This is a genomic window from Nitratireductor sp. XY-223 (assembly GCF_004959855.1).
Taxonomy (GTDB): domain Bacteria; phylum Pseudomonadota; class Alphaproteobacteria; order Rhizobiales; family Rhizobiaceae; genus Hoeflea_A.
This window is the reverse complement of record NZ_SPNT01000003.1, coordinates 56799-114148: the sequence shown is the minus strand read 5'-3', so window position 1 is coordinate 114148 and position 57350 is coordinate 56799. Positions and strand designations below refer to the sequence as shown.

The 57350-nt window shown below is 62.1% G+C and carries 52 protein-coding genes (1 of these 52 only partly in view); 20 read left to right on the top strand and 32 right to left on the bottom strand.

The features are described from left to right. On the bottom strand, positions 1-1482 hold the 5' portion of the coding sequence (locus E4M07_RS12120) for an electron transfer flavoprotein-ubiquinone oxidoreductase (RefSeq protein ID WP_136658615.1). It extends 186 nt beyond the left edge of the window; only the first 1482 of its 1668 coding nucleotides appear in the window; the start codon lies at positions 1480-1482; the stop codon falls past the left edge of the window. 239 nt (positions 1483-1721) lie between these two features. On the opposite strand from E4M07_RS12120, the gene E4M07_RS12115 reads away from it, so the two are divergent. Together E4M07_RS12115 and E4M07_RS12110 are read left to right on the top strand one after the other, a co-directional pair. After that, positions 1722-2600 (top strand): uracil-DNA glycosylase, encoded by an 879-nt coding sequence (locus E4M07_RS12115; RefSeq protein ID WP_136658614.1) that lies wholly within the window; start codon positions 1722-1724, stop codon positions 2598-2600. 241 nt (positions 2601-2841) lie between these two features. Beyond that, entirely contained in the window at positions 2842-4104 is a 1263-nt protein-coding gene (locus E4M07_RS12110; protein WP_136658613.1) for an MFS transporter, read from the top strand. A gap of 15 nt (positions 4105-4119) precedes the next feature. On the opposite strand, the gene E4M07_RS12105 is transcribed toward E4M07_RS12110, so the two are convergent. Both E4M07_RS12105 and E4M07_RS12100 read right to left on the bottom strand, forming a co-directional pair. After that, a complete protein-coding gene (locus E4M07_RS12105) occupies positions 4120-5073 on the bottom strand; it encodes a DMT family transporter (RefSeq protein WP_136658612.1) in 954 nt (317 codons plus the stop codon). Positions 5074-5102: 29 nt separating this feature from the next. Next, the gene (locus tag E4M07_RS12100; RefSeq protein WP_136658611.1) at positions 5103-7412 is read right to left on the bottom strand and encodes a xanthine dehydrogenase family protein molybdopterin-binding subunit; all 2310 of its coding nucleotides are present in this window, start codon (positions 7410-7412) and stop codon (positions 5103-5105) included. 187 nt (positions 7413-7599) lie between these two features. On the opposite strand from E4M07_RS12100, the gene pepN reads away from it, so the two are divergent. After that, positions 7600-10242: an aminopeptidase N gene (gene pepN / locus E4M07_RS12095; protein ID WP_136659181.1), complete on the top strand. Its 2643-nt coding sequence runs from the start codon at positions 7600-7602 to the stop codon at positions 10240-10242. A 214-nt stretch (positions 10243-10456) separates the two neighbouring features. Then, complete coding sequence (locus tag E4M07_RS12090) at positions 10457-12787, top strand: ATP-binding protein (protein ID WP_136658610.1); 2331 nt, start codon at positions 10457-10459, stop codon at positions 12785-12787. A gap of 1 nt (position 12788) precedes the next feature. On the opposite strand, the gene E4M07_RS12085 is transcribed toward E4M07_RS12090, so the two are convergent. From E4M07_RS12085 to E4M07_RS12020, 14 genes are all read right to left on the bottom strand, one after another. Further along, positions 12789-15695 carry a bifunctional [glutamine synthetase] adenylyltransferase/[glutamine synthetase]-adenylyl-L-tyrosine phosphorylase gene (locus E4M07_RS12085; protein ID WP_136659180.1) on the bottom strand — a complete coding sequence of 969 codons (2907 nt, stop codon included), beginning with the start codon at positions 15693-15695 and terminating at the stop codon, positions 12789-12791. Between the two features lie 57 nt (positions 15696-15752). Then, complete coding sequence (locus E4M07_RS12080) at positions 15753-17156, bottom strand: ATP-binding protein (RefSeq protein ID WP_136658609.1); 1404 nt, start codon at positions 17154-17156, stop codon at positions 15753-15755. 7 nt (positions 17157-17163) lie between these two features. Further along, a complete protein-coding gene (locus E4M07_RS12075; RefSeq protein WP_281404980.1) occupies positions 17164-17883 on the bottom strand; it encodes a response regulator transcription factor in 720 nt (239 codons plus the stop codon). A gap of 136 nt (positions 17884-18019) precedes the next feature. Further along, complete coding sequence (locus E4M07_RS12070) at positions 18020-19558, bottom strand: Do family serine endopeptidase (protein ID WP_136658607.1); 1539 nt, start codon at positions 19556-19558, stop codon at positions 18020-18022. Between the two features lie 147 nt (positions 19559-19705). Further along, a complete protein-coding gene (locus E4M07_RS12065; RefSeq protein ID WP_136658606.1) occupies positions 19706-20944 on the bottom strand; it encodes an alpha/beta fold hydrolase in 1239 nt (412 codons plus the stop codon). Positions 20945-20988: 44 nt separating this feature from the next. Then, positions 20989-21471: a cytochrome c-type biogenesis protein gene (locus tag E4M07_RS12060; protein ID WP_136658605.1), complete on the bottom strand. Its 483-nt coding sequence runs from the start codon at positions 21469-21471 to the stop codon at positions 20989-20991. Continuing rightward, the gene (locus E4M07_RS12055) at positions 21468-23450 is read right to left on the bottom strand and encodes a heme lyase CcmF/NrfE family subunit (protein WP_136658604.1); all 1983 of its coding nucleotides are present in this window, start codon (positions 23448-23450) and stop codon (positions 21468-21470) included. Before E4M07_RS12055 ends, E4M07_RS12060 begins: the two co-directional genes overlap by 4 nt. Positions 23451-23459: 9 nt before the next feature. Further along, positions 23460-23903 (bottom strand): cytochrome c maturation protein CcmE, encoded by a 444-nt coding sequence (ccmE, locus tag E4M07_RS12050; protein ID WP_136658603.1) that lies wholly within the window; start codon positions 23901-23903, stop codon positions 23460-23462. Then, positions 23900-25042: a c-type cytochrome biogenesis protein CcmI gene (gene ccmI / locus E4M07_RS12045; protein WP_136658602.1), complete on the bottom strand. Its 1143-nt coding sequence runs from the start codon at positions 25040-25042 to the stop codon at positions 23900-23902. Before ccmI ends, ccmE begins: the two co-directional genes overlap by 4 nt. Positions 25043-25136: 94 nt before the next feature. Then, positions 25137-25565: an RT0821/Lpp0805 family surface protein gene (locus E4M07_RS12040; protein WP_136658601.1), complete on the bottom strand. Its 429-nt coding sequence runs from the start codon at positions 25563-25565 to the stop codon at positions 25137-25139. Between the two features lie 89 nt (positions 25566-25654). Next, entirely contained in the window at positions 25655-27061 is a 1407-nt protein-coding gene (locus tag E4M07_RS12035; protein WP_136658600.1) for an ATP-binding protein, read from the bottom strand. Then, positions 27051-27722, bottom strand: coding sequence for a response regulator transcription factor (locus tag E4M07_RS12030; RefSeq protein WP_136658599.1), 672 nt, complete (start codon positions 27720-27722; stop codon positions 27051-27053). Before E4M07_RS12030 ends, E4M07_RS12035 begins: the two co-directional genes overlap by 11 nt. Positions 27723-27753: 31 nt before the next feature. Next, positions 27754-28008: a hypothetical protein gene (locus E4M07_RS12025; protein ID WP_136658598.1), complete on the bottom strand. Its 255-nt coding sequence runs from the start codon at positions 28006-28008 to the stop codon at positions 27754-27756. Positions 28009-28207: 199 nt separating this feature from the next. After that, positions 28208-28666 carry a YcgN family cysteine cluster protein gene (locus tag E4M07_RS12020; protein ID WP_136658597.1) on the bottom strand — a complete coding sequence of 153 codons (459 nt, stop codon included), beginning with the start codon at positions 28664-28666 and terminating at the stop codon, positions 28208-28210. A 167-nt stretch (positions 28667-28833) separates the two neighbouring features. Here E4M07_RS12020 and E4M07_RS12015 point away from each other — a divergent pair, with 167 nt between their 5' ends. The 4 genes from E4M07_RS12015 (at position 28834) to E4M07_RS12000 (ending at position 33722) form a co-directional block, all read left to right on the top strand. Then, the gene (locus E4M07_RS12015) at positions 28834-31017 is read left to right on the top strand and encodes a PBP1A family penicillin-binding protein (RefSeq protein ID WP_169054231.1); all 2184 of its coding nucleotides are present in this window, start codon (positions 28834-28836) and stop codon (positions 31015-31017) included. 81 nt (positions 31018-31098) lie between these two features. Further along, the gene (locus tag E4M07_RS12010; RefSeq protein ID WP_136658595.1) at positions 31099-31689 is read left to right on the top strand and encodes a DUF1214 domain-containing protein; all 591 of its coding nucleotides are present in this window, start codon (positions 31099-31101) and stop codon (positions 31687-31689) included. After that, positions 31682-32227 (top strand): DUF1254 domain-containing protein, encoded by a 546-nt coding sequence (locus E4M07_RS12005; RefSeq protein WP_136658594.1) that lies wholly within the window; start codon positions 31682-31684, stop codon positions 32225-32227. Before E4M07_RS12010 ends, E4M07_RS12005 begins: the two co-directional genes overlap by 8 nt. 463 nt (positions 32228-32690) lie before the next feature. Then, positions 32691-33722, top strand: coding sequence for a hypothetical protein (locus E4M07_RS12000; protein ID WP_136658593.1), 1032 nt, complete (start codon positions 32691-32693; stop codon positions 33720-33722). Here the strand turns inward: E4M07_RS12000 and E4M07_RS11995 are convergent. From E4M07_RS11995 to E4M07_RS11985, 3 genes are all read right to left on the bottom strand, one after another. After that, positions 33709-34050 carry a DUF1491 family protein gene (locus tag E4M07_RS11995; RefSeq protein WP_136658592.1) on the bottom strand — a complete coding sequence of 114 codons (342 nt, stop codon included), beginning with the start codon at positions 34048-34050 and terminating at the stop codon, positions 33709-33711. The genes E4M07_RS12000 and E4M07_RS11995 overlap by 14 nt on opposite strands. An 84-nt stretch (positions 34051-34134) precedes the next feature. Further along, a complete protein-coding gene (locus tag E4M07_RS11990) occupies positions 34135-34950 on the bottom strand; it encodes a peptidoglycan-binding protein (protein WP_136658591.1) in 816 nt (271 codons plus the stop codon). After that, positions 34928-36775, bottom strand: a complete 1848-nt coding sequence (locus tag E4M07_RS11985) for a PAS domain-containing sensor histidine kinase (RefSeq protein ID WP_136658590.1) — start codon at positions 36773-36775, stop codon at positions 34928-34930. Before E4M07_RS11985 ends, E4M07_RS11990 begins: the two co-directional genes overlap by 23 nt. Before the next feature lie 277 nt (positions 36776-37052). Here E4M07_RS11985 and E4M07_RS11980 point away from each other — a divergent pair, with 277 nt between their 5' ends. The 3 genes from E4M07_RS11980 to E4M07_RS11970 all read left to right on the top strand — a co-directional run bounded on the left by E4M07_RS11980 (position 37053) and on the right by E4M07_RS11970 (position 38416). Then, positions 37053-37319 carry a hypothetical protein gene (locus tag E4M07_RS11980; protein ID WP_136658589.1) on the top strand — a complete coding sequence of 89 codons (267 nt, stop codon included), beginning with the start codon at positions 37053-37055 and terminating at the stop codon, positions 37317-37319. 147 nt (positions 37320-37466) lie between these two features. Beyond that, positions 37467-37904: a SufE family protein gene (locus E4M07_RS11975; RefSeq protein ID WP_136658588.1), complete on the top strand. Its 438-nt coding sequence runs from the start codon at positions 37467-37469 to the stop codon at positions 37902-37904. A gap of 125 nt (positions 37905-38029) precedes the next feature. After that, positions 38030-38416 carry a DUF1761 domain-containing protein gene (locus E4M07_RS11970; RefSeq protein WP_136658587.1) on the top strand — a complete coding sequence of 129 codons (387 nt, stop codon included), beginning with the start codon at positions 38030-38032 and terminating at the stop codon, positions 38414-38416. 120 nt (positions 38417-38536) lie between these two features. Here the strand turns inward: E4M07_RS11970 and E4M07_RS11965 are convergent, their stop codons facing one another. The 8 genes from E4M07_RS11965 to E4M07_RS11930 all read right to left on the bottom strand — a co-directional run bounded on the left by E4M07_RS11965 (position 38537) and on the right by E4M07_RS11930 (position 45109). After that, positions 38537-38959, bottom strand: a complete 423-nt coding sequence (locus tag E4M07_RS11965) for a MucR family transcriptional regulator (RefSeq protein WP_136659179.1) — start codon at positions 38957-38959, stop codon at positions 38537-38539. 253 nt (positions 38960-39212) lie between these two features. After that, positions 39213-39569, bottom strand: coding sequence for a monovalent cation/H(+) antiporter subunit G (gene mnhG / locus E4M07_RS11960; protein WP_136658586.1), 357 nt, complete (start codon positions 39567-39569; stop codon positions 39213-39215). Continuing rightward, positions 39562-39900 carry a cation:proton antiporter gene (locus E4M07_RS11955; protein WP_136658585.1) on the bottom strand — a complete coding sequence of 113 codons (339 nt, stop codon included), beginning with the start codon at positions 39898-39900 and terminating at the stop codon, positions 39562-39564. Before E4M07_RS11955 ends, mnhG begins: the two co-directional genes overlap by 8 nt. After that, on the bottom strand, positions 39897-40370 hold the full coding sequence (locus E4M07_RS11950; protein ID WP_136658584.1) for a Na+/H+ antiporter subunit E: 474 nt from the start codon (positions 40368-40370) through the stop codon (positions 39897-39899). The genes E4M07_RS11955 and E4M07_RS11950 overlap by 4 nt, the downstream gene beginning before the upstream one ends. Next, positions 40367-41938 carry a Na+/H+ antiporter subunit D gene (locus E4M07_RS11945; RefSeq protein WP_136658583.1) on the bottom strand — a complete coding sequence of 524 codons (1572 nt, stop codon included), beginning with the start codon at positions 41936-41938 and terminating at the stop codon, positions 40367-40369. The genes E4M07_RS11950 and E4M07_RS11945 overlap by 4 nt, the downstream gene beginning before the upstream one ends. Positions 41939-41943: 5 nt before the next feature. Beyond that, complete coding sequence (locus tag E4M07_RS11940) at positions 41944-42321, bottom strand: Na+/H+ antiporter subunit C (protein WP_136658582.1); 378 nt, start codon at positions 42319-42321, stop codon at positions 41944-41946. Continuing rightward, positions 42321-42740: a Na+/H+ antiporter subunit B gene (locus E4M07_RS11935; RefSeq protein WP_136658581.1), complete on the bottom strand. Its 420-nt coding sequence runs from the start codon at positions 42738-42740 to the stop codon at positions 42321-42323. Before E4M07_RS11935 ends, E4M07_RS11940 begins: the two co-directional genes overlap by 1 nt. Before the next feature lie 2 nt (positions 42741-42742). Further along, the gene (locus E4M07_RS11930) at positions 42743-45109 is read right to left on the bottom strand and encodes a putative monovalent cation/H+ antiporter subunit A (RefSeq protein ID WP_136658580.1); all 2367 of its coding nucleotides are present in this window, start codon (positions 45107-45109) and stop codon (positions 42743-42745) included. A gap of 191 nt (positions 45110-45300) precedes the next feature. Between E4M07_RS11930 and msrB the strand changes: the two genes are divergently transcribed. Then, positions 45301-45720: a peptide-methionine (R)-S-oxide reductase MsrB gene (gene msrB, locus E4M07_RS11925; protein WP_136658579.1), complete on the top strand. Its 420-nt coding sequence runs from the start codon at positions 45301-45303 to the stop codon at positions 45718-45720. A 6-nt stretch (positions 45721-45726) separates the two neighbouring features. Here msrB and E4M07_RS11920 read toward each other — a convergent pair whose 3' ends face one another. Then, positions 45727-46089: an SH3 domain-containing protein gene (locus E4M07_RS11920; RefSeq protein ID WP_136658578.1), complete on the bottom strand. Its 363-nt coding sequence runs from the start codon at positions 46087-46089 to the stop codon at positions 45727-45729. A 172-nt stretch (positions 46090-46261) separates the two neighbouring features. Between E4M07_RS11920 and E4M07_RS11915 the strand changes: the two genes are divergently transcribed. The 3 genes from E4M07_RS11915 (at position 46262) to E4M07_RS11905 (ending at position 50190) form a co-directional block, all read left to right on the top strand. Continuing rightward, positions 46262-48349: a S9 family peptidase gene (locus E4M07_RS11915; protein ID WP_136658577.1), complete on the top strand. Its 2088-nt coding sequence runs from the start codon at positions 46262-46264 to the stop codon at positions 48347-48349. Positions 48350-48539: 190 nt separating this feature from the next. Then, the gene (locus tag E4M07_RS11910) at positions 48540-49277 is read left to right on the top strand and encodes a siderophore-interacting protein (protein WP_281404985.1); all 738 of its coding nucleotides are present in this window, start codon (positions 48540-48542) and stop codon (positions 49275-49277) included. Between the two features lie 406 nt (positions 49278-49683). Beyond that, entirely contained in the window at positions 49684-50190 is a 507-nt protein-coding gene (locus E4M07_RS11905) for a DUF6647 family protein (RefSeq protein ID WP_136658576.1), read from the top strand. Positions 50191-50249: 59 nt separating this feature from the next. On the opposite strand, the gene E4M07_RS29525 is transcribed toward E4M07_RS11905, so the two are convergent. Next, positions 50250-50927 (bottom strand): tetratricopeptide repeat protein, encoded by a 678-nt coding sequence (locus E4M07_RS29525; RefSeq protein WP_246660437.1) that lies wholly within the window; start codon positions 50925-50927, stop codon positions 50250-50252. Between the two features lie 39 nt (positions 50928-50966). On the opposite strand from E4M07_RS29525, the gene E4M07_RS29520 reads away from it, so the two are divergent. The 5 genes from E4M07_RS29520 (at position 50967) to E4M07_RS11880 (ending at position 55831) form a co-directional block, all read left to right on the top strand. Next, positions 50967-51413, top strand: a complete 447-nt coding sequence (locus E4M07_RS29520) for a hypothetical protein (protein ID WP_246660436.1) — start codon at positions 50967-50969, stop codon at positions 51411-51413. A 318-nt stretch (positions 51414-51731) separates the two neighbouring features. Then, positions 51732-52898, top strand: coding sequence for a dienelactone hydrolase family protein (locus E4M07_RS11895; protein WP_136658574.1), 1167 nt, complete (start codon positions 51732-51734; stop codon positions 52896-52898). A gap of 72 nt (positions 52899-52970) precedes the next feature. Continuing rightward, positions 52971-53792, top strand: coding sequence for a class I SAM-dependent methyltransferase (locus tag E4M07_RS11890; RefSeq protein ID WP_136658573.1), 822 nt, complete (start codon positions 52971-52973; stop codon positions 53790-53792). A 138-nt stretch (positions 53793-53930) separates the two neighbouring features. Next, positions 53931-54488 (top strand): VanZ family protein, encoded by a 558-nt coding sequence (locus E4M07_RS11885; protein WP_136658572.1) that lies wholly within the window; start codon positions 53931-53933, stop codon positions 54486-54488. Positions 54489-54637: 149 nt separating this feature from the next. Continuing rightward, positions 54638-55831 (top strand): D-alanyl-D-alanine carboxypeptidase, encoded by a 1194-nt coding sequence (locus E4M07_RS11880; protein ID WP_136658571.1) that lies wholly within the window; start codon positions 54638-54640, stop codon positions 55829-55831. Positions 55832-55850: 19 nt separating this feature from the next. Here E4M07_RS11880 and E4M07_RS11875 read toward each other — a convergent pair whose 3' ends face one another. Further along, entirely contained in the window at positions 55851-56777 is a 927-nt protein-coding gene (locus tag E4M07_RS11875) for a cytochrome c (RefSeq protein ID WP_136658570.1), read from the bottom strand. An 82-nt stretch (positions 56778-56859) separates the two neighbouring features. Further along, positions 56860-57300, bottom strand: coding sequence for a cytochrome c (locus tag E4M07_RS11870; protein ID WP_136658569.1), 441 nt, complete (start codon positions 57298-57300; stop codon positions 56860-56862). Between the last annotated feature and the right edge of the window lie 50 nt (positions 57301-57350).

The following is a 57350-nucleotide window of genomic DNA, read 5'->3' as shown; positions in this document are numbered from 1 at the left end:
ACCTGCATAGACATCGTATTCCGAGCTCCTCTGGAGCGGGGCGTCCTGCAGTTGAAGATGGACGGGCTCGTCTTCCTCGTGATTGGTGTTCGACAGGAAAACCGACGAGAGCCGGTCGAATGTCAGTTTGCCGTCCGGCTTTGGATAGTCGATCTTCTTGTGTTTCGATGCCGGCTCGAGCGATGCGTAGTCGGGCTTGCCATGCTTCATCGTGCCGAAGATGGAAAAGCCGAACAAAGTGTTGCACCACATGTCGAAACCACCCAGCATGACGCCGCCGGCGGTGCCAAGGCGCGACCACAGCGGCTTGACATTGCGGACCTTTTTCAGGTCCTTGCCGATTTCGCTGTTGCGCCAGCCTTCGTCATAACCGCTGAGTTCGTCGCCGGAGCGTCCCGCGGCGATGGCTGACGCTACCTGTTCCGCAGCCTGCATGCCGGACAGCATCGCATTGTGGGAGCCCTTGATACGCGGCACGTTCACAAATCCGGCCGAGCAGCCGATCAGCGCGCCGCCAGGGAAAGTCAGCTTTGGAACGGACTGGTATCCGCCCTCGGTGATTGCACGCGCACCATAGGCGATGCGCTTTCCGCCCTCGAAAGTCGGGGCGATGGCCGGGTGGGTCTTGAAGCGCTGGAATTCCTCGAAGGGAGACAGATACGGGTTCTTGTAGTTGAGGTGCAGGACGAAGCCGACAGCGACCTGGTTGTCCTCGAGATGATAGAGGAACGATCCCCCGCCGGTCTTTCCGTCGAGCGGCCAGCCGAAGGAGTGCTGCACAAGGCCCTGCTTGTGCTTCGACGGATCGACTTCCCACAGCTCCTTGATGCCGATGCCGAATTTCTGCGGCTCGCTGTCCTTGTCCAGTGCGAAATGCGCGATGAGCTGCTTGGCGAGCGATCCGCGGACACCCTCGCCGATCAGAACGTATTTGCCCATGAGCTCCATGCCCCGCGCAAAGTTAGGCCCGGGCTTGCCGTCGCGACCGACGCCCATATCGCCCGTCGCCACGCCGATCACCGCTCCGTCATCATTGTAGAGCACTTCCGTCGCCGCAAATCCCGGATAGATCTCGACCCCGAGTTCCTCCGCCTTGGCGGCCAGCCAGCGGCACACATTGCCGAGCGACACGATGTAGTTGCCGTGGTTGTTCATCAGCGGCGGCATCATGAAATTCGGCAGGGTCAGCGAGCCTGACGGACCGAGAACCAGGAAATGGTCCTGGGTGACCGGCGTCTTGAACGGATGCTCGGGATCGTCGCGCCAGTCGGGCAGCAGCTGATCGACGCCGACCGGATCGACCACCGCGCCGGACAGGATATGCGCGCCGACCTCGGCGCCTTTTTCCAGCACGACGACTGAAAGCTCCTCATTGAGCTGCTTGAGGCGGATGGCCGCCGCGAGCCCCGCCGGACCTGCTCCGACGATGACCACATCGAATTCCATGCCCTCGCGCTCAGGCAATTCGAGTTCGTCGCTCATACTTCATTTCCTCCGCAGTATCGGGTTGCCCAGAGGCCGTTCCGACACTGGCCAATAGCGTTTCGGGTACCGCAGTGCAATCATTTAGAATCATTCTGCCGGGATTTCCATGATTTACTTTGACGTAAACGTCAATAGTAATCGGTGTTGCGCGCAATTTGTCGCGGCAGACCCGGAGCCGCAGGGGATATCCACCGCCGGCGCTTCAATTCACTGTCGCGACGCCTTACAATCCGTCCATGACAGGCGGAGACGAAAAATCGGCACGGGCGCCGACGGCCGACGAACTGGCGGCCCTTTTGCATTTTTATGCCGAAGCGGGCGTTGACAGTGCGGTCGAGGAAAGCACAGTCGACCGTTTCGAGGAATCCCGTGCCCGAACTGCAGCGGCCGCCAAAAAGCCCTCCAACCAGGAAGCCCGGCGGCCGCCAGCGGCCAGTGCCACCGAGAAGCCGGTGCCGGCACAGCCCCCCTCGCCGCAACAGCCCGAGGCGACCGTTCCGGACGAAGCCGCGATCACCGATGCCCGGGAAACCGCCCGCAACGCCCAGTCGATCGACGCCCTGCGCGAGGCCCTGGCATCGTTCAACGGCTGCAATCTCAGGTTCGGCGCGCGCAGCACCGTCTTCGCCGACGGCAACCCGCAATCGGACGTCATGTTCATCGGCGAAGCACCGGGTCGCGACGAGGATCGCCAGGGCCTGCCGTTCGTCGGCAGGGCCGGCCAACTGCTGGACAAGATGCTCAAGGCAATCGAACTGGACCGGACCCGCTGCTACATCACAAACATGATCCCCTGGCGCCCACCGGGCAACCGGTCGCCGACGCCGCTTGAGATCGAACTGTGCCGCCCCTTCATCGAGCGTCACGTCGAACTGGTCGGTCCCAAGGTCGTCGTGTTCCTCGGCAATGTCTCGACCAAGGCGCTGCTCGGCACCACGCGCGGTATCCTGTCGCTGCGCGGAACCTGGTCTGAATATCATCCTAATAGCGACACGGCGATCCCGGCCCTGCCAACGCTGCATCCGGCCTATCTGTTGCGCAACCCGGCGGCGAAGAAACTGTCCTGGCAGGATTTCCTGTCCGTGCGCGATCGTTTGGACCGGTTTTCCGGCTAATCGCGTGTCTGCCCCAGCGCTTTTGCGGCAGGCGGCCTGACGGCAATCCAACATGATTTTCCGGGTGTTCGGCCTTGCCGTGCGGCCCATTGCTTTTTGAGATCCATGTCGCGAATAAGGGCGCGTTTTTCGCAACTTTCCGGCAGATTTCGAGGAATGGGTGGCGCATTTCCGACACGGACAGCCCGATCGGGCATTTGAGCGCTTCCTGACCAAGACCGCGTACGGGAAAGTTGATGTTATGACGAGCAGCATTGTTCCGATTGCAAGCCTTCTCCTGTCGGCATTCTTCATGCTGCTCGGCGTCGGGCTCTCCGGTTACCTCATACCATTGAGGGCCGTGCAGGAGGGCTGGTCGACTTTCGAAATCTCAATGATCGCAACCGGTTATGCCATCGCGTTCACGGCAGGCTGCCTGGCGGTGCCGCGCCTCGTGCTGCGTGTCGGCCATGTCCGGGTCTTTGCCGTTCTGGCAGCGCTGATGTCGATTTCGCTGCTCATGCACGCGCTCATCGTCCACCCGGCCGCCTGGATCCTCTTCCGCGGCCTGACGGGCTTTTCCATCGCCGGCGGCTACATGGTGATCGAGAGCTGGCTCAATGAACGGGTCACCAACGAGACGCGCGGCACGGTGTTTTCGGTCTACATGGTCATTGCGATGATCGCCGTAATGCTGGGACAGTTCATGGTGCCGCTGGGCAACCCGCTGACGGCGTCGCTGTTCATGGTCTGCGCCATCGTCTTCGCACTCGCACTGATGCCGACGGGGCTGTCCAACGCCCAGTCGCCGCAGCCGTTGACGCAGGTTTCCGTCAACATCTTCGCGCTCTATCGAAAATCGCCGGCGGCCGTCGTCGGCGCCGCACTGGCGGGCGTGATCACCGGCGCGTGGAACAACCTCGCTCCGGTCTTCGCGCAGCTCAACGGGCTCTCGACCGCGACCGGCGCGACAATGCTGGCGGTCGCGATGATCGGCGGCGCGCTGTTCCAGTTCCCGCTCGGCCGCATGTCGGACCGCATCGACCGGCGCTATGTGATGGCCCTGGCCGGCGTCATCGGCGTGGCGGCTTGTGTGCTCAACCTGCTGGTCGGAACGTCCAATATCTACCTGTTCCTGGTCTTCGTCCTGCTGCTGGGCGCGGTGATGTATCCGATCTATTCACTCGTCGTCGCCCACGCCAATGACTATGCGCAAGCCGACGAATTCGTCTCGACGTCAAGCGGCCTGCTGATCGTCTATGGCGGCGGCACGATGTTCGGACCGCCGATCTCGGGCCTGCTGATGGACAATTTCGGCAACCAGGCGCTGTTTACCGTGATGGGAGCATCCTTCGCGCTTTATGGCGGCTACGCCTATTTCCGCAGCTTCCGCCGCCCGCAGGCATCGGAAGAGGAGCGCGTCGAGTTCCAGGCGATCCCGCTGGACCGCGCCCAGACGCCGCAGACCTACGAGCTCGATCCGCGTGTCGAACTGGGCGATGAGACGGAAACGGCCGCCGAATAAGCATATGAAACCAGGTCAGCCCTGCGGCGTGGTGAACCGGCGCGCCGCCTTCTGTTCGACGCCCAGCCGGTGTTCGCGCACGATGATGTACAGCCCTGCCGCGATGACGATCGCAGTTCCGATGATCATCGACCATTGCGGCACGTTGCCGAACAGGAAATAGCCGGCGACGATGCCGAAAACGATGGATGTGTATTCGAACGGCGCGATGGTCGAGACGTCCGCATGGCGGTAGCTTTGCGTCAGGAAAATCTGGCCGAGGCCGCCAAGTACCCCCGCGCTTACCAGCAAGATAAGCGCCGGCGTATCCAGCGGCACCCACCCGAAGGGTATGGTCGCCAGTGAGAGCACGGTCGCCGAAAGCGAGAAATAAAGAACGATGGTGGGCGTCTTTTCGGTGGTGATCAGGCGCCGCACGAGGATCATTGCAAAAGCCACGAGGAACGCGGAGGTGAGCACGGCGACAACGCCGCGCGTCTGGCCGCTCTGCCAGAACCCGCCGTCGAAAAGCGTCAGCAACGGCCATGAGATGACGAGGACGCCGACCAGGCCGACCGCGACGGCCGACCACCGGTAGACCCGGATCGTTTCACCGAGCACCAGCGACGCCAGCACCACCATCAGCAGCGGCCGCGCATAGCCGAGCGCGATCGCATCGGGAAGCGGCAATTGCGTGAGGCCGTAAAAGCCGCAAGCCATCGCGGAGACGCCGACAAGACCGCGCCACAGATGACCCATCGGATTCCTGGTGCGGAATGCGGTGTGAAGCTGCCGGCGCCAGGCGAGATACAGGAACACCGGGATCATCGCCATCGACGAGCGGAAGAAGACAATCTGCCCGGCCGGGACACCGTCTCCGGCCGCCTTGATGCATGTCGCCATGGCAACGAAGAAAACGACCGATGTCAGCTTGAGCACGATGCCGGTCAGCGCGCTCGTCTGTCCGTCGTCCAGCGATGCTTCGCCCATGGTTCTTTCTTTGTCGGAACGCACGGCGCTCACGCGCCCTTTGCCTCCTGGATCGCCGACCAGATGCGGTGCGGGGTCGTCGGCATTTCGATGTGGCGTATGCCGTAGGCGCGGTCGAGCGCATCGATCACGGAATTAAGCACCGCCGGGCAGGCGCCGATCGTGGCGGCCTCGCCGGCACCCTTGATACCCATGGCATTGGTCGTCGACGGCACATTGCGCGTTTCGAAGCTGAAGGACGGCATGTTGTCGGCGCGCGGCATGGCATAGTCCATGAAACTCGCCGTCAGCAACTGCCCGTCGTCGCTGTATTCCGCTCCTTCGAGAAGGCACTGGCCGATGCCCTGGACGGCGCCGCCGTGGATCTGCCCCATCAGCAGGACCGGGTTCACCACCACGCCGAAATCGTCGACGATATTGTAGGCAACGATCTCCGCCTTTCCCGTATCCGGGTCGATCTCGATCTCGCAGATGTGTGTGCCGTTGGGATAGGTCGCCTCGTCCTGCTTGATGTCTGCGACCGCCTTCAACTGCTCCTTGTCTTCGGCGGCCTCGGCGAGCCCCTCGTAGCTGATCTTCTGGTCCGTCCCGACGACGCGCGCCTCTCCATTCACCAGTTCGATGTCCTCGACCGCCGCTTCAAGCTGGTCGGACGCGATCTGCCGCATCTGCCTGGCGAGCATTTCGCCCGCGCGGTCGACCGACACACCGCCGAGCGGCACCGAGCGCGAGCCGCCCGTTCCACCGCCTTTCGACAGATCGTTGGTGTCGCCCTGTCTGACGATGATCTTGTCGAAGTCGATGCCGATACGGTCGGCGATGAACTGGCTGTAGGCGGTCGCATGGCCCTGCCCGTTCGTCTGGGTGCCGATGAAAAGTGTGACCGTCCCGTCGTCGTTGAGCTGCAGATGTGCCGGCTCGGATCCGGTGAAGGCGCAGGCCTCGATATAGACGGAAAGACCCAGACCGCGGATCTTGCCGCGCTTGCGCGCCTCCTCTGCGCGTGCCTCGAAATCCGCGTACCCGGCCCGTTCAAGGGCCATGTCCAGGTGTCCCTGGTATTCGCCGACATCGTATTTGCGGCCGGAAACGGTGGTGTAAGGAAACTGCTCGGGCCGGATGAAATTGCGACGGCGCAATTCGGCCGGATCGATGCCGGTCTCGCGCGCGCAGGCATCGACGAGCCGCTCCAGCAGCAGCGCCGCTTCCGGACGGCCGGCGCCGCGATAGGCGTCCACGGGCGTCGTGTTCGTATAGACGCCCTGGATGCGCATGTGGTGCTTGCGAATATCGTAGACACCGGTGGCCATCATGGCGCCGAACAGCGGGATGCTCGGCCCGAAACCGCTGAGATAGGCGCCCATATTGGCCCTTACATCGATGCTGAGCGCCAGGAAACGGCCGTCTTCATCCAGGGCCATCTTCGCATTGACGAGATTGTCGCGCCCGTGCGCATCCGCCATGAAATGCTCGGACCGGTCGGCCAGCGTCTTGACCGGGCGGTCCAGCCGGCGCGCGGCCTCCATGACGAGCGGATATTCGCGGTAGTTGTGAACGCGCGTTCCGAAGCCGCCGCCCACATCGCCGGAAATCACCCGGATCTTCTCCTGGTCCATGTCGAAGACATGGTTTGCGAGCGTGTTGCGAATGCCGTGGACGCCTTGCGATCCCATGATCAGCTCGAAGCTTTCGTCCTGCGGGTTCCACTCGGCCAGCGCCGCGCGCGGCTCCATGAAGTTGGACACAAGCCGGTTGTTGACGAAGGAGATTTCCGTAACGTGATGGGCTTTCTCGAAAGCCGCGGCCGTTTCGCCTTCGTCGCCCTGCTCGTAGAGATAGACCCGGTTGGATCCGAGTTCCGGCCAAAGCAGCGGTGCGTCGTCGCCGAGCGCCGCCTCCATGTCAGCAACGGCTTCGACATCGTCCCATTCGATTTCGATCAGTTCGGCGGCGTCCTGCGCCTGTTTCGTGCTCTCGGCGACGACAAAGGCGACCGCGTCGCCGACATAACGGACCTGGCCGTCGCACAGGATCGGCGTCTCGCGCAGCTCGCATTTGGTTCCGTCGGGCTGCTTTACGGGCGTGAAACAGTGGATGCTGCCGAGGTGCGAGACATCCCTGGCGGTCATGACCAGGTGCACGCCCTCCGAGGCCGCGGCGTCCGCGACCGATGCGATCTTGAAATTTGCCGCCGCGTAGGGGGAACGCAGCACGTAGCCGTATAGCTGGTCCGGCCTGTTGAAATCGTCTGAAAAACGGCCCTTGCCTCGGACCAGGGCATCATCTTCTTTTCGAAGCGCGGAGGCCCCGACGCCGAATTTCGGAGTCACAATATTCATCGACAAACCTGTGCGTTGGAGAACCGGAATGGAACAGGAACCGCGTCCTGATCCCTTTATAGGGCGTGGCCGGCGCATTGTCACCACAAGCACCGATTTCAATCGTCGCTTGCCCTTCGGGATTGTGTTGACGGCACAACCCGTTGGAGACTACAGCAACGAGCACGCCCAGCGGAACGGAACAGGGATTATGACCAGAACCGGACAGGAAGTTCGTCTCGAAGACTACAAACCGACGGATTTCGAGATCGAGACCGTCGACCTGACGTTCCGGCTCGATGCGTCAAGGACGGTGGTCACCAGCCGTATCGCGCTGCGGAGGCGCTCCGGCGGCGATGCGCCGCTCGTCCTCGACGGCGACGAACTGACATTCGTGGATCTCAAGATCGACGGGCGGACCGCCGACAGCGGCAGGTTCGATGCCTCGCCATCCAGGCTCGAGATCCGGGACCTTCCGGCAACGGAGTTCTTTACGCTGGAGATCGTCACGGAGGTCGCGCCGGCGGAAAACACCAAGCTGATGGGCCTTTACCGGTCCAACGGCGTCTATTGCACCCAGTGCGAGGCTGAGGGCTTTCGCCGCATCACCTATTTCCTCGACCGGCCGGACGTGCTGGCGACCTACACGACGCGGATCGAGGCACCGAAGAAAGACGCGCCGCTGCTCCTGTCCAACGGCAACCCGAAGGAAAGCGGCGCGCTTGGCGAAGGATGGCACTATGCCGTCTGGCAGGATCCGCATCCCAAGCCGAGCTATCTTTTTGCACTGGTCGCCGGCGACCTGGCCGTGGTCCGGGACGACTTCACCACCGCGTCGGGCAAGCCGGTCAAACTGGAAATCTATGTCGAGCACGGTAAGGAAGACCGTGCAGCCTACGCAATGGACGCGCTCAAGCGCGCCATGACATGGGACGAGGAACGGTTCGGCCGGGAATACGATCTCAGTGTCTTCATGATCGTCGCCGTGTCCGACTTCAACATGGGCGCCATGGAGAACAAGGGCCTCAACATCTTCAACGATAAATACGTGCTGGCCGACGCGGACACGGCGACCGATACGGACTACGCCAATATCGAAGCGATCATCGCGCACGAGTATTTTCACAACTGGACCGGAAACCGCATCACCTGCCGCGACTGGTTCCAGCTCTGTCTCAAGGAAGGCCTGACGGTCTATCGCGACCACGAGTTCTCGGCGGACATGCGGTCTCGGCCGGTCAAACGCATCGCCGAGGTCCGCCTGCTGAAGGCACATCAGTTTCCGGAGGACAGCGGCCCCCTCGCCCACCCGGTGCGGCCGGTGCGATACAGCGAGATCAACAATTTCTATACGGCGACGGTCTATGAAAAAGGCTCCGAGGTGGTGCGCATGCTGGCCACCATCCTCGGTGCCGAAGACTTCAAACGGGGGCTTGATCTCTATTTCACCCGCCACGACGGGGATGCGGCGACGATCGAGGATTTCCTGGCCTGTTTCGAGGATGCCAACGGAACCGATCTTTCCCAGTTTTCCGTCTGGTACCACCAGGCCGGAACGCCCGTTTTATCCATTGCGTCGCGCTTCGACGCATCGGCCAAGAAGCTCACCGTCGATATCGAACAATCGGTTCCGCCGACGCCCGGTGAGGACGGGAAAAAACAAATGCATATCCCGCTGCGTTTCGGGCTTTTCGATCCGGACGGCAAGGAGATCGCGGCGCACAGCGTCGCCGGCATCGATGTCAGCGGCGATGTTATGCACGTCAGGGAACGCAGCCACTGCGTTGTCTTCGAGGATATCGGCGCGCGGCCATCGCTCTCCCTGAACCGGAGCTTCTCGGCCCCGATCAACATCCGGTACGAGCAATCGTCATCGGATCTCGCGCATCTCGCCCGGTTCGAGACCGATCCGTACTCGCGATGGCAGGCGCTCAGCGAACTGGCGATGCGGGAACTGATCGCAGCGACCGGCGCGATACGCGACGGCCAGTCCGTCGGCTGCGGCGATGCCCTGATCGACAGCCTGTTGTCCACGGCAAATGACGATGCCCTTGAGCCTGCGCTGCGCGGCCAGGCGATCAGCCTTCCGGGCGAGGCCGACATTGCCCGTGAAATCGGCACCGGAATCGATCCCGATGCGATCTTTGCGGCGCGCAAATCCGTCATCGACGGCATCGCATCGCGCGGCCGCGAGACATTCGAGGGCATCATCGAGAACATCATGCCCGGCGGCCGCTACAGCCCGGATGCGGACAACGCCGGTCGGCGTGCCCTCTATCTCGCCGGCCTCGGCTACCTGACACATGTGGCTCTGCCGCCCGACGCGCTGTTGCCGATCATCCGCTCTGCCGACAACATGACGATCATGAGCGGCGTTCTCGGCATCCTGGTTCACCGCTTCCCCGGATCGGCGGGCGCCGAGACAGCGCTGGCGGAATTCGAACTGCGCTTCCGCGACAATCCGCTCGTCATCGACAAGTGGCTGATGATCCAGGCGACGATCCCCGGCCCCGACACCCTCGAGCGCGTCATGCGGCTGATGGGCACCCGGCACTTTTCGATCGAGAACCCGAACCGAGTCCGGGCGTTGATCGGCAGTTTCGCCGCGGGCAACCCGACGGGTTTCAATCTGCCCGACGGCGCCGCATACGAGTTCCTCGCCGAACAGATCATCGATCTCGATCAGCGCAATCCACAGGTCGCGGCGCGTATCCTGACGGCCATGCGTTCCTGGAAATCGCTCGAACCGGTGCGCCAGGAAAAAGCCCGGGCTGCGCTTGCCACGATCGCGCAGCAATCGTCCCTTTCCCCCGATGTGCGGGACATCACCGACAGGACGCTCGGTCAATAAGCCGGAAAATCAATCGGGTGATTTGCTTTCCTGACGCGGTTCTTTCGCATTGCAAAACGGCGGAAGCGCCCGCAACAATCAAAATTATGCTGCGTTTTTAAAGAGTTAAAAAAGAATTAACAACAGGGCTGGACAAGGCGAATCACCTTTGATTCATTAGGGCAGGTTCGGACATGCGGCGGCCGAATCACTTAAAAATTATAAGGTGGGACACATGGCAGAAGCGCGGCGTGCGGGCGCTACTGACGGGGAGAGTCTATCCAGTCTACGGGACGGCCCGGACTGGCGTTCGGAACTGGCCGGGCATGCGAAACTGTTTGCAAAGCCGGCCTACAGCAGGCTCGTCAAGGCGGAACCGGTCCTCAAGCGCTCGATACCGGTCCTTATCGTTTTATTCCTGATCGTCATCGCCGCGGCGCGCATGACGGATCTGCTCAACGAGCGCGGCCAGCTCGAGAGCAACGCGAAGCAGGCAACCGCGCTGACGGCCCTTGCCGGTGCGGCGGCGCTCGCGGCCGAGACTGAATCCTTCAAATCCATGCACCGCTGGAACGTCGAGCTGACAATCAGCGATGCGGTGCCGGCCACGCTGATCACGGACGGCCGGTTTTTGATGATGTCGAACGCGGACGGCCGCATCTTTGCGGCGACATCCAGCGGAAACCGCTTTGTCGGACAGAGCCTGGAGCAGGTTTTACCGTCGTCATCGCCGTTGCGCCTGTTCGGCGTGCGGGCCGGCGTCCACAAGATCAGATACGGGAAACGGACCTATTACGCCGCGCAGGCAAACCTGCCGGGCGGCGTCGGCGCGGTGACCGCACTGACGCCGGCGGCGCGCATCCTGGAGCCCTGGAAACAGGAAGTCTCGCTCAACGTGACCCTGTTCGCCGCGACATCGAGCATCCTGCTCGTCATCCTCTATGCCTATTTCACCCAGGCCTCGCGCGCCCGTGATGCCGACGCGATCTATCTCGAGGCGCACCACCGGGTCGACACGGCCCTGTCGCGCGGCCGCTGCGGGCTCTGGGACTGGGACCTGGATCTGGGCCGTCTCTACTGGTCGCGCTCGATGTACGAAATCCTCGGCCGGGCGCCGCGCGACTGCGTGCTTTCCTACCGGGACGTGACGCAGTTGATGCATCCGGACGACAAGAGCCTTTACGAGGTGGCCCGGTCCATCGCGCGCGGACAGGTCACCCAGATCGACCACACGTTCCGCATGCGCCACGCGGACGGCCACTACATCCTCCTAAGAGCGCGCGGCCAGATCACACACAACGCGGACGAGCCGATGCACCTGATCGGCATCGCCATGGATGTCACGGAACAGCAGCGGCTTGCCCAGCGTTCGGTGGAAGCCGACCAGAGACTGTTCGACGCCGTGGAAAGCACGTCGGAATCCTTTGTCCTGTGGGATCGCGACGACCGTCTTGTCATGTGCAACTCGAAATACCAGCGCATCTACGGACTTCCCGACGACGCCGTGCGCCCGGGCACCGCCAAGTCCGAGGTGCTTGCGGCGACGAGACGGCCGGTCGTCAAAAAGTCCGTTGCGGCTTCCGACGGCTACAGCGACGCAAAGAGCCTGGAGGTGCAGCTTGCGGACGGGCGATGGCTGCAGATCAATGAGCGCGCCACCCGCGAGGGCGGTTCGGTTTCGGTCGGTACCGACATCACGCAGCTCAAGCGCCACCAGGACCGGCTGCGCGACTCTGAGCGAAGGCTCATGGCAAGCATCGGCGACCTGTCGGCCTCGCAGGGCCGGCTCGAGGAAAAGGCCGTCGAACTCAGCGAGCTGAATGCCAAGTTCCTGGCTGAAAAGGACCGCGCGGAGGCCGCCAACAAGGCCAAATCCGAGTTTCTGGCAAACATGTCGCATGAACTACGCACGCCGCTGAACGCCATTATCGGGTTTTCGGAAATCCTCCAGAACCGCATGTTCGGACCGCTCGGCTCGGAGAAGTACGAGGAATATGCCAACGACATCAACAACAGCGGCAAACACCTGCTCGGCCTCATCAACGACATTCTCGACATGTCCAAGATCGAAGCGGGACGGCTGCAACTGGCGTGCGAGCGGATCGACATCGCGCCGCTGATCGAAGAGACGCTGCGCCTCGTCGCGGTTCAGGCGAAAGCCAAGTCCATTTCGCTGGATTCGAAGATATCCGCCGGCCTGACGCTGCATGCGGACCGGCGGGCGATCAAGCAGGTACTCTTGAACCTTCTGTCCAATGCGACGAAATTCACCGAGGACGGCGGGCACATCTCGGTGCGCGCCCGCAAGTATTCCGACGCCGTGACACTGACCATCGAGGACACGGGGATCGGCATTCCGAAGAAATCGCTCAAGCGGATCGGCCAGCCCTTCGAACAGGTCCAGAACCAGTTCTCCAAGAGCCGCGGCGGATCCGGGCTGGGGCTGGCGATCTCCAAGGCGCTGGTCGCTCTGCACGGCGGCGCCATGAAGATCCGCTCGACGCCGGATGTCGGAACGATCGTATCCCTGCGCCTGCCGTTCAACCCGCACAGGAAGTTCCGCTAATCTAGAGCAGTTGCCTGTGGCAGATGGTCTTCTCGAAGATCGCCCGCACGTCTCCCGACGTTTCCTTCAGATGCGCCTCGAGCATGCCGATATCGGGAAAGTCGACGCCGCGCAGCATCAGTTCGCGAAAGGCAAGCGGCGCGCTCTCCGGATCGAAGCGCTCTTCGAGGCAAAGGCGAATGACCTGGGATATCTGGGTGTACAGCTTCAGCGCATCCATCAGAGTCGCCGCCGAATCCTCGCCGATCATCGACGGCGCCAGGTTTTCCAGAAGCGATTTGGTGCGCGTCCCGGGCGACGGACCGTCCCGCTCCAGACGCGCGGCATGCAGGCGCAGGAACTGGGCGATGAACTCGATATCGATCAGCCCGCCGGGAATGAGCTTCAGGTCCCAGATATTCTTGGCGGGTTTCTCGTCTTCGATGCGCTTGCGCATCTCCTCGATGTCCGCGGCGGTTTTCTCAATGTCGCGAGAGCGGGACAGGACGTCGGCGAAAACGGCCTCTGCATCGGCGGCGATATCAGGGTCGCCGGCAACGATGCGGGCGCGGGTCAGCGCCATGTGCTCCCACGTCCACGCTTCCTCGCGCTGATACTTGCGGAACGCCCTGATATGCGTTGCCACGGGCCCCTTGTTTCCGGAGGGCCGCAGCCGCAGATCCACCTCGTAAAGGACGCCTTCCGCTGTCGGTGCGGACAGCGCGGCGACGAGCCGCTGCGTGAACCGGGTGTAGTAGCGGACCGGATCGATCGGCTTCTTGCCGTCCGATTCCATGCATTCGGGATCGTGCGAATAAAGCAGGATCATGTCGATGTCGGATTCGGCCGTCATTTCCAGGCTGCCGAGCTTTCCGAGGCCGACCACGGCCAGCGTGCCGCCATCGACCCGGCCGTGGGCGGCCTCCATCTCGGTGCGGACCGCGGCAATCGCGGCCTTCAGCGTCAGATCCGCCAGGTGCGAGAACGCGCGCCCGGCGCGTTCGCCATTGATCGCGCCGGTCAGGAGCCGCACGCCGATCAGGAACTTCTGTTCGGCGGCGAAAATGCGCAGCCGGTCCAGAACCTCCTCATAGACGAAATCGCCGTCCAGGAACGCTTCAAGGCGTTCGGAAAGGACTTCCCGTGTCGGCAGTTCGGCAAGCAGTGTCGGATCCAGCATGCCGTCGAAAACATGCGGTTTGCGGCTGATCACGGAAGCGAGTTTCGGCGCGGAGCCGAGGATGCTGACGAGCAGCGACATCAACCCGGAATTGGTTCCGAGCAGCGAAAACAGCTGGATGCCGGCTGGCAGGCCGGACAGGAAGGCGTCGAATTTCAACAGGGTTTCGTCGGGGCGCCCCGTGTCGGCGAAAATCTGCAACAGTTCCGGCATCAGGTCGGTGAGGCGCTTGCGGGCGGCGGCGGTCTGGGTGGCGCGGTAGCGGCCGTAGTGCCAGGTGCGGATGACGCGGGACATGTCGGAGGGCCGCTGAAAGCCCATGCGGGAGAGCGTTTCGATGGTTCCGGGGTCATCGTCGTCACCCGTGAAGACCAGGTTGCCGTTGCCGGCCGTCAGGCCCTTTTCGTGTTCGAAGAGCCTGGCGTAGTGCTTCTCGACGAGTTTCAGGGTCGCCCGCAGCTGCGCGGCGAAGCCGTCCGTGTCGTCAAAGCCCATCATGAGCGCGATCGGCTCCAGCTCTTCATCATTGTCGGGCAGGACGTGGCTTTGCTCGTCGCGGCGCATCTGGATCCGGTGCTCGACGTCGCGCAGGAACCAGTAGGCATCCCTCAGCGACGCCTCCGTCTCGCGGTCGATCCATCCCGCTTCGGCCAGCGCCGCAAGCGTCGCCTCGGTCGGCCTGGTGCGCAGCGCCGGCATGCGCCCGCCGGCAATCAGTTGCTGGGTCTGCACGAAGAACTCGATCTCGCGGATGCCGCCACGGCCGAGTTTGACATTGTGGCCATAGACGGAGATTTCGCCGAAGCCCTTGTGGGCGTGGATCTGCCGCTTGATCGAGTGGATGTCGGCAATGGCGACGTAATCCAGGTATTTGCGAAAGATGAACGGCGTCAGGTCGCGGCAAAAGGCGCTTCCGGTCTGCAAGTCGCCGGCCGCGACGTCGGCCTTGATATAGGCCGCGCGCTCCCAGTTCTGGCCCCTGCCCTCGTAGTAATGCAGCGCCGCCTCGTAGGGCAGCGCCAGCGGGGTCGAGCCCGGATCCGGGCGCAGGCGCAGGTCGGTGCGGAAGACATAGCCGTCGCCCGTCCGCTCCTGCAATATGTGGATCAGTCGCCGCACCAGGCGCGAAAAGACATCGGTTGCCTCGTTGCGGTCATTGACGATGGCGGCCTGCGGATCGTAGATCACCACCAGGTCGATATCCGACGAGTAGTTCAGTTCGCTTGAGCCGAGTTTGCCCATGCCGATGACCGCGAGACCGGATCCGCGGCTGGGATTGTCCGCATCCTTCAGAACGAGCTTGCCGGCGTCATGCGCCGTGTGCAGCAGATGGTTGACCGTTGCGGACACGCTGGCGCGGGCAAAGGCGCTGAGCCAGGCGGTGATTGTGCGTGTTTCCAGCATGCGGCCGAGATCGTAGAGCGCCAGTGAAAAGGCCAGCCGCCGCTTCAGATCGCGCAACCGGCGCATCAGATCGGCTTCCGCCGAGTTCTCGCGCCACGCGTTCATGGCGCTTTCCACCAGTCCGTCGAGCAGGACCTCCGGCTTGGTGACGAAGGTCGGCAGGATGCATTCGGGGTGGGCCAGCGCGATATCGCGCAGATAGGGTGACAGGGCTGCCGCACCGAGGAGAAGCTCCCTCTGTGGCGACTGCGTGTCCAAAAATTCTTCTAAATCAGCCTGATCCGCCGCCAAATTGCGAAGGTCAATCAAGAATTCCTGGGAAGCTTCTGGCGATACGGCCTTTATCGGCCGGCCGTATTCGGCAACGGTCGCGGCATCCGCCGCTCCTGTGCTGATCAAATCCTAACTCCGCCTGTCAAACACCATCCGGGCGCACAATCCACATTGCTCGCTCCGATCGCAATTGACAAGCTCCAGGCGGCCGCCATGCAGCCCCATGATCGCTTCGACGAGGCTGAGGCCAAGTCCGGTGCCGGGTTTCGTGCGGCTTTCGTCGAGCCGTACAAACCGCTTCACGACGTCGTCGCGCATGTTTTCCGGTATGCCCGGCCCGTTGTCGAGCACGGAAAGGACGACGGTTTCGTCCTCGCGGCCAAGCCGCAGTTCCACCTCGGGCGGGCCCTTGCCGTCCGTGCAGTATTTGATCGCGTTGTCGATCAGGTTGGTGAGCGCCTGGCCGATCAGCTCACGGTTGCCGGTTACCTTTATGCCGTCCCCGATTTCGGTGACCAGGCGAACGCCCGCCTCCTCGGCGACCGGCTCGTAGAGTTCTTCTGCATCGTGTGCGATCTGGGTGAGATCCACCTCGCTCAGCTCGGCCACCGCGGCGCCGGCTTCCACGCGGGAGATCATGAGCAAGGCATTGAACGTGCGGATCAGCTGATCCGATTCCTCGATCATTTCCTCCATCGCCGCGCGGTATGCGTCCGCGTCCTCCTTGCCGGCCAGCGCGGCCTCGGCCCTGTTGCGGAGCCGGGTGAGCGGGGTCTTGAGGTCGTGCGCGATGTTGTCGGATACCTGGCGCAGCCCGACGTTCAGCTTGTCGATGCGGCCGAGCATGGCATTGAGCGCTTCGGACAGCCGATCGAACTCGTCATGCGATCCACTCACCGGAAGCCGCTGGCTCAGATCGCCGGCCATGATCTTCTGGCTGGCCTGGGAGACCCGGTCGATGCGCTGCAGGGCGCCGCGGCCGATAACAAACCAGATGATCAGGGCGCCGATCACCATGATGCCGAGCGCCATGGCGAGCGACCTTTGCACCATCGAGCGGAATTTCGTCGGCTCGCCCAGATCCCGGCCGACCAGCACCCGCATGCCGTTGGGCAGGAAGATCACCTCGGCCAGGGCCGCATGGCCGGGCGTGCCCTCCGGTTGGTAGAAGCGGCGGTAGGAAAACGGTCGCTCGGTCCAGCCCTCGATCTCGAGGACGCCGGTCTGCAGGCTCTCGACATTGCCGGCGAGGATCTCGCCGTTCGGCGCGGCGATGGTGTAGAGATTGGCGCCCGGCTCCCGCGAGCGCCGGTCGATATGGCCGATCAGCATGGAGACGCCGCCGCGCCTGTAGAAATTGCCGAGGACCTTCAGCTCGTCCTGAACGACCTGCTTCGTCTGGTAGGTGAGCAGGTTCGAGGTCAGGTCGGTGACATAAAAGACGAGCGCCACGGCGCAAATGGCGAAAAGGCCCAGATAGAGCGCGGACATGCGCACCGCCGTGGTTCGTAACAGGGCTCTGAAACGGCTCATGGCCGGCCTAACCGTCGGCTTTGAGGATGTAACCCGCACCCCGGACCGTTCTCAGCAACGCCTTGTCGAACCCCTTTTCGATCTTGGATCTCAGGCGGGAGATGTGAACGTCGATGACGTTGGTCTGGGGATCGAAGTGGTAATCCCAGACATTCTCGAGCAGCATGGTGCGTGTCACCACCTGCCCGGCGTGCTTCATCAGGTATTCGAGCAGCCTGAACTCGCGCGGCTGCAGGTTGATCTTCTGTCCGGCGCGGTGCACCTCGTGGGCAAGCCGGTCGAGCTCGAGATCGCCGACCCGGTAAACGGTGTCGTTGTCGCGCATGCCCTTGCGCCGTCCAAGCACTTCGACGCGCGCCAGCAGCTCCGAAAAGGAATAGGGTTTGGGCAGATAATCGTCGCCGCCGGCACGAAGGCCGGTCACCCGGTCGTCCACCTGGCCGAGCGCCGACAGGATCAGCACCGGCGTGTCGATCGATTTTTCCCGGAGCTCGCTGACGATCGACAGTCCGTCGCGCTTGGGCAGCATGCGGTCGATCACCATGACGTCGTAGTTGTTTTCCGTCGCCAGGTAATAACCGAGGTCGCCGTCGCTGGCATGATCGGTGACGATGCCGGCCTCGTTGAAAGCCTTCACCAGGTAAGCCGCGGCTTCAAGGTCATCTTCAATAACCAGAATCTTCATATCCGGTATATTAGGCGAATATTCTGGGGAAAAACAAACCATAAGACATCAGTTCTGGTTGGCTTCAGTTCTCTCAAGCATCGTCAAATAAAAGGACAGCGGGTCGATGGGAGACCCGCTGTCCACAGAATCGGGCGGTTGGCCGGGGGCGACATTAATGACCGCCCACCCGATCTGTTCAACCGACAGACACCGGCAAAGCTACAAACCGGCTGCTGTCCTGGTTGCTCAGCTGAAACAGAACCGCCTTGCGACCGGCCTCGGTGGCAGCGTCCACTGCCTTGGCCACGTCATCGGCGGACTGAACATCCGTATTGTTGACGGCGACAATGATGTCGCCCTCGCGCATTCCGCGGTCGGCGGCAGTGCTGCCCGGCTCGACCTTGGTGATCATCAGACCGTTGCCATCATCGGCCGGCTTTACGGTCAAACCGAACTCCTCAAGGGATTCACCGGTGTCGTTCTGCTGCGGGCCGGCAAGGGCCGCTGCCCTCTTGGGCTCCTTGAGGGTGCCGATCTCGACCTTCAGCGTGCGTGTGTCGCCTTCGCGCCAGACGGTGATTTCGGCATCTTCGCCGGGCGAGATACCGGCAATCTTGCGGGCAAGATCGCGCGGGCTTTCGACCAGTTCACCGTCGACCGCCGTAACCACATCACCGGATTTCAGGCCGGCTTCCAGTGCCGGCGAGTCCGGTTGCGGTTCCGTGACCAGGGCGCCCTTCGCCTCACTCAGACCGAGCGATTCGGCGATGTCGGCCGAAACCGGCTGGATCTGCACGCCAAGCCAGCCGCGCTCGACCGTGCCCTTGTCCATCAGGTCGGCAACGACCTCGCTTGCCAGCGATGCGGGGATCGCGAAAGCAATGCCGACATTGCCGCCGGAGGGCGAGAAAATGGCCGTATTGACGCCGATGACCTCGCCTTCGAGGTTGAAGGTCGGCCCACCCGAGTTGCCGCGGTTCACCGCCGCGTCGACCTGGATGAAATCATCATAGGGCCCGGCGCCGATGTCGCGGCCACGTGCCGATACGATGCCGGCCGTGACGGTGCCGCCGAGACCGAACGGGTTGCCGACGGCAACCACCCAGTCACCGATGCGCGTCTTGTCGTCATCATCGAAGCTGACATAGGTGAAGGTCTGATCGCTGTCGACCTTGAGCACAGCCAGATCGGTGCGGGCGTCCTTGCCGATCAGCTCGGCATCGAGCTCGGTGCCGTCATGCATGACGACGGCAAACTCTGACCCATTGTCGACCACGTGGGCGTTGGTGACCACGAATCCGTCGTCGGAAATGAAGAAACCGGACCCCTGCGATACCGGGCGGGCGCGCGGCATGCGCTGCTCGGGACGATCCTGGTCGCCACGCTCGCCGAAACGGTCACCGAACGGGCTGCCCTGGCCGAATTCGCGGAAGAACCGGCGCATGGGATGGTCCTCGGGCAGGTTTTCCATGCCCGGCGCGCCGAAGTTGAAGCTGTTGGATGAAACGGGTTTGATGTCGGACTTGACCCGAACGGATACGACCGCCGGGGTGACGGCCTCGACCACATCTGCGAAGCCGGGCTCATCGGGAGCCTGCACTCTTACGGCATCGGCGTATGCCGACTGAACTCTAGCCGGAATGCCGCTTGCCATCATCGCCGCGGCCAGGCCGAGAACGGCTGTTGTGGTCAGCAAACCGTGGCGGGAGGTCACGCGGTAAATTCTCTTAGACATAAAAAGGTCCTTTGACTGACGGTTCAGTCCCCTCTCTATGAAAAGAGATAGTGAGGCGTACCTTACGGTCGCCTATCCAAAATATGACAAATTTGTAATCTTCGGAATTCTCCCGCGCGAAGGGCGGATTGTATCCTGATTTGCCGCCTAAGCGTCATTCACCGAAACGCTCGTCACCACCTTTGAAGATGCCTCCAAAGTCCTGTGAACCGGGCATTTGTCGGCTATTTCCTCGATCTTCTCGCGCAGTTCGTCGGCGACGGCGCCGTCGATGGTGATCGCCCGCTCGAACCGGTCGATGCGGCCGCCCTTTTGCTGCTCTTCCGAGGTACATTCCATGCAGTCATTGGCGTGAATCTTGGCGTGCGAGACATCGACGGTGATTCGCCCGAGATCGGCCTTCTTGTGATTGGCGTACATGCGCAGCGTCATCGACGTGCATGCGCCGAGCGCGGCAGACAGGAAATCGTAGGGCGAAGGTCCCGAATCGAGCCCGCCGACGCTGACCGGCTCATCGGTAAAGAGCCGGTGCCTGCCGGCGTGAACGGTGTTCTGGAACTTCCCCTCGCCCGTCTCCGAGACACGCACCGCCTCGACCTCGGTCAGTCCCTGCGGCTCGTCTTCCTCGAGATAGCGCGAGGCCCAGGTTGCAATGATCGAGGCGGCGTAGGATGCATCCTGCGCACGGCTGACAAGATGGTCGGCATTGTCGAGCGACACGAAGCTCTTGGGGTGTTTCGCGGCTGTGAATATGGTCGCCGCGTTCTCGATCCCGACCGTCTGATCGATGGGCGAATGCAGCACCATCAGGGCCTTGCGCATGGACGCGATGCGCTCGGTCAGAACGTTCTGGCGGACATCGTCGAGGAACTGCTTCTGGATCGTGAACGGCCGGCCGGCCAGTTGCACGGTTGCCTCGCCCTGGCTTTCGATCTCCTCGATCTTGGTTCCGAAATTGTGGACGACATGGGCCACGTCGGCCGGCGCGCCGATCGTCGCCACCGCCTTGGCTTCCGGAACGTCGCCGGCCACGGCCAGCACAGCGGCGCCGCCGAGCGAGTGGCCGATCAGAATGGACGGCGCCTCGAATTTGTCGCGCATGTAATCGACCGCCGAAAGCAGGTCGGCGACATTCGACGAGAAATTCGTCGACGCGAACTCGCCTTCACTCGATCCGAGACCGGTGAAGTCGAAGCGCATAACCGCTATCCCGGCGCGCGAAAGCTCCGCGGCAATGCGCTTGGCCGCCAGAATATCCTTTGTGCAGGTAAAGCAGTGAGCGAAGAGCGCATAGGCGCGTACGTGACCCGCCGGAATGTCGATGCGCGCCGCGAGCGTCGCGCCGGAATGGCCGCTGAACTCTGATTTGATCGATGTCGCCGTCATGTCCCTGCTCCCGGTCAATGCGCTGAAATCCGGGCGCGAGACTATCAGCTATCGTGATCACGCGAACTTAAAACTTTCCGGAGATCGGCTTGTTCGGCTTCCGTCAGGGGCACGGCATCCGAGACCGGCCTGCGCCGGCGCGCGCTGACCACAAGATACAAAAGCCCGCCCAGGAGTATGACGGCCGGGGTCGCCCACAGGACGAGCGTCCGCGCCGAGAAACGGGGCTTCAGCAGAACGAACTCGCCGTAACGCGACACCACGTAGCCGACAACTTCCTGGTCGCTGTCGCCCTCCATAAGCCGCTGCCGCACCAGGACCCGGAGATCCTTGGCGAGATCCGCGTCGGAATCGTCGATCGACTGGTTCTGGCAAACAAGGCAGCGCAGACCGGCGGAGATGTCGCGGGCGCGCTGTTCCAGCACCGGGTCGTCGAGCACCTCGTCCGGCGTCACAGCGCCGGATGGCAGCACGAGGGCCGGTATCGCAAGCAGAACAGCGAGAATGAGGACGGCCGGGTGCTTCATGTCGCCTGCCCCGCGGTGGCGGCGCGCGCCTTGCTCGCCGCCGGCGCACCCACCCTGAGGCGGCGGTCAAGAAGCGACACAATCCCGCCGACGGACATGAACACGGTCCCGAACCAGATGAAAGTCACCCACGGCTTCCACCAGATCCGCACCACCGTGCCGTCCGGCGTTTCGTCGCCGAGCGCCACGTAAAGCTGGCTTGGCCCGATCGTCAGGATTCCGGCCTCCGTCGTCGGCATGCGCCGCGCCGTGTAGACGCGCTTTGCGGCGGTGATCGTTGCAAATTGCGCGCCGTCGCGGGACACGGCGAAGCGGCCCTGCAGTTCGGTGTAGTTGGGGCCGGTGTTGGGACGCAGCCCCTCGAACTCCAGCGCAAACGGCCCGCTGACCGCCTGCTCGCCCGGTTTCAAGGTCATCACCTGTTCAGTCGAGAAGGCAGTGACGGCGACGATCCCGATGACGGAAACGCCCAGTCCGAAATGGGCAAGCGCCGTGCCGAATGCCGAACGCGGCAGTCCCTTCAAACGCTGCCACATGACCGGCAGGCCGGCACGGCCGGCGCCGGCGCGGTAGGCGAGATCCGTCAGGCTGCCGCAGATGAGCCAGGCGCCGATGGCGATGCCGAGGGCCGCCATCACCGGTGCGCCGGTCGAGAAATAGACCACCGCCAGCGCCACCAGCAGCGATATGCCGGCGGCCGCATAGAGCCGCTGGCACACGGCAAGAAGGTCGCCGCGCTTCCAGGCAAGCAGCGGCCCGAAGGGAACCGCCAGCAGCAGCGGCACCATCAAAGGGCCGAAGGTCAGGTTGAAGAACGGCGGACCGACCGAGATCTTGGAGCCGGTCAGCGCTTCGAGGACGAGCGGATAGAGCGTCCCGACCAGGACCGTCAGCGTCGCCGTCGTCAGGAACAGGTTGTTGAGGACGAGCGCGCCCTCGCGCGAAACCGGAGCAAAGAGCCCTCCGTGCTTGAGCGACTGCGCGCGCAATGCAAACAGTGTGAACGCGCCGCCGATGAAAATCACCAGGATGCCGAGGATGAATACGCCGCGGGTCGGGTCGGTGGCGAAGGCGTGGACCGAGGTCAGAACGCCGGAGCGCACCAGGAACGTACCGAGCAGTGACAGCGAGAAGGTGATGATGGCGAGAAGCACAGTCCAGATTTTCAGCGCCTCGCGCTTTTCCATAACGAGCGCGGAGTGCAGCAGCGCGGTGCCGGCAAGCCAGGGCATGAATGAGGCATTCTCGACCGGGTCCCAGAACCACCAGCCGCCCCAGCCCAGCTCGTAGTAGGCCCAGTAGGAGCCCATGGCTATTCCGGCCGTCAGCGCCGTCCAAGCAGCCAGCGTCCAGGGCCGCACCCAGCGGGCCCAGGCCGCGTCGATGCGCCCGTCTATCAGCGCCGCCACCGCGAATGAGAAGCAGATGGAGAAGCCGACATAGCCGAGATAGAGCAACGGCGGATGGATGGCGAGCCCGACGTCCTGAAGGATCGGGTTAAGGTCCCGTCCCTCGATCGGCGCCGGGGTGAGACGCTGGAACGGATTCGACGTCAGAAGCACGAACAGCAGAAAGGCCGAGGTGATCCACGCCTGCACGGCCAGGGCATTGGCTTTCAGTGCGGCCGGGAGATTGCCGCCGAAAAAGGCAACGAGCGCGCTGAAGAAGACCAGGATCAGGATCCACAGCAGCATTGAGCCCTCGTGGTTCCCCCACACGCCGGAGATCTTGTAGATCATCGGCTTCAGCGAATGCGAGTTTTCCCAGACATTCTGCACCGAGAAATCGGACGTGACATAGGAAGCCGTCAGCGCGGCAAAAGCCAATAGCACCAGAAAGAAAGAGGTGACGGCGGCCGCAGGCGCCATCGCCATCAGCCCGGCATCCTGGCGGACCGAACCGATGACGGGCAGCACCGATTGCAGCAGCGCGACGGCGAGTGCCATGACAAGCGCGTAGTGGCCGAGTTCGACGATCATCGTGCGGTCCTACTCCCCATCGCCCTGCCAGACACCCTGCTCCTTCAGGCTGTCGGCGACTTCCTTCGGCATATAGGTTTCGTCGTGCTTGGCGAGGACGGTATCTGCGACGAACCGGGTATTGCCGGGCTGGAACGCACCCTCGACGACGACCCCCTGCCCCTCCCGGAAAAGGTCCGGCAGGATGCCGTTATAGGTGATATTGACAGTGTTTGCCGTGTCGGTCACGGCGAACGCAACTTCCGTTCCCTGGCCGCGCGTCACCGAGTTTTCGGCGACAAGACCGCCGAGCCGGATGCGGGTGCCGGGGCTGACCTGTTTTTCGGCGATGTCGGTCGGCGAGTGAAAATAGACGATCTGCTCCTGCAGGGCGAAAAGCACCAGCAGAACGGCGACGCCTATGACGCCGACGCCGCCGGCGATGACCGCCAGCCGTTTTTGTTTGCGAGTCATTGTTCCACCTTCTGCGGTATCAACCCGAACTGCTCGGCCGCCCTGGTAAGTGCCAGCCGGCCCGCGCTGCCGTCCTCGAAATTCTCCAGCGCCCGGCCGAGCGCATCGCCGGCCTTTTCCGGCTCTCCAAGCACCATGTAGGAGCGAACCAGCCGCAGCCATCCGTCAAGATCATCGGGATTGTCCCGCAGGCGCGCATCGAGGCCGGCGACCATGCCGCCGATCATTTCCGAGCGCTCCTCGGAGCTCATCTCCATGGCCGCCGCCACGTCCTCTTCATCCGGACCGGGAGCCGCCTCGCCCGCGACCGCCAGGTTCGCGTCGATGCCCTGCAGATGCGCCCTCACCTGCGGCATCCAGGGCGCGTCGGGCGGGGAATTGGCGGCAAGCCTTTCGAAAGCCAGCTTGGCTTCGGCAAATCTGCCTTCCTGCGCAAGACCGAGCGCCAGGAAGAATGAGGACAACGGGTTGCCGGGCTCCAGTTCCTCGGCGGCCTGGAACGCGGCCTGGGCCTCGGCCGTCACGATGCCGCCGCTCTGCGTAATCAGCGCCCGTCCCAGACCGGCCTGGCGGGGCGCGGTCGAACCAAGCAGGCGGATCGCGTTCCGGTAGGCCGTCTCGGCGTCCGCAACACGCCCGAGGTTGAGATAGATGGGGGCCAGGACGTCCCAGCCGCGGCCATCTTCCGGGTTGCTGGCGAGATGGGTTTCAGCCTGCGCCACCAGGGTGGTGATGTCGTTGCCGTCGTCGGGCTCCGCCTCGATACGCCCTGCGAGCGGCTGCGCCGGCATACCGGGCTTGCCGACGGCAAGGTAACCGACCACCGCCATCAGCGGCAGGAAGATGATCACAACGTAGCGTGCGGCCGTTGAAAGAGGCGAGCGGGCCCGCGATTGCCGTGAGTCCGTTTTGGAGGCCTTGAGCAGCCGCCGCCCGACTTCGGCGCGGGCATACTCTGCTTCCTCCTGGGCAATCAGTCCGGATTCGATATCGCGATCGATCTCGCGCAGCTGGTCGTAATAGACCTCCGCGTCATGCTCATTTGTCCCGTCCTGCCGGCTCGCGCTGCGTGCCAGCGGCACCAGCAGGCTAATGGTGGCGGCCACCGTCAGGATGGCGGCCAAGACCCAAAACATCATGATTGCTCAGGCGTCAGACCCTGTTCAAATGCCCCGAACCGGACGATTTTCCGGCTGCCGGGTGTTCAACCTTTAATTATTGTAATTATGGGCTTCAAACAAGCGGCGTCCAGTTGCCGTCCTCGGAGCGGCAGGCCGTTCCGCGCGCGGTCGTGGTCACACCGTCCTGCACCACCTTGTGCACGTATTGCCGGCAGTTCTGGGACCCCACTTCATAGGGCTGCGCGGCGAAAACCTCGCCGGAAACGCCGCTTTGCGCGCCTTGCCATGCGACGATCTGTCCGCTCGGAGCAATTTCCAGCGCACGATATTCGGCCTCGAGGGCCTTCATGCGGTCCTCCGAGCTCAGCTGTGCCGAAACGGACGGGTCAATAATGCCGCCGTTCAGCGCATCGATCACGGAAGATTTACCGGTCGATTGCGGGACGAACGAGTTGAGAAAACTCGACTGCCCGCCCGTGTTCGAGCAGCCGGCAACCGCCAGCGCCAGCACAAACGACGATATCAGGTAGCCGAATCTCATGGTCCCGCCTTTATCCGTGTACCTAGATTTGAAGTCGACATAGGGCGTCATTGTGGCAGTGTTTTGGCTGACATGATGGGACGCAAAGATTAACGAACCGCAACCGGCAAATAAACCGTCACGCTCAGGCCGCCAAGATCGCTGCGGCCGAGTTCGACCGACCCCTTGTACTCCTCCGAAATCTCCTTGATGATCGAAAGTCCCAGTCCCGTTCCGGGTTTGCTCTCATCCATCCGGCGTCCGCGTTTCATCGCCTCGGCGAGCTGGTCGTCCGGCATGCCGGGCCCGTCATCCTCGACCGTAACAGCGAGCGCCACGCGCGTTTCCGACCCCGCCGCGGCGGGCACCGGTTCTTCCGATTCGACCCGGATGCGAACGCGCCCGGTGGCCCATTTGCCGGCATTTTCAAGCATGTTTCCGAGGATCTCCTCGACGTCGTGCTGCTCCATGGCGAGATCGGGCGGATCGTCCGGCATGATCAGCTCGAATTCCATGTCCGGGTTGAGCCGCTCCATCACCCGCATCAGGCGCTGCATTGTCTTTTGCGTGTCCGTTCGCACCAGAACCGAATTCTGCTGGGCAGCGATACGCGCGCGATCGAGATAGTGCTGGACCTGGTTCTGCATCGCCGTCGCCTGCTCGTGGACGAGCCGCGCCTGATCCGGTTCCATCGCGCGGCTTTCATTGAGCAGAACGGCGATCGGGGTCTTCAGCGAGTGGGCCAGGTTGCCGACCTGCATGCGCGCCCGCTCGATGATTCGCCTGTTGTTCTCGATCAGCGCGTTGACCTCGCCTGTCAGCGGGGCGATCTCGCGCGGGAAACTGCCCTCGAGCGATTCGGTCTTGCCGGCACGGATCTCCTCGAGGGACCGGCGAATCCGGTCGAGCGGGCGCAAGCCGAACAGAATGGCAATGGCGTTCACCAACAGGCTGCCGAGGCCGAAAACGACGAGAAAGAGAATGAGCTGCCGCGAGAAGGCGGACACATCGGCGTTGAGGTCGGCCATGGCTCCGGCGACGCGAAAGCGCGCGATTTCACCGTTGTCGCCGAGGAGCACCTCGGTCTCGGCCACCAGTTCCTCCTGTCCGGTGCTGTCGAGCGCTGCATAGATGCGTTCGTAACGCTCGTTGAAGGGCGCGGATTCAGGGCTGGCGATCGCGATGGTGCGGTCACCGAGGGAGACCGAGGCAAGCTTGTCCGGGGGGTTGTCGCCGACAATATCGACGATCCAGTACCAGCCGCTGCCCGGCTGGCTGAAGCGCAGGTCGCCCAGTTGCGGCGTTCCCTCGAGCCGCCCGTTCTCGCCGAGCGAAACCGAATTGATGACATTGTAAAGCTGGGCGCGCAACAGGTCTCGGAACCCGCGTTCTGTGCCGTTGCGGTAGAGCGTCAGGATGAGGATGCCGATTACGATGAGCGCGATGACCGCCCAGCCTGTTGCGATAACAAGAACACGCGCCGCGAGCGAACGCGGCTGCCGTTTTTCAGCTGCCATCGCCTGGAGCCTGAATCCGGTATCCAAGCCCGCGCACGGTTTCGATCATATCGGTGCCAAGCTTCTTGCGCAGCCGCCCGACAAACACCTCGATCGTGTTGGAATCGCGATCGAAGTCCTGGTCGTACATGTGCTCGACGAGCTCGGTGCGCGACACCACCTTGCCCTCGTGATGCACCAGGTAGGACAGCAGGCGGAATTCGTGGGACGTCAGCTTGAGTGCCTTGCCGTCAACGGTCGCCTTGGCGCCGCGCGTGTCGAGGCGCAGCGGTCCGCAAGCGATCTCGGATGATGAATGCCCGGCGGCGCGGCGGATAAGCGCCCGCACCCGGGCGAGCACCTCTTCAACGTGGAAAGGCTTGGCGACATAATCATCGGCGCCGGCGTCTATTCCGGCCACCTTGTCGCTCCAGCGGTCGCGCGCCGTGAGGATGAGCACCGGCATGGACCGGCCGGCCGCACGCCATTCCTCGAGCACCGTTATCCCGTCCATTTCCGGAAGCCCGATATCGAGTATGACCGTATCGTAGGGCTCGGTATCGCCGAGAAAGTGGCCTTCCGAACCGTCGAAGGCCTTGTCGACCACGTATCCGGCCTCTTCCAGCGCCTCGCTGAGCTGGCGGTTGAGATCCCGGTCATCCTCGACAACAAGTATTCGCATGCTCTGCCCGCCTCCGATTCACCCTGGCCGGCTACGGCCTGGCATTGACGGTCATCTTGCGCCGTCTCTTGCCGCTCGCATCGGGGGCAAGCACGGTGATCTTGCAGACGGGCTGTCCGCCGTTCTTGGCGACCTTGACCGACAGCAACTGACCGTTGGTCTGTGCCAGCACGCGCTGGACCGCGGCCGAACAGTCGGCGCTCTGAGCGGCGGCATCGCCTGCTTCCAGCGCCGCAAACGGCAGGGCCATCAGCGTGACCAGCAGTATCTTCTTATAACCGTTCATCTTCGACCTTCAAGACGGCCGCTTGGCCGTTAACCCCTGGAATGACCGGAAAAACCCGGCACACCTTATATGCGGCCCCGCCTTTTCGTCCATGGCGCGGGCCAACTGATTAAACTTGTCGTTAATGTGTACAGGACCGTGTCTGAACTAAAAATGAACGGACGGTTCATGTTCGTTGCCGGCGCCCATGGGCGCCGTGTCAGCCGTCCACCGGCTCGAACGGCCAGTCGACGATGTGTTCCTCGAAGTCCTCCGCCTCCATGCCGGCTTCCGGGACCGTGCGCCCGCGCACCGAAACGCCGGCAATATGAACCGTTTCCGGGTCGCCAGAGACAAGCGGATGCCACCAGTAGAGATCCCTGCCCTCGGCGATCAGCTTGTAGCCGCAGGTCGGCGGCAGCCAGGTGAGCGCCCGTACCGATTTCGGCGTGAGGCTGATGCACTCGGGCACCTTGTCCTGGCGGTTCTCGTAGTCCGTGCAGCGGCACGAATCGGCGTCGAGCAGCTTGCAGGCGACATTGGTCCAGGCGATTTCGCCGGTGTCCCAGTCTTCAAGCTTGTTGAGACAACAGCGTCCACAGCCGTCGCACAGGCTTTCCCACTGCTCGTCGGACATTTCCTCGAGGCTGGTCGTTTTCCAGAAAGGATCGCGCGTCATCGGCACTCCGTTCTTTAGCGCGACGGTAACAATGTCTGTTACTTTTTGCTGCACCCCTTGCCCACATGTTCTAATATAGGCACAAGACAAGAGGGTGCGCGGCCAGTAAGGACCTTGGGCGGACCGGTGCGTTGTGAACGTCGCCGCACCGCCAGTCAACAGACGGGATAACCAAGTTGCAGGACCCTTTCAGCCAGGATCAGCGACCGAGGAAACGCCGGCATCTCTTCCTGCGGCTCGATTCATGGATCGATTCGGTGCTCTGGTCGGCCGGCTCCGGGCTCGGCGAGAAGTGGGAAGACATCAACATCTTCTTCCGCCGGTACCACGCAAAAGGCTACAAAAGGTGGTTTTTCGAGGTGCTCGGGGAGTCGATGACGCTGGGAACGGCCGGCGCCGTGCTGCTGCTGGCGCTGGCGCTGCCCGCCTTCGAGGAAACCTACGGCAACTGGCGCGAACAGGACGATTTCGCCGTCACTTTCCTCGACCGTTACGGCAACGAGATCGGCCACAGGGGCATCATCCATGAGGATTCGGTGCCGATCGACGCGCTGCCGGACCATCTGATCAAATCGGTGCTGGCGACGGAAGACCGCCGATTCTTCGAGCATTTCGGCATTGATCTCTTTGGCCTGACGCGCGCCATGACGGAAAACGTGCGGGCCAATTCGGTCGTCCAGGGCGGTTCGACCATCACCCAGCAACTGGCGAAAAACCTGTTTTTGACCAACGAGCGCACCATCGAGCGCAAGATCAAGGAGGCCTTCCTTGCCCTGTGGCTGGAGGCCAATCTGTCGAAGAACGAGATCCTGCGGCTCTACCTGGACAGGGCCTATATGGGCGGCGGCACCTTCGGCATCGCGGCCGCCGCACAGTTCTATTTCGGCAAGGAAATCACCGACGTGACGCTGGCGGAGTCGGCCATGCTGGCCGGGCTGTTCAAGGCGCCCGCCCGTTACGCGCCGCACATCAACCTGCCGGCGGCGCGCGGACGCGCCAACGAAGTGCTTACAAACCTCGTCCAGGGCGGGCTGATGACCGAGGGACAGGTCATCGGCGCGCGGCGCAAGCCGGCCGACATTGTCGACCGTGGAGACAGGGAATCGCCGGACTATTTCCTTGACTGGGCCTTCGAGGAAGTCAGGCGCATCGCAGCGCGCTATCACGATCATTCGCTGATCGTGCGCACGACCATCGACGAGAACCTGCAACGGGCGGCCGAGGAAGCGCTCGAGGCGGGGCTGCGCCAATACGGCAAGCGCTACGATGTCGACCAGGGCGCCATCATCCTGATCGAGAACGGCGGTGCCGTACGGGCCATGGTCGGCGGGCGGGACTACGGCGAAAGCCAGTTCAACCGGGCGACCAAGGCGCTGCGGCAGCCGGGGTCATCGTTCAAGGTATTCGTCTATACGACAGCCATGGAAAACGGCTTCACGCCGGAAACGACCATCCGCGACGCACCCATCACCTGGCGGGGATGGTCGCCGCGCAACTACGGCCGCGGATACAAGGGCCGGATCGACCTGACGACTGCGCTGGTCAAGTCCGTGAACACGATACCGGTCCGCCTTGCGCGCGATCATCTCGGCACCGAGAAGATCGCCGAAATGGCCAAACGGCTGGGCGTGGAAAGCAACGTCGCGCTGGACAAGACCATGCCGCTCGGAACATCCGAAGTGACGGTCCTCGATCAGGCGACGGCCTATTCGGTGTTTGCGGCGGGCGGCATGGCGCCGAACCGTCACGGCATCACGCAGATCATGAACTATTCCGGGAAGGTTCTTTTCGACCAGCGGCGCGATGTGCCGGAGCGCAAGCGGCTGCTCGATGAAGAGACGATCCGCTCGATGAACACGATTCTCACCCAGATTCCCGAGTGGGGAACGGGCCGCCGGGCCAAGCTCGAGGGAATCAAGACCGGCGGCAAGACCGGCACCACGCAGGCCTACCGCGATGGCTGGTTCGTGGGTTTCACCGGCAACTTCACCGCGGCTGTCTGGTTCGGCAAGGACAATTTTCAGCCGACGGCGCGCATGACCGGCGGGTCGCTGCCGGCCATGACCTTCAAGCAGTTCATGACATATGCCCATCAAGGCATTGAACTGAAACCGATACCCGGCATCGAGGACCCGGAGCTTGAGGAAGACGGAAGCGAGAAGCTGGCAACGCGGAGCGAGCTCACCGACGACAGCGGAGAGCCGATCATCCGGCCCCGTGTCCTGTCCAAGCAAGCCACGTCGCTGCTGCGCGAACTGGCCGAGGATTTTGCGAACGCACCGCCGGTGAACACGCAATCGCAGCGTTCCGTGGCCTTCAAACCGGACGAGCAGCCAGCCGCGGTCGAGTAGGCTTCAATTCCGGTTTGGCGAATTCCGCGGGCAACTGCTATGTCAGGGGAACCGTTCATTCGACCTTGAGGCCAAACGTCGTTGTTCCGCGTCCCCGCCACCATCGCTGCCATTTTCATCATTGCCTTCGGCGGCGCCATGATCAGCGCGGTCTACGCGCTCAAGGCGACGATCGGTTTCGGTTCGATCGCGATCGGACCGTGGACCGCCTGGCCCCTGGCGCAGACCGAGCAGGCCGATCCCTATGCCAAGGCCCACCGCGCCCGCGCCGGCCAGCTGCTCCTCGGCGATGCCGAAGGCCTGGTGTTTTTTGCCGGCAACGACAGCAGCGGCGCGCGGCTGGTCGTCGAGTGTGACTACGTGATCGCCGGCCAGACGCCGCCTGCTCGGTTCTGGACCCTCCACGCGACCGACGCCAACGATGCGCTGCTGGAGGTCGACCCCGCCTTTCCTTCGGCGTTTCACTCGCAAAATGTGGCAAAGAACCAGAACGGCGCCTTTGCCATCAATGTCAGTGGCAACCCAAAGACCGGCAACTGGATTTCCACGGGTCGCCGATACCAACCCTTCAAACTGGTTCTGACACTGTTCGATACGCCGACTGCCGGCAGTTCGCGTCTTATCGATCTGCAGATGCCCGAAATCATCCGCGGAACGTGCCGCGATGGGTAGGCTGGCTTACATATTGCTTTCCGGCATCGCCGGCGCTGCACTCCTGCACATCGTCATCATCCTGGCGATCCCCGCCTATGCGGAGCGCGACGCGTGGACGAAAATCAACGCCCTCGGCCCGACGGAATTCTTCCACATACTGCCGATCGACAAACCCGGCGGGCTGACCTCGGCGAACCCGTTCGTCCGCACCGCGGTGTGCCGTTTCGACATTACGGAAAAACCGGCACGGATCACCGCTTCGGGTTTTTCATACTACTGGTCTCTTGCCATCTTCGATCCGGGCGCAAACGAGATCTACAGCATGAACGACCGCACGGCGATGGACAAGAAACTGGACATCGCCATCGTCACGCCTCTGCAGATGATCGGCTATCGCAAGAGCCTGCCGGAGACGCTGGCGGAATCCGTGCTCATAGAGTTTCCCGGCACGACGGGCTACCTGGTGCTTCGAACCGTCACGCCCGACTCGAGCTGGGAACTGATTATCCGGGAGTTTTTGAGCAGCGCCGTGTGCCAGAGCGCCGACGCGGCCTAGGTATGTCCGAACGGGCTCGCCGGGGATTGTGCGGCCGGATCAGGCCTTTCCGCCGCGCTTGCGGTCGGCAACGATTTGTTTCCTGCCGTGTTTTTGTTCGTACCGCACGCCCGTAAACATCAGGACCGTTGCGCCCTCACGGCGGGCATTATTCGGCAATCGGCGCGGCCGTCGTGCCGTGGATCGCGAACTGAGTTGGATAATGTCAGCCATCGGTTTCACCGTTTCCCTCGACGGGAACGGTGCGTTGCGCACTTAGCCGTCCCCTCTCCTAACAATGGACACCTTGCACAACTCCATACTGATATCTGCGCATTACAAGCGCGCCGGGTATGCCGCATCTAGCGGAAGAACACCCGATTGCGAACACTTGGATTAGAAACCGCTGATAGTTAATAGTCTGCTAATTATTTGGCTTTACTTTTAGTTTATATGAAGTCTTGCGTAGCGTGGGTGGAGTATCTTGGATCGTTTTCGCGACCTGGAAAGAGCCGGCAGAGCCGGTCGTAAGGACGCAGCACTGCTTGCGGCCATTTCCGGATTCGAGGCGCTGAAACACCCGACGTCGCAGGACCTGCGGCAATTCTCCAACCTGTTTGCCGGATTGTTCGAGCTGACGCGCGAGGATACCCGCCGAACGGCCGCGGCCGCCCTGTCAAAGATCCGGCACCTGCCGCAGGACGTCGTTCTCAAGGTCGCGGACCAGCCGATCCGGATCTCGGCGCCCTTCCTGGCCATCAGTCCCTGTCTCAACGATCAGCTGCTGTTGCAGATCCTGGCCCGCAACGACATTGTCCATGCGCGCGCCATTTCACGCCGGGAGACCCTGTCGCCGCTGCTGATCTCGGCGCTGTCATCCCTCGACGATGCTGCGGTGTCACGATCGCTGCGCCTGCGGCATGCGGCCAAGGACGGCGCGGCCACCGGCCTCATGGCATCGCGGGAAGCTGCAAGGCGATACAACGAGGATGTGCTGCGCAACCGCATCAAGGACCTTGCGCTGAGGCGGATCAACACCGGGCAGCAGCATTCCGGCGCAGAAATCCAGACGGGCCGTCCGGACCTGCGCAAATTGATCCAGGCCGCCGAGGCTTGTCTGCCGGTCCGATTCTCGCAAATGCTGTCGCGCGCGCTCTGCGCACAGCCCTCGCTGGCGGAGCGGATCATGCTCGACCTGTCGGGACGGCAATTGGCGATGGCACTACGCGCGCTCAACATGGCCGATGAAGACATCAGGCGTGTGCTGGTGGCCATATTTCCGCAGCTCCGGCGCGAAGTTGACGGCACCCAGCAGGCCTCGCTTCTCGTCGAGGCGACGGACCGCAAGGACAGTATGGAGCGTGTCATGGCGTGGGTGCGCGCAAATCCTCTGGCCGCATCGGAACAGCGGGTGCACTATCAGCCCCAGACACAATCGCGCGAAGAGCGCCCGGCATCCAACGATCGCGGCGTCCCACAGCCGGCCGCCGAGACAAAGGACGTCAAGCGGGCATGACTGAAAGGTAGCGCTCGGGGTCGTCGGTTTCGATCTCCACCACCCACAGATCCGGATCGAAATTCCGTTCACGCTCCAGCACCGCGTCGACCGCGTCGCCGTCGCAGGCCGCCAGGCGTATCTCGAATGTCCGGTCCGACGGCTTTGCCGTGTCGAACAGGCTCTGGGGCGCGGGAGAGAGCAGTGACTGGTCCCCTTCCCTGCCGCGAACGCGAATGAAAATCGCGCCGGCCTCGGCCGAGCCGGTCCGTTCGACCGCGGCGAAGCCGCCGTCGCCGAAGACCCTGCGCAACAGGGCTTTTACCCACATTTCCGTCGTCAGGCGCATTTTCCGGAGCCATCCGCAGTCAATTCAAGCCGTTCCTGGGGTATTTGCGGCACCTACCACGCCCGGATCAAGACCGGACGACAATCAGAGCGCGCCGATCTCGCGCAGTTTCTGGAGCACCAGCTTGTCCGGCTGACCCGTGACGGGCAGCCTGTAGTGGCGCTGAAAATCGGCGATCGCAGTCGTCGTCTGCTTGCCGATCACGCCGTCAACCTGGACATCCGCATAGGCGATGTTGCTCAGCCCTCTCTGGATATCCCTGATGAGGTCGGCAACCTGGTCCTCCCCGGCCGCACGCGGCGCCGGTGCGGGCGCGGGCGAAGCGGCGTCTGCCGCGGGAGCCTTGCCGCCCGGTTTCGGTTGCGGCACAGCCACCGGATCCTCACCGGCCAGCCGTACATGAACAAGCAGCACGTCCGAAACCGTTCCGGTCGGCTCCAGGCCGGCGCTGATCTGGTAGGCAAGGATCGCGTCCTGCGTCTGCGGACCGTAAACGCCGTCGACCGCCCCGCCATAGAACCCGCCACGGCGCATGGCGAGCTGAAGGTCGTAGACGATGGCCTGCGGCTGCACGGTCTGCCTCGGCGGAATGCTGGCCGTGCTTTGCGGATCGCTGTGCTCGATGCGGAACGTGGTGACCCGGCTCGAAGGGACCGGCACCTTCTTCATGTCCAGCGGGTACGGTTTATGGGTGACGCCGCGCGTATCGTAGAGCGGCGCCGGATGCTTGCCGGGCTGATAGATCAGCGCATTGACGGAAACAAAGGTGAACGCGACCGCGAATACGGTAATACCGCCGGCGATCGACGGATGCCGGCCGATCAGATCGCCGAAGGATCGCACCAGGCCTGAAAGAGCCCGGAAGCGCCGTTTCGCCTCAGGCCGTTTTCGCCTGGTCATGCATAGTCTCCATTGTCTTGTTCTCACTGCCTGTCAGACGCGGCGGGAATTCAACGGCGTTGTCCTGGGTCGCGCCGTCCGGGCGCTCAGGTCCGCCAACGGGAAGCTTGACCGTCACGGTGGTGCCGGTGTCGACAACACTGTCGATCGCGAATTGTCCGCCATGCAGGGCGACAAGGCCTTTCACCAGGCTGAGGCCGAGACCCGTGCCTTCATACTGGCGGTCGTAGTGGTTCTCGACCTGAACGAACGGCGCGCCGATCCTGTGCAGGTCTTCCTGCGCGATGCCGATTCCGGTGTCGGACACCGACAATTCCACCCAGCCTTCCTTTTCGGAGGCATCAACGGTGACCACGCCCCCCTGGTCGGTGAACTTGATGGCATTGGCCATCAGGTTGATCAGGATCTGCTGCAGTGCCCGGCGGCACGCGGTGATCTTGCGGCGGCCCTTGGCGACACGCGCGTTCAGGACGACACCCTTTTCCTGCGCCTGCTGTGCAAGCATCGCCTCGCAGGTATCGACGGCCTCCTTGACGTTGAACGTCTCGAGATTCAGCTCGTACCGGCCGGCCTCGATCTTGCTCAGGTCGAGCATCGAATTGATGACGGACAGCAAATGCTTTCCGGATTCGCTGATCAGGCCGACATATTCGCGCTGTTCGTTGCTCAGGCTGTCGCCCAGATATTCACCCGAAAGAAAATCGGAAAATCCCAAGATCGCGTTGAGCGGCGTGCGAAGCTCATGACTGACTGCAGCGAGAAAACGGGTCTTTGCCTCGTTTGCCGCTTCGGCTTCCTCTGCCTTCCTGGCGTAGGCCCGCTGCAGCCTGAAATGTTCGCTGATGTCGGAAGCCTGGGCGAGAAATCCCTGGAAGCTTCCGTCCCTGTGATCCGCAACGAGCTGCATCGACAGGTGCAGGAACTGGTCCTGCTTCGAATTGTCGGCGCCCTTGCGCAGGCGAACCGTGATGGATTTCACCGCACACCCGGTGCGCAGATCATCCACCGCCTGCAGGAACCTTATGCGGTCGGAGACGTGCATATGCTCGATCAGGCCGCGGCCGATGACATCGCCGACCTGCTCCAGCATCTCAGCCGCACCGGCTCCGGCAACCGACACCACATCTCCACGTGTGTTGTGAAGTGTGACAAGACCGGGAAGCCTGCGGAGCAGGTCGTCACGGTCCTTGCCGCCCGTATCCACCGGCTTCGAGACGCCCGCCCGACGACGCCTCAACCCGTAGGCGAACAGCAGACCGTAGATGCCAAGCGCCACGACCACCGCGACCGAAGCGATATCGGCCCCGCTGTCTCGCGGCGATCCGGCAAGAGGAAGGAAGACCTGTGCTGCAGCGATGGCGACCAGCACCGCGGCACCGGCGCCAAATCCAGCCTGCAGGGAACTGCGGTCCTGCCGTATGCGGTATGCCTCGGCGGGAAAAAGCAGCACCAGCGGCAACACGGCCGAGGCGAATCCGCCAGTCGCGACGGCGACGGCCGTCAGGGCCGTCGCACCGAGCGCCAGGGTGACAATCTCGATGCCCTGCCGGCGACCGGTCTGCATAAGCATTCCGGACAATGCCAGGGAAGCCGCCGAAAGAGCCAGAACGGGCGCGGCGATCGCGCGGGCACCGAACGAGGGAATGAGCGTGAACGGGAATACGGACGCCAGGATGATGCCGGATATCAGCAGCAGGGCAATCAGCCGCGACTGGATGTGCCGCTCGCCTTCATCGACGATATCGCGGTGCACCCAATTGGCCACCCGGCGGTTGCCGGCCGTTCCGAGTCCCGATGATAAAAAATGCTTCACCCTGATGGCCACTTTTGTACTCAATACGCTTGTTGTTCTGGCAGGCTCAAAATGACAAATGCTGCTTAAGGAATGGATAAAACGGACGGGCGAACGCGCCAAAACAAAGGAATTTCCGGTCACTTGGCGTCTGGGGGACCCACCTTTGATGATTGTGGTTAACGCCCCGTAACCGGCCGCTGAAACACAATCTTCATCAATATGGGTTCAGATGTCGCAATGCGGCGGCCGGTTCGAGGATCGCGGCGGGAGGATCCGGCAGAGCGATCCGGGGTTTCGAATGCGGTTTATGGTCAAAACTCTGTTCTGGTTCGGCGTCGTGCTGCTGTTTCTGCCGGGCAACGCAAGCGACAATGCGGTTCCGGTCGGCGATCGCTCGGCGCGGTCCGCCGCCGAACTGCGCGAACTCGCGGCCAAAATCCAGCGGATATGCCAACGCGATCCCGAACTGTGCAGGGCCGGCGCGGAAGAACTGCTGGCCGCCAGGTTCGAAGACGACGAAATAGCCCAGTTGCTGCGCAGCGAAGCGGCCCTTATCGCGGCTGCGCGCGACTAGAGCAACATACTGTCGGGATCGGCCGGCAGGTTCTTTTTTCGTGCTTTGTCCCGCCAATTTGCCTATATGCGAAGTTGAATTCGCCGCGCGGCCCGAACGGCGGCGGATTCACGGTACGCGGTTTGACGAGACGGATTGAATCAGCACATGGCTTCGTTGCAGCAGATCATCGACGATTTCGAGTTCCTCGACGATTGGGAGGACCGCTATCGCTATGTGATCGAACTCGGCCGGACGCTCGAACACATGCCGGAATCGGACAAGACCGAAGCCAGCAAGGTACAGGGCTGCGTCAGCCAGGTGTGGCTGGTCTACAGGATCGACGCCTCGGATCCGCAGGATCCCGTGCTGTTCTTTATCGGTGATTCGGATGCGCATATCGTTCGCGGTCTCGTGGCGATCATGCTCGCGGCCTGCTCGGGAAAAAAGGCGTCCGAGATCATCGCATTCGACGAAGGCGCCCTGTTTTCGAAACTCGGACTCATCGAGCACCTGACGCCGCAGCGCGCAAACGGCCTGAGGTCCCTGGTCGCGCGAATCAAGAGCGAAGCCAAGGCATCGCTGGAGCGCTCCGCGGTCCCGTAACGCCGCCGTACCAGTCCAACCGACTGAAGTTTCCCCTATATCGGCGGTCACGGCCCGGATTGTACTTCAATTAACAATTGTGTTAATTGAAGGCCGTTCTAGAAACAATACGGGGAATCAATGTCATGGAAGAGATCGCAGGCAACGTAAACTGGATTGCCGTTGTCATCGGCGCGGTCGTATCGTTTCTGCTCGGCTGGCTGTGGTATTCGCCAATGCTCTTCGGACCGAAATGGGCCGAAGGCGTCGGCGTCGAAATGGGCACGGCGAGTGAAATGCCCGTCGGCGCCATGGTGAGCCAGATCGTGGGACTGCTCCTGCTGAGTTGGTTCGTCGGCGTCACCGCTGCCGCCAATGCGCTGTTCACCGTCCTTCTCGGCACCATCGCGTTCGCCGTCCTGGCCTATTCGGGCGGCATGTTCCGAAAGAACAGCGCCTATGCGCGCCTGACCGATGGCGGGTACCTGATCGGCAGCGTTATCGTGATGATCATTATCCAGGGTATTCTGTAGTCTAGAGCGAGTTGGCGCCGTTCAAGAGCGGCCCCGGAATCCAAAACGGGCACTGCACCCCAGTGCCCGTTTTTTGTTCTGCCCTACAGGTAACGCCGGGCCTCGAAACGGTCCTGTCGCCTATTCGCTGTTCTTGCGTTTCTGGCCGAGGCCCATTTCCTTCGCCAATCGGGAGCGCGCTTCGGCATAGGCCGGCGCCACCATGGGGTAATCGGCAGGCAGGCCCCATTTCTCCCGGTACTCTTCCGGCGTCAAACCGTGATAGGTCATCAGATGCCGCTTCAGCGACTTGAACTTCATCCCGTCCTCAAGGCAGATGATGTAGTCGTGCTGAACGGATTTGCGGATGGGGACAGCGGGCTTGGGTTTTTCCGCGGGAGCCGCTTCTGCGGCGGTCGTTGATCCCAGAGCGGAGTGTACATTTGCGATCAGTCCCGGAAGATCGCTGGTCTGGACCACATTGTTGCTGACATATGCTGCAACAACTTCTGCAGTCAGTTCGGCAAGCAAGTCGTCTCTGGTATTTTCGATTGCTTCACTCATTTTTCGCGCCTCAAATGATTTCAAGTTGTCATCGTACCAAAATCCCATCCTGTTTTGGTGTTGCCTGTAGGCGTCTATTCGACACTCTTTTTTTTGTCACCCGAAGCGCTGATATCATTAATCAATTACATTTTAAACTAAAAAGTTTGAGTAATTAGACCCTTTTTTCCTTTCGGTTGCTTTTTGCCTACTAAAACTCACGAAAAACAAGTCTAACCCGGCAGTTTACGCTGCCTGTTGAATTTGTGCAGTATTACCGGGACTCACTATTCGCGCCGTCTCCGGACTTCGGCATTTCGTCGACCACGGACTGGTCACTCAAAGGATAGCCGACGGCGTAGGAGGCCTTCGCGAGAAGGTGCGCGGAGATCGGCGCCGTCAGGAGGAAGAAGCAAACGCCCGCCAGCGCACGCGTCAGCGTGCCGGTGTCGCCGGCCTCGATGCCGAGGGCGATGAGGACGACGCCGGATCCAAGCGTTCCGGCTTTCGAGGCTGCGTGCATGCGCGTGTAGACATCGGGAAACCGCAGAAGTCCCAAGGCAGCCACCAGGGTGAAGCCGGATCCGATGACGATCATCAACGCAATCAGTATCGCGACAAAACTACTCATTGGCGCTGTTCCCTTCCCGGGCGGTCTCCACACCGCCGTCGTCCCCCTGCACGGGCCCGCGCGCCAGGATGAACCGCGAAAACGCGACCGTCGCCAGAAAGCCGACGAGCCCCAGGGCAATCGCGATGTCGACATAAAGCGTGTAGCCGGTCTTGATGCCGATCACGGCGATAAACCCGATGGCGGTGGCCACCAGCATATCCAGCGCCAGGATGCGATCCGGAAGGGTCGGGCCGCGGATTACGCGATAGACGGTAACCGCAAAGGAAAGACACAGCAGGGCAAGGGAAAGCTGCACGGCCCAGTCAACGAGTGTCGCTGCGTCCGTCATCGGAATGCCTCCAGGATCCTGCGCTCGAAGCCGTCCGCGATCCCCTTTCGGGTCGCGTCCGGGTCAGAGCAGTCAATCGCGTGAACGTAAAGAAACTTCTTGTCGTCGGAAACGTCCACCGAGAGCGTACCGGGCGTGAGGGTGATCATGTTCGCAAGCAGCGTGATCTCGAAATCCCGGTCGACCTTGAGCCGGTAGGCGAAGATCCCCGGCTTGATGTTCATGTTCGGGCTCAGGACGGTGATCGCCACGCGGATTGCCGACATGACGAGCTCGTAGAGGAACAGGAGAATCAGCCTGACGATGCGCCCGGCACGCGAGAAATAGCCGACGGAACCGACCTGCTCTCGGATGAGATAAAGCACGGCCGCGCCGAGCAGGAAACCGAAGGCAAGATTGAGGAAGCTGTAAAATCCGGTGACCGCCGCCCAGACCAGCGCCAGCAGCACGTTGATCAAAAACAATCTCATTGCTCGCCTCCCGACGGAAATACCGAACGGATATAGTCGATTGGATTCAGCAGTTGCTCTGTTCCGGTCTGCGACAGTTCAAGGACCTGCTGCGGGAACACGCCGAGCGCGACGACAATGGCGGTCAGCAATACGAGCGGCGCGTAGTCGATGAGCGGGTTGAGATTTTCCGCGTCCTGCTCATCCCCTGTCCCGGCCGGTGCGGGGCGCCAATAGGACAGGACCCAGACCCGTCCGACGGCAATCGTCGTCAGGAAACCGGACAGCAACACCGCCCCGGCTAGCCACCAGGCACCGACATCCAGCGACGCCTTCACCAGGATCACTTTCGGCCACAGGCCGGAAAACGGCGGAAGGCCGGAAACCGCGAAGAACAGGATCAGCGTCACGGCCGCCAGGAACGGGTGCGTCGTGTAGATGCCACCGGAGCCGGCAATTGAAAATCCGCCGCTGGCCCGGGCGGCAAGTCCCGAAGCAAGATAAAGCGCGGTCATGACGATCATCGAATGCACCGCGTAGAATATGGTTGCGGAGACGCCGTCGGGACTGGCGAGCGCGATGCCCGCGAACATGATGCCGATCCCCGAAATAACAAGATAGCCGAGAAGCCTCCTGAAATCCGTCTGTGCAAGCGCGCCCATGGCGCCAAGGATCATTGTCACGGCGGCGATCGAGGCGATGACCCAGCCGAGGATGTCCCGCTCGGCCGGAAACAGCACGAATGCAACGCGCATGAATGCATAGACACCGACCTTGGTCAGAAGGCCGGCAAACAGCGCCGATACCACGACCCGCGGCGTGTGATAGGAGGCCGGCAGCCAGAAATTGACCGGGAAGGCCGCGGCCTTCATGCCGAACGCCAGGAAGTAAAGGCTGAGCAGCGTTACCAGCGGCGCCTTCTCCTCCATGGTTTTTGCCTTGATGGCGATATCGGCCATGTTGAGGGTGCCGAATATTCCGTAGAGGTAACCGGTGGCGATCAGAAAGAAGGTGGTCGCGACCAGGTTGAGAAAGGCGTATTTGGTTGCGCCGTCGATCTGACCGCGTTCCGAACCGAGGATCAGAAGCCCGAACGAGGCAATGAGAAGCACCTCGAACCAGACGTAGAGATTGAAGATGTCGCCAGTCAGGAAGGCGCCGCTGACGCCGACCATCATCAGAAAAAGGAACGGATAAAAACCGTATCGCCGGCCGCTGTTGTTGACATCGCCGGCACCGTAAATCCCGCCGGCGAGCGCCGCAATTGCGGCTGTGAGCGTCAGCAGCGCTCCGAGGATGTCGACCGTGAACGAAATGCCGAAGGGCGGCAGCCAGCGCCCCATTGTCATGGTCACCGGCCCGCTGATGACGACATGCGCGAGCAGGGCCGCTGCGATGACCACCAGCACGACAAGCCCCGGTATCGCGATGTAGGGCTGCAGGCGCGTGTCCTTGCGCACCATCAGCAGCAGTGAGCCGACGATCATGCCGAACACCAGCGGCGCAATGACCAGCCAATCGGCCAGCGGCGCGGGATCGGTGACCATGGCCACGGACAAATCGACGGGTTCTTTGTCGGACGTTGCCATTCTTGTCAGTATCCCAGCGGCGGAAGCTTCTGCTCTTCAGGCTCGGCGAACCGCATTTCCTCGGTGTCGTCCGTATCAAGTTCCTGATAGGCGCGGTAAGCGAGCACCAGCAGAAATGCGAAAAACGAAAAGGCGATGACGATCGCCGTCAGGATCAGCGCCTGCGGCAGCGGATTGGCGGTCAGGACGCCTTCCACAGGGCCGTCGGCGGACAAAATCGGCGGGATCTCGCGGGTCAGCCGTCCCGACGTGAATATCAGCAGGTTGACGGCATTGCTCAAAATGGCGGCGCCCAGCAGAATCCGGATGATGTGCTTCGACAGAAACAGGTAGATCGACACAGCAAAAAAGATGGCCACCAGAAAGGCCATGGGAACTTCCATCAATCCCCCTCCCTTTCTTCCAGCGCAAGCGCGATGGAGGTTATGGCGCCGACCACCACAAAATAGACACCGACGTCGAAGAGCAGCACCGTCGACAGGGCCAGCTCCTCCCTGAAGATCGGCACGTAAAGCCACAGGCCGGTCATGAACGGCACGCCGGAAAAGACCGAGAGCAGGCCGGCGACGGACGCCATCAGAAGTCCGGCGCCTGAAATCCCCATCGGGTGGAAATAGAGTGCACGCCGCACCGGGGACACCCCGCAGGCAATGCCGTATATGGCAAAGGCCGAGGCGGCGATCAGCCCGCCTATGAAGCCGCCGCCGGGTTCATTGTGGCCGCGCAACAGGACAAATACCGAAAACAACACCATGAGGCTGCTCAGATAGGGTGCGACGGTCCGGAAAATCAGTGTGCGCATGACTACCGCCGCTCCTCTTCTGTCGGGTCGTTGGCTGCGATCCTTGCCGACGATCGCACGCTGATGCGGATCAGCGACAGAATTGCCAGGCCCGCAACCATGACAACGGCGATCTCGCCCCAGGTGTCCGTTCCGCGGAAATCGACAAGGATGACATTGACGATGTTCCTGCCGTGGGCGATCGACAGCGAGTACTGGGTGAAGAATTCGGGAAGCGTCAGGTCGAAGGGCAGCTGGATCACCTTGAGCAGCAGCAGCAGGAAAGCGCCTGCACCGGCTATCGAGATGGCCATGTCGCCGACAAGTTTGCCGACCGGGCGGTGGTCCGTCGGCGTCAGCCGCAGCCTGGTCATCGCCAGCGCCAGGATCACGACGGACAGCGTCTCGACCATGAACTGGGTGAACGACAGGTCCGGCGCCCCGAAGAGCATGAAGAGAAGCGCCACGGCGAAGCCCTGGATGCCCAGCGAAACGATCGCCGTCAGGCGGTCCCTGGCATAGAGGACGGCGATCAGCCCGACAGCGGCGATCGCCATGATGCTCGCCTCGTACAAGGAGATATCCTGCGGCCAGCGCGGCATGGCCGGCAGTTCGTCGAAGAGCACCATCGGCACGAGAATGGCGACGATCAGCAACAGGAACGTCACCTTCATGTAGAATTCCATGCGCCCGGTCTGGATGACCCGGGTCACGGCAAACGACAGCCGGACCGTGCCACGGATGAACTGGTCAAAGCCCCTGTCGGGACCCCACCCGATTGCGGCAAGCGCCGCCGCCATCGCGGCCCGCATGCGCTCCAGATTGCGATAGGCGACGATGCCGAAAGCGATGGTGATGCCGGACAGCAGCAGCGGCATGCCGATATGCGGAATGAGCGAGATATAGACCGAGACCGGTTCGCCCTCGACGGCCGTTGCCATCGGGATCGAGATCAGCCGGTGTGTCAGGCCGGAGAACAGCGCGGTCAACAGGCTTGCAACGGCCAGTACCGCCGGCCCGAGCCACAGCAGCACGGGCCCGTCATGCGCATCGCGGAGCCCTTGCGGCTTCTCGCCGAGGAACGGCTTCAGCGCGACGGCAAATCCGATGACGAACATCAGTCCGTTGCCGACAATGGCAACCAGGGTGAGGAACAGCGGCCACGCCCCCGGCTGCCACAGCCCGGCATAGATCTCCTCCTTGGCAAGGAACCCGAAGAACGGCGGCAGCCCGGCCATGGAAAATGCCGATGCGAAAGCGGCCGCAAAGGTGATGGGCATCGCCGACATCAGGCCGCCGAGCCTGGTGATGTCGCGCGAGCCGGCCTCGTGATCGATGCCGCCGGCGACCATGAAGAGCGCGCCCTTGAACATGGAGTGTGCCACCAGATACAGCACCGCCGCCTCGACCGCCTTTTCATTGCCGAACCCGGTCAGCATCACGAGCAGGCCGAGCGACGAAACGGTCGTATAGGCGAGCATCAGCTTCAGATCGGTCTGCCGGACCGCGAGCAGCGTTCCGACGATCAGCGTCGCACCGCCAAAGATCGGCAATACGGTCTCCCAGGCGGCGGTTCCGCCAAGCACGGGGTTAAGCCGCATCAGCAGGTAGACGCCGGCTTTGACCATGGTGGCCGAATGCAGGTACGCCGATACCGGCGTCGGCGCCTCCATGGCGTTCGGCAGCCAGAAATGCAGCGGAAACTGGGCCGATTTGGTGAACGCGCCGCCGAGGACGAGGATGAATATGGCCACGTAGAACGGGCTGTCCGCGAGGACTCCGTGCGAACGCAACAGCAGCGACATTTCGGATATGCCGGTTACGTTCCAGATCAGAAGCAGCCCCGCCAGCAGGAACAGCCCGCCGCCGCCGGTGACCACCAGGGCCTGGAGCGCAGCGCGGCGCGAGGCCTCCCGCTTGTGGTCGAAGCCGATCAGCAGGAAGGAGGTGATCGAGGTCAGTTCCCAGAACACGAAGAACATCAGGAAGCTGTCCGACATGACCAGGCCGAGCATCGAGCCCATGAACATCAGGATGAAGGAAAAGAACCGACCGAGATGTTCGTGTCCCTTCAGGTAGCCGCCGCTGTAGAGCACGATGAGGATGCCGATGCCGCTGATGAGAAGCGCGAATGTCAGTGAAAGGCCGTCGACCAGCCAGGAAAAATTGACCCGGAATGCCGGTATCCACTGATAGCCGCCGGTGACGACCTCGCCGTTCGAAACTTCCGGAAGGAAGGTGGCGAAATGCCAGAATATGACGACCGGCACGATGGCAAGCAGCCATGCCGCATTGTGCCTGAATAGCCGGGTAAGCGCGGGAGCGAATAGAGCCGCAATGAACGGTAACAGCAGGACAAACAGTGTCGTGCTGGGCATGTAGGCGTCCATTCTCTCTCCCGGATGGAGTTTCCCTGCAAGAATTTGCCCGAATTTAATGATGCACTGCATCAACGGCAAGATCACAAAGGCCGATTTCCACCCGAATCGGCCCCGCACGCGGGATTTACCGCGATTTGAACGGCCGATTGTTGCGAAGCCGGCACAGCGACACTACACAAAGGCTGAAAGGAGGTACCGACATGTCCGACACGAAAAAGAAAACGGTCGAAAAATCAGACGCGGAATGGCGGGCCCAATTGTCGCCGGAGCAGTACCATGTCACCCGCAAGGGCGGCACCGAACGCGCCTTCACCGGTCCCTACTGGGACAGCAAGGACACCGGTGTTTATCACTGTGTGTGCTGCGAGCGGCCGCTGTTTCACTCCGACACCAAGTTCGATTCCGGCACCGGTTGGCCGAGCTACCATTCGCCCGTCGACCAGGACGCGGTGACCGAACACTCGGATCGTTCGTGGTTCATGACGCGCACGGAGATACGCTGCGCCGATTGCGACGCCCATCTTGGGCACGTCTTCAACGACGGGCCGCAACCGACGGGCCTTCGTTACTGCATGAACGGGACGGCGCTCACCTTCAAGGAGGAAAGCGCCGACGAATGACGCGGTCTATTGCGGCCGGATGTAGCGGCCGTAGACCCAGCCGGTCTGCCAGTCGCCGGTGTTCGACGGATCGTGCCAGACCTCGCACCAGGTGTAACGGACCATCTGGGCCTGCACGTCATTCGGCAGGGTGGTGATGTCCTTGAGGTCGACCCCGTTCATGCACCGGCCGGTCATCGACAACGGCGTTCCGTTCGGATAACCGGCGCGGATCGCCGAATTCGAGGACGGCCAGGCCCTGACGTTGAGGACGTCATCCCAGTCGACGTTGGCGACTTCCCAGGCCGCGAAGGTCGATGCGTGGGCCGCCGGTGCGCAAAGCGTGGCGGCAACGACGATCGATGCGAAGAATGTGCGTGCAATGGTCATGATCCGATCCCCTCAAGGCGGCGGTTGCGTTTCGATGGCTGCACATTCGCACGGCGACCGTGAACGGCTTCTGACGCGGAAATTCATGTGCCGTTCATACGCATCTTGAAGTGGCCACGCCGGCCCTTTATCTGCGTGATAAGACCAGATATTCGGAACAGAAGGAAGCTCCATGTTCAAGGATCTGCCGCCCGCCCCGGTCGCGGAAAAGCGCCCCGCCACGGATACCCGCCACGGTGTCTCGCGCACGGATGACTATGCCTGGCTGCGGGCGGACAACTGGCAGCAGGTCTTTCAGGATCCCTCCGTGCTCGACGCGGGAATAAGGGCCTACCTGGAAGCCGAGAACGCCTACCAGAAACAGGCGATGGCCGACACGGAGGGCCTCCAGAAGACGCTGTTTTCGGAAATGCGCGGACGCATCAAGGAGGACGATTCCTCGGTCCCTTCTCCGGACGGGCCGTTCGCCTACGGCATGTCCTTCGTCACCGGCGGCGAACAGCCGCGCTTCTTCCGGGTGCCGCGCGGCGGCGGCGACCAGGAACTGCTCCTCGACGGTGACGTGGAGGCCGCCGACAAAGCCTATTTCAGGATTTCCGCCGCCAATCACTCACCCGATCACACGCGCATGATCTGGGGGTATGACGACAAGGGTTCGGAGTTCTTCACGCTCAAGGTCCGCGATGTCGACGCCGCCGGCGACCTCGACGACAGGCTGGAAAACACCGGGGGCGGCGGCGCCTGGTCGCCCGGTTCGGACGGATTCTTCTACACGCTGCTTGACGAGAACCATCGGCCCTCAAAGGTCTATTACCACGGCATCGGCGACACCCAGGCCAAAGACCGCCTCGTGTATGAGGAAACGGACCCGGGCTTCTTCGTCAGTGTCGGCGGCAGCAAGCTGAACGATTTCATTTTCATCAATATCCACGATCACCAGACCTCGGAGTACCGCATCCTGCCGGCAAGCGACCCGCAGGCGACGCCCGCCATCGTGGCGCCTCGGCAGCCCGGGGTCGAATACGACATGCATGAAGGCGGCGACGTCTTCTTCATCCTAACCAATGCAGACGGGGCCAAGGACTTCAAAATCGTCGAGACACCCGTCGACGCGCCCGGACGGGAGAACTGGCGCGACGTGGTCGGCCACCAGCCGGGCCGGCTGATCCTCAGCCACATGGTGTTTGCCAACCACCTGGTGTGGCTGGAACGCGAGAACGGGCTTCCGAGGATCGTCATCCGCGCGCGCGACAGCGGCGACGAGCACGCCATCGCATTCGACGAGGAAGCCTATTCGCTGGGCCTGCAGGGATCCTACGAATATGACACTGAAGTCATCCGCTTCTCCTATTCGTCGATGACCACGCCGTCGCAGCAGTTCGACTACAACATGCGCACCCGCGAGCGCGTGCTCCTGAAAACCCAGGAGGTGCCTTCCGGACACGATGCGGACGACTATGTCACGCGGCGGGTGATGGCGCCGTCGCATGACGGAACAGGGGTGCCGGTGAGCCTGCTTTACCGCAAGGACACGGCCCTCGACGGATCGGCGCCCTGCCTGCTTTACGGCTACGGATCCTACGGCGCGACGATCCCCGCCTCGTTCAACACCAATTGCCTGTCGCTGGTCGATCGCGGCTTTGTCTATGCGATTGCCCATGTGCGCGGCGGCAAGGACAAGGGATTTGCCTGGTACGAGGACGGCAAGCATCTGAAGAAGACCAACACCTTCCGCGATTTCATCGCGGCGGCGGAGTTCCTTGCTGCGGAGAAATTCACCTCCGCCGACCGGATCGTCGCCGAAGGCGGCTCGGCGGGCGGCATGCTGATGGGTGCCGTCGCCAACATGGCGCCGGACCGGTTCGGTGCGATCATCGCCGCCGTGCCGTTTGTCGACGTGCTGACCACCATGCTCGACGACACGTTGCCGCTGACACCGCCCGAGTGGCCGGAATGGGGCAATCCGATCGCCTCGAAGGAGGATTACGACACCATTGCGTCCTACTCGCCCTACGACAATGTTCGCGTGCAGGATTACCCGCCCATCCTGGCGCTGGCCGGGCTGACCGACCCGCGCGTGACCTACTGGGAGCCGGCCAAATGGGTGGCGCGGCTGCGTGCGGTCAAGACCGGCGATGCGCCGGTTCTTCTGAAGACAAACATGGATGCCGGTCATGCCGGCGCGTCCGGCCGTTTCCGACGGCTCGAGGAGGTCGCTTTCGAGTACGCCTTCGCCCTGAAGGTAACGGACCGGGCCTAGCGATGGCCAGCGCGGGAAGCGCGAATGGAACCGACGTCTGGACGGAGCCGAGGTCAACGCTATAATATGACTTGAATAATCATCTTTTCGAAACAAAACCGGATTTGAAATCCGAAACGGGGATACAGAACCATTGAAGAAAACGGATAACCCGCGTCGAAAAACGCGCCTCCTCCACGTCGCCCGCTCCGTGCGGATGACGCCGAACATGCAAAGGGTCACGCTTGGCGGCAGTGACCTTGCCGACTTTCCGGGCGAACAGGAGAGCGCGCATATCAAGCTCTTCCTTCCGGAGGCCGGTCAGTCCTCCGAGGAATTCGGCCGGCAGGTCCAAAGCGGCTCGAAGGCCATCACCCGGCGCACCTATACGGTCCGCCACCATCGCCCGGATGCCCTGGAACTCGACATCGATTTCGTTGTCCACGAGGGCGGCGGACCGGCCTGCGACTGGGCATTGCGCGCCGGGCCCGGCGACATCATCGGTGTTGCCGGACCCGGCCCCATCAAGGCACCGGATCGCGAATCGGACTGGTTTCTGTTCGGCGCCGACATGGCCGCCATTCCCGCTGCGGCGGCGGCGCTCGAAGCGCTGCCGCAGGACGCGGTCGGCCACGCGGTATTCGAGATCACCAGCGACGACGATATCCAGCCGGTCAGCGCGCCGCCCGGCATCATGATCCACTGGCTCGTGCATGAGGATCCGCATGTCAGCAGCGCGCAGCAGCTGGAGTTTTTCAGGACACTCGACTGGCCGACAGGACAGCCGGGGGTGTTCGTTGCCGGCGAATCCGGTGCCGTTGCGGGACTGCGCAGCTACCTGATCAAGGAACGGGGCCTCGACAAGCGCAAGATGTATATCAGCGCCTACTGGAAGATCGGGCTGATCGAGGACCAGCACCAGATAGAGAAAAACGCCGAGGCGGCGTAAAGCCGCGCTGCCGGGGGCACCGTTCCGCCAATCGGACGTCGAACCCGGATCAACAGAGCGGCTACCGCGGCGGCTGGCTAGCCGCCGTTTGCCGCATGTGCGTTTGTGCGGGACAATGTCCGGAAAGCGGACTCCATTCAATAACAAGTGTCCCCTGCCAACGGCAGCCCCGATTTCTCAAAGTTTTCTCAAGGAACCACCTGCCTGCCCCGCTTAATATGCCACTCAAGAAATCTTCCTGTTTCGATACGGAGGCTTATCTATGCTGGCACACTTGGTGAATGATCATGCATTGGCGTGCGAAACCGGAAGCGGTGTCGCAAATACTGCCGCCTGAGGCTCCGGCGGCACTCCCGATCGGCTGAGTCCGTCTGCCATCACGGTTCAACGCCGATTCCCAAATCACATGATGAAATTGACAAGGACAAGCGCGGCCATAGTCGCGGTTGGGTGTTTGCTTGCGGCCATTCCACGACCGAATGCACTGGCTGCAAGCTGCGCCGTCGTGTCGGAACTCGCAGCCTTTGTTTCGAAGGAAACGGGCTATCGGGGACCCGCAGCGTGCCCGCCCGTGCAGGTAACGACAACAGCCGTGCTGAGGTCGATGTTTGCAAAAGCCTACGCACATGGCGAAGAGCCGCTTGCCGCGTATCTGCCGGACAGCGGGCAGATACTGCTCAGCCCAACAATCGACCTCACCACCGCTCTCGGCCGTAGTTACCTGGTTCATGAAATTGTCCACGCCGCACAGGCTGCCAATGATCGGCCGGCCTCAACGTCATGTTCCGGATTGCTGGAGAGCGAAGCCTACTGGGTCCAGGCGCGCTACCTGCGCGCCCATGGTTTGGCCGAGGCGGCACGGCGATTTGAGCTGTTGAGCATTATGCATGGCGCCTGTCCTCAACCCTACTGACGGATGCGATTGACCGCCCGGTTCGTTCCTGGCCGAAGTCCGGACGCAAGCAGCCTCCATCACGGCGGAAGACCGCAATCGGCAAGCATCTCCGCAAATTCCTCGATCCTCTCCTTTGACCGATATGGCCAGATGTTTGACAGGGCACTGCAGCGAAGGTCCGGATCAAGGGCGAGAACGGCGGTTGCTTCCCTTTTGGCGCCATCAAACTCGCCGAGTTTGGCAAGGGCCGCCGCATGCAGCAGTCTGAGACCGCGATGCCTGGCGTCACGCCGAATGCCCTCCACCGCCGCCTTGCGTGCACCGGAATAGTCCTTGTTGTTGAAGCAGGCGTGGCCGAGTGCCGAGTAGTAGATTCGATTGGCCCGAAGCGGATTGTGCCGCAGTGCAAGGCGTGATTGCTTCAGTGCCTTGTCGACCTCTCCATTCATCGAGAGACAATAGGCGTAAACCATCCTGGAGTCGGCATGGCTGGGGTCGCATTCCACCGCCTTGAAGCCGGATGAGACGGAGTCTCGGTGCTGGCGGCGCCACAACTGGATATCACCCATGACCGAGTGGGCCCTGGCCAATCTCCGATCCAGCGTCAGCGCCTTGCGCGCCGTCTCGAACGCTTCCCCGATTGCCGTTTCCCGATCTTCCGACCAACCCTGGTTTCCCTCGTGGTTCTGCGCCCAGGCAAGTCCCGCATAGGCGGGTGCAAAAGTCTGATCGAGCCCGATCGCCCTTTGATACATTGTAATCGCCCGATTGTTCCCGTCTCGGGTCATTCGGGCATGGTGATAGTCTCCGCGAAGAACGTATTCATAGGCCTGCAACTGATCCTCGGGCAGGCGCAGCGCGCGTTGGCGCTCGATTTGCGGAAGCTCCGCCGACAATCTTTGAACAATCTTGAAAACGGTCGAATCGAGGAATTCGAACAAATCGCGAAGCAATCCCTGAAACCGCTCAGCCCAAACAAGGCGCAGATCAATCGCATCGTGAAGCTGGAGGTTGAGCCTGATCTGCTGATTGATTTTTGCAACATATCCCCTGAGCACATAACGAACGCCGAGCAATCCGGCCATGGTGCGCACTTCGACCTGTTGTCCGATCACACCAGCCGTCGCAGCCGGCGCAATGACGAACATGCTCCCATTCCTCGCCAACTCGGTCGCGACCTCGGCCGCCAAACCGGCTGCCAGGTAGTGCAAATCGGCGTCGCCGGCGCTGGGTTCGAATGAAAGAACCGCAACAGAGGCGATACCCGGGGGTTCGGACGCGCGGTCAACAATCTGATCGGCCTGGAGGCGGTGAATACGATCCGCCGGACCACCCGCGGTCTTAAACTCGTCGGCGGAAACCGGCTCGACGGGTCCGACGAAGCGAAATCCCCGCTTGCGGATGGTCCTTATCAGCCGCTGCTCGCGGCCGTTGTCACCGATGGCCGAGCGGGCCGCACTTATGCGGCTGAGAACGGTGGCATCTGAAACGATGCGACCGTTCCACACGACATCGAGGAGTTCGTCCACGCTGACAATGCGGTCACGATTGGCAACAAGATGGACGATCAGGTGGAAAACCTGCGGTTCAACCGAGCAAGGCTCCCCTGCCCTCAGAAGTTCGCCGCGATGCAAGTCGATTTCGACGTCATGGAACCGAAAAGCGGTCTGTGTCATCGCATTGGCCTTCATTCAATAATGGCAACAATCATAATCGACGGCCGGGCCGATTTCTGCAGGTTTTCTCAAGGAACAACCTGTCATCCGCAGTTAAAATCGCCGCTCATCAGGACAACTTCCCCGATATTTCGGCACGGAGGCTCAACTATGTTGACACATTCCGCAATAATTGCGGCATTTACTGCAATTTTCACGTTAGGTGCTTGCGCGGCGGTTGCTCAAACCGTCCAATCCGTCGAGTTCTCCAGCGCGAGCGCGCCGCCCACTGCCTTCCAGCTCAAACGCGCAAAGGCGCAGGGCAAGACCGCCAAAACGATACCGGGCGATCCGCTGAACGGGTACCTGCGCATGCCGGAAGGTGCCGGACCTTTTCCTGCTGTTGTGCTGCTGCATGGCTGTGAGGGCGTAAAGGCGTTTCACAACGACTGGGCGGCGTTTCTCACCGAGAACGGCTTTGCGACACTTCTTGTCGACAGCTTCTCCCCGCGCGGCCAGGACATTCCGATTTGCGATCGAATAAGCAACGAAAGACGCTCCAAACTCGTATCGGGACGTGTTTTCGATGCGTTCGGAGCTCTGCAATTCCTGTCGGAGCAGCCGAACATCGACACAGATCAGATTGCCGCTCTTGCCTGGACCCGCGAAACCGGAATCAGTCTGGTCAATCAGGACAGCGCTTCGCGGCTCTTTGAAGAGCGCTTTGCCGCAACCGTCCAGTTCTATCCGGAGTGCTTTTCAACCAGTGCCGGCGGCAATTTCTTCGCGCCTTTGCTGATGCTCTATCCGGGCAAAAATGACTGGTCGGTGAAGAAGGATTGCGCGGCGCTCGCCGCAAAATCGACCGGCATCAATCCGGAACTGAGGATTTACGAAGGCGCCTATCACGGATTTGACGATCCCGATTTTGCCGGCGGGACCAGCAAGGACGATTGGCAAAACATCTACAAGACGCCACCGAAAAGCGTGACCGTCCGCTACGACCCGCAACTCGCGGATCGTGCACGCCGTGAGATTCTGGAATTCCTGGGTCAGTCGCTCGGCAGGTAAGTCGCGCCCTTCCCGGCCAGACCCGCTCATACACGGCATTTCCGCGAATTGACATGATCGCGAGGGAAAATCATGAACCGTACATCTCCATCCACACCGGATTTCGATGCTATCAAATCAAAGCAGAATGCTTCCTGGGCTTCGGGCGATTATGCCCTGGTGGGATCAACGATCCAGATCATGGCGGAAAAACTGGCCGAGACCATGAACCTCGCGCCGCCGGCGAAGGTCCTCGACGTGGCCGCGGGCAGCGGCAATGCGTCGATCGCGTTCGCCAGGCGTTGGCACGACGTGACTTCGACCGACTATGTTGAATCCCTGTTGGCCAAAGGAAAGGCGCGTGCCGGTGTCTTCGGATACCGGATCAATTTTGAAACCGCGGACGCAGAAGCCTTGCCCTTCGATAGCGATGCCTTCGATGCGGTTGTCTCGACCGTTGGCGTGATGTTCGCCCCCAATCAGGAGCAGGCGGCAGCGGAGCTGACGCGCGTATGCAAGCCGCACGGGCTTATCGGACTTACAAATTGGACCGGCTCGGGATTTATCGGGCAGCTCCTCAAGACGATCGGGCAGCATGTTCCCCCTCCGCCCGGCGTGAACCCGCCCGCGGTCTGGGGTGACGAAGCCTGGCTCAAGGACACCTTTGCAGGGACGGTGCAAGATATTCGCTGCAGCAAACGGGACTATACATTCCGATATAAAGACGCCGGCCACTTCGTTGAGGTCTTCCGCACCTATTACGGCCCTGTTCACAAGGCTTTCCTGGCACTTGATGAGCCGCGGCAGCAAGCCCTGGCAGACGAGATCACGGCCCTGATAGCCCGGTTCAACAGGGCAACGGATGGCTCGATGGACGTTCCGGCCGAATATACGGAAGTTGTCATGGTGCGATGAGCGCCCGGCCGCGCAGGTGCTAAGCGAGCGGCTCGAAAGACGTCATCCGGCGAACCTGCCTGCTGCAACCGTAAAGTGATTTCGAATGGATTGCGCCAGCAGCGGACGAGAACAATTGCCACGCGGCATGCTATAACGATGCCGATGCCTGTTTTCCATTCGAAGCGGGAGCGCCGATACTGGCTTTATGCGCTGGCCGTTGTGGCAGCGATCTACGCAACGCTTGGCGTTTCACCGAAAATCGCCGGATTCCTGCGTGAGCACGGTCTCCTTGAGCCCGCCTTCGCCATGGGCATGATCCTCGTCGTGGCCTCTATCGTCACGAACGGGATGAAAGCGCGACCGGGCGGCGCAGAGATAACGGTCATTCTGGGCATCGCAGCCGTGTACATGTTGTTGTTCGTCCGGCTGGAGGCGTCGCTTGAGGAGCGTACCCATCTTATTGAATACGGCGTTGTCGGCGTATTCGTTTATGAAGCGCTCTCTGAGCGGGCGCGGAATGGCCATTCGATGATGACGCCGGCGGTGCCGGCCATTGCAGTGACCGCCGCCATTGGCGTGCTTGACGAATGTATCCAGGCCATACTGCCCAATCGCGTCTTTGACCCACAGGACATTCTTTTCAATGTTTTGGCGGGCACGATGGCTGTTGTTGCATGCACAGTACTGGCATGGGTGCGAAAAACCTGGGGCTGATGAAAACGAGACTGTACAAATGGCATCAAGTGCCTCCCGGGAAACGTTGCAACTTTCCGTTTTAGCCGGTTATTCTTCGACATAACTGATACGAAGTGTAAGTGGCGCTGAAGCAGGTCTGACAGCCGGGCGCCGGATTTGGATACGCCATGTGGTCTCGCCTGCTCGCTGTCACCTGCGCCGTGCTTCTGCTCACCACGCAGAGCCTGGCCGGTGCCAAAGAGGAAATCGCCGCACTCGCACCGTCGGGGCTGGTGCTTGTTCTTGACGAACAGGGCAACGAGCTGGTGGCTCACAACGCCGACAAATCCTTTGGCCCAGCGTCCGTCGCCAAGATCGTCACTGCCTGGCTCGCGATGGAGGTATTGGGGGGCGACTACCGGTTCAAAACCCGGTTCTACCTCGACGACGACAGGGTCCTTTATGTGCGCGGGAGCGGCGACCCGTTTTTGGTCTCGGAAGAGCTGGCGCTGCTGGCGTCCAGATTGATCAAGCTGGTCGGCGACAAGCCCTTTGGCGGCATCGTGCTCGACACGAGCTACTACCCCGCCGGCCTTCGCATCCCGGGCATCGAGGACGACAATGAGGCCTACAATGCGCCAAACGCCGCCTTCGCGGCGAACTTCAACACGATCCATGCCGTGCGACGCGGCAAAACGGTCAAATCAGCTGAAAAGCAGACGCCGATCACGCCGCTGGCGATCGCCCAGTTCCGCGCCCGGGGCCCTGCCGGTAGGGGCCGTATCAGCCTTCCCCAGAACGATCCTGCCGTGGGTGCCCGCTATGCCGGCGAACTGCTCGCGGCATTTATCGCAAAGGAAGGCGGCAGCGTCGAGGGAGAGATCTCGGTTGGCCTGGTGGCCGATGGCCTTGTGCCGGTTTACGTGCACCGGCAGTCCCGCGATCTTGCCGAAATACTGACCCAGATGCTGATCGGATCGAACAACTATATCGCAAACCAGATATTCCTGGAGATCGGCGCACACCGGTTGGGGGGCCCTGTCAGCCTTGAAAAATCGCTACAGGTCGCTGGAGATCTGCTCGCCGAACACGGCCTTGAAGACGCAGTCGTACTCGAGGAAGGCTCCGGCATCAGCCGTGGGAACCGGTTTACCGCGCACGGCCTCGCCAAGCTGCTCCATCACTTCGCGCCCCACGCCGATTTGCTGCGCAAGAGCCGCGCAGGATCCCGGTACAAGACGGGCACCATTCCCGGTGTGCGGACGCTGGCGGGCTACGCCGCCACTTCAAACCACGGGCTCGTGAGATTTGTCATCTCCCTGGGCGGCAAAACGGGCAAGACTCGTTTCCGGCTGTTGCGGGCAATCGAGCGCGGATTGTGACCGCGGAAGCCGGCTTGTACTAATTGCTCCTCGCCGGATAGCCGTTGGGGCGGCCGGGGATGGCTTTCAGGTATGCCGCAATCGCCTCGCGGTCGGAAGCCGGCAGCTTCGCCATGTTCTCCTGCACCGACACCATGGAGCCGCCGGCAGTGTCGAAATCCGGCGTGAAGCCGCTCTCCAGATAATAGGCGATGTCGCCGGCGCTCCAGCTCTTGATGCTGCCGTCCGGCGTGATGTTGGGGATGATGCCCTCGCCGTCGGGATTCGTCGCCCCGGCCAGCCATTCACCAAGCTCAAGGCCGCCGATCAGAGAACGCGGCGTGTGGCACTCGCCGCAATGACCCGGCCCCTCGACGAGATACTGGCCCCGGCTGACCGCCTCGTCGGGCGAAGCGAAGTCGATCACTGCGCCGTTGCGCAGGTACAGCAGGTTCCACAGGCCGACGGCGCGGCGGATATTGAAGGGAAAACCCAGCGCATGGTCGGGGGCGACATTGTCGCTCGCCGGCAAGGTCTGGAGATAGCCCCACATGTCGTTGAGGTCCGACATCGCGATGCGGGTATAGGAGGTGTAGGGAAAGGACGGATAAAGATGCGTTCCCTCCGGCGACGTGCCCTTTTTCATGGCTTCGGCGAACTGCCGAAACGTCCAGTCGCCGATGCCAGCCTGCGTATCGGGGGAAATGTTCGGCGCGTAGAATGTGCCGAAGTCGCTCTTGATCGCCAGGCCGCCGGAGAGCGTCAGCTTGTCGTCGCCCTTGGCGCCGGGCGCGGCATGGCAGGAGGCACAGCCGCCGGCCCAGAACATCTCCTCACCGCGTGCAAGGTCGGCCGTGCCGAGATCCGCGAACGCCGCCTCGTCGAGCCTGCCGGGCGCCGACAGGAACCAGAGCGCCACGGCCACAACGACCGCGAGTATGACCAGAAACCCGATAAGCCTGCGCATTGCCGCTCCACCGATCGTCGTTCAGAAGGGACCGCCCGCCCGAAGGCTGGCGGCCCACTCTAGCAGAGAAATTACGCAGTCCCTATTTCTTGGAGACGCGGTAAGTCTCGTGGCAGGTCTTGCAGTTCTGCGCCACCTTGCCGAATTCCGCGCGGAAGGCTGCAATGTCATGCGGCGCAGCTATCACTGCGTTCGCCGTGTCCGTGTCGAACTTTTTGACAGCCTCTTCGAAGCCGGCACGATCGCTCCAGATATTGGGGCTCGCCTCGGTTTCATGGCCCGTTTCCGTCCCCTCAGGGAACTGGTCGATGAAATTGACAGCAGCGGTGTTCATCGCCGCGAAGGCCTCTATCACCGCCGTCGCATCGTAGTCGATCTCGCCCTTGGCCGTCTTGGCGAGTGTGCCCATGGCCTGTCCGACGCTCTTCATCGATTGCTGGCGCTCCACCTGCGGCTCGGCGGCCACGGCCGCATTGCCGGATAAAAACAACGCCGCAATGGCGATGGCGAGAGCGTTTTTCATGAGGGTCTCCGTGTTTGGAACTGGAACAGTCCCGGCAATAGACAGGAAAA

Bases quoted from the DNA above. Each gene is read 5' to 3' on its own strand.
- E4M07_RS12115 (WP_136658614.1), top strand. From the start codon at position 1,722: ATGACAGGCGGAGACGAAAAATCGGCACGGGCGCCGACGGCCGACGAA.
- E4M07_RS12110 (WP_136658613.1), top strand. From the start codon at position 2,842: ATGACGAGCAGCATTGTTCCGATTGCAAGCCTTCTCCTGTCGGCATTC.
- E4M07_RS12105 (WP_136658612.1), bottom strand. From the start codon at position 5,073: ATGGGCGAAGCATCGCTGGACGACGGACAGACGAGCGCGCTGACCGGC.
- E4M07_RS12100 (WP_136658611.1), bottom strand. From the start codon at position 7,412: ATGAATATTGTGACTCCGAAATTCGGCGTCGGGGCCTCCGCGCTTCGA.
- E4M07_RS12090 (WP_136658610.1), top strand. From the start codon at position 10,457: ATGGCAGAAGCGCGGCGTGCGGGCGCTACTGACGGGGAGAGTCTATCC.
- E4M07_RS12080 (WP_136658609.1), bottom strand. From the start codon at position 17,156: ATGAGCCGTTTCAGAGCCCTGTTACGAACCACGGCGGTGCGCATGTCC.
- E4M07_RS12075 (WP_281404980.1), bottom strand. From the start codon at position 17,883: ATGGTTTGTTTTTCCCCAGAATATTCGCCTAATATACCGGATATGAAG.
- E4M07_RS12070 (WP_136658607.1), bottom strand. From the start codon at position 19,558: ATGTCTAAGAGAATTTACCGCGTGACCTCCCGCCACGGTTTGCTGACC.
- E4M07_RS12065 (WP_136658606.1), bottom strand. From the start codon at position 20,944: ATGACGGCGACATCGATCAAATCAGAGTTCAGCGGCCATTCCGGCGCG.
- E4M07_RS12060 (WP_136658605.1), bottom strand. From the start codon at position 21,471: ATGAAGCACCCGGCCGTCCTCATTCTCGCTGTTCTGCTTGCGATACCG.
- E4M07_RS12055 (WP_136658604.1), bottom strand. From the start codon at position 23,450: ATGATCGTCGAACTCGGCCACTACGCGCTTGTCATGGCACTCGCCGTC.
- ccmE (WP_136658603.1), bottom strand. From the start codon at position 23,903: ATGACTCGCAAACAAAAACGGCTGGCGGTCATCGCCGGCGGCGTCGGC.
- ccmI (WP_136658602.1), bottom strand. From the start codon at position 25,042: ATGATGTTTTGGGTCTTGGCCGCCATCCTGACGGTGGCCGCCACCATT.
- E4M07_RS12040 (WP_136658601.1), bottom strand. From the start codon at position 25,565: ATGAGATTCGGCTACCTGATATCGTCGTTTGTGCTGGCGCTGGCGGTT.
- E4M07_RS12035 (WP_136658600.1), bottom strand. From the start codon at position 27,061: ATGGCAGCTGAAAAACGGCAGCCGCGTTCGCTCGCGGCGCGTGTTCTT.
- E4M07_RS12030 (WP_136658599.1), bottom strand. From the start codon at position 27,722: ATGCGAATACTTGTTGTCGAGGATGACCGGGATCTCAACCGCCAGCTC.
- E4M07_RS12025 (WP_136658598.1), bottom strand. From the start codon at position 28,008: ATGAACGGTTATAAGAAGATACTGCTGGTCACGCTGATGGCCCTGCCG.
- E4M07_RS12020 (WP_136658597.1), bottom strand. From the start codon at position 28,666: ATGACGCGCGATCCTTTCTGGAAAACGACCAGCCTCGAGGAAATGTCC.
- E4M07_RS12005 (WP_136658594.1), top strand. From the start codon at position 31,682: ATGGGTAGGCTGGCTTACATATTGCTTTCCGGCATCGCCGGCGCTGCA.
- E4M07_RS11995 (WP_136658592.1), bottom strand. From the start codon at position 34,050: ATGCGCCTGACGACGGAAATGTGGGTAAAAGCCCTGTTGCGCAGGGTC.
- E4M07_RS11990 (WP_136658591.1), bottom strand. From the start codon at position 34,950: ATGACCAGGCGAAAACGGCCTGAGGCGAAACGGCGCTTCCGGGCTCTT.
- E4M07_RS11980 (WP_136658589.1), top strand. From the start codon at position 37,053: ATGGTCAAAACTCTGTTCTGGTTCGGCGTCGTGCTGCTGTTTCTGCCG.
- E4M07_RS11975 (WP_136658588.1), top strand. From the start codon at position 37,467: ATGGCTTCGTTGCAGCAGATCATCGACGATTTCGAGTTCCTCGACGAT.
- E4M07_RS11970 (WP_136658587.1), top strand. From the start codon at position 38,030: ATGGAAGAGATCGCAGGCAACGTAAACTGGATTGCCGTTGTCATCGGC.
- E4M07_RS11965 (WP_136659179.1), bottom strand. From the start codon at position 38,959: ATGAGTGAAGCAATCGAAAATACCAGAGACGACTTGCTTGCCGAACTG.
- mnhG (WP_136658586.1), bottom strand. From the start codon at position 39,569: ATGAGTAGTTTTGTCGCGATACTGATTGCGTTGATGATCGTCATCGGA.
- E4M07_RS11955 (WP_136658585.1), bottom strand. From the start codon at position 39,900: ATGACGGACGCAGCGACACTCGTTGACTGGGCCGTGCAGCTTTCCCTT.
- E4M07_RS11950 (WP_136658584.1), bottom strand. From the start codon at position 40,370: ATGAGATTGTTTTTGATCAACGTGCTGCTGGCGCTGGTCTGGGCGGCG.
- E4M07_RS11945 (WP_136658583.1), bottom strand. From the start codon at position 41,938: ATGGCAACGTCCGACAAAGAACCCGTCGATTTGTCCGTGGCCATGGTC.
- E4M07_RS11940 (WP_136658582.1), bottom strand. From the start codon at position 42,321: ATGGAAGTTCCCATGGCCTTTCTGGTGGCCATCTTTTTTGCTGTGTCG.
- E4M07_RS11935 (WP_136658581.1), bottom strand. From the start codon at position 42,740: ATGCGCACACTGATTTTCCGGACCGTCGCACCCTATCTGAGCAGCCTC.
- E4M07_RS11930 (WP_136658580.1), bottom strand. From the start codon at position 45,109: ATGGACGCCTACATGCCCAGCACGACACTGTTTGTCCTGCTGTTACCG.
- msrB (WP_136658579.1), top strand. From the start codon at position 45,301: ATGTCCGACACGAAAAAGAAAACGGTCGAAAAATCAGACGCGGAATGG.
- E4M07_RS11920 (WP_136658578.1), bottom strand. From the start codon at position 46,089: ATGACCATTGCACGCACATTCTTCGCATCGATCGTCGTTGCCGCCACG.
- E4M07_RS11915 (WP_136658577.1), top strand. From the start codon at position 46,262: ATGTTCAAGGATCTGCCGCCCGCCCCGGTCGCGGAAAAGCGCCCCGCC.
- E4M07_RS11905 (WP_136658576.1), top strand. From the start codon at position 49,684: ATGATGAAATTGACAAGGACAAGCGCGGCCATAGTCGCGGTTGGGTGT.
- E4M07_RS29525 (WP_246660437.1), bottom strand. From the start codon at position 50,927: ATGTATCAAAGGGCGATCGGGCTCGATCAGACTTTTGCACCCGCCTAT.
- E4M07_RS29520 (WP_246660436.1), top strand. From the start codon at position 50,967: ATGGTGATAGTCTCCGCGAAGAACGTATTCATAGGCCTGCAACTGATC.
- E4M07_RS11895 (WP_136658574.1), top strand. From the start codon at position 51,732: ATGGACGATCAGGTGGAAAACCTGCGGTTCAACCGAGCAAGGCTCCCC.
- E4M07_RS11890 (WP_136658573.1), top strand. From the start codon at position 52,971: ATGAACCGTACATCTCCATCCACACCGGATTTCGATGCTATCAAATCA.
- E4M07_RS11885 (WP_136658572.1), top strand. From the start codon at position 53,931: ATGCCGATGCCTGTTTTCCATTCGAAGCGGGAGCGCCGATACTGGCTT.
- E4M07_RS11880 (WP_136658571.1), top strand. From the start codon at position 54,638: ATGTGGTCTCGCCTGCTCGCTGTCACCTGCGCCGTGCTTCTGCTCACC.
- E4M07_RS11875 (WP_136658570.1), bottom strand. From the start codon at position 56,777: ATGCGCAGGCTTATCGGGTTTCTGGTCATACTCGCGGTCGTTGTGGCC.
- E4M07_RS11870 (WP_136658569.1), bottom strand. From the start codon at position 57,300: ATGAAAAACGCTCTCGCCATCGCCATTGCGGCGTTGTTTTTATCCGGC.